The 57671-nt window shown below is 42.4% G+C and carries 49 protein-coding genes and 1 other RNA gene (1 of these 50 running past the window's edge); 37 read left to right on the top strand and 13 right to left on the bottom strand.

Features of this window, described 5'->3' with window-relative positions; translation table 11 throughout:
- The 6 genes in view from ccmE to N475_RS18770 are tightly spaced (at most 4 nt apart) and all read left to right on the top strand, a layout consistent with a single transcriptional unit that may run on beyond the window.
- Nucleotides 1–366: the 3' portion of a cytochrome c maturation protein CcmE gene (gene ccmE, locus N475_RS18795; RefSeq protein WP_063357005.1), read on the top strand. It extends 114 nt beyond the left edge of the window; 366 of the gene's 480 nt are visible here — the last part of the coding sequence; the start codon falls outside the window, past its left edge; its stop codon occupies nt 364–366.
- A gap of 1 nt (nt 367) precedes the next feature.
- Nucleotides 368–2320, top strand: a complete 1953-nt coding sequence (locus N475_RS18790) for a heme lyase CcmF/NrfE family subunit (protein ID WP_063365796.1) — start codon at nt 368–370, stop codon at nt 2318–2320.
- Nucleotides 2321–2324: 4 nt separating this feature from the next.
- Nucleotides 2325–2903 (top strand): redoxin family protein, encoded by a 579-nt coding sequence (locus tag N475_RS18785; RefSeq protein WP_063357007.1) that lies wholly within the window; start codon nt 2325–2327, stop codon nt 2901–2903.
- Complete coding sequence (locus N475_RS18780) at nt 2893–3369, top strand: cytochrome c-type biogenesis protein (RefSeq protein ID WP_063357008.1); 477 nt, start codon at nt 2893–2895, stop codon at nt 3367–3369. The genes N475_RS18785 and N475_RS18780 overlap by 11 nt, the downstream gene beginning before the upstream one ends.
- Nucleotides 3366–4643, top strand: a complete 1278-nt coding sequence (gene ccmI / locus N475_RS18775; RefSeq protein ID WP_063365795.1) for a c-type cytochrome biogenesis protein CcmI — start codon at nt 3366–3368, stop codon at nt 4641–4643. The genes N475_RS18780 and ccmI overlap by 4 nt, the downstream gene beginning before the upstream one ends.
- Nucleotides 4644–5375, top strand: coding sequence for an MlaA family lipoprotein (locus N475_RS18770; protein WP_063357010.1), 732 nt, complete (start codon nt 4644–4646; stop codon nt 5373–5375).
- Between the two features lie 58 nt (nt 5376–5433).
- Here N475_RS18770 and N475_RS18765 read toward each other — a convergent pair whose 3' ends face one another.
- Together N475_RS18765 and N475_RS18760 are read right to left on the bottom strand one after the other, a co-directional pair.
- Entirely contained in the window at nt 5434–7461 is a 2028-nt protein-coding gene (locus N475_RS18765) for a TonB-dependent copper receptor (protein WP_063365794.1), read from the bottom strand.
- 225 nt (nt 7462–7686) lie between these two features.
- Complete coding sequence (locus N475_RS18760) at nt 7687–8910, bottom strand: EAL and HDOD domain-containing protein (protein WP_063357012.1); 1224 nt, start codon at nt 8908–8910, stop codon at nt 7687–7689.
- Between the two features lie 276 nt (nt 8911–9186).
- Between N475_RS18760 and putP the strand changes: the two genes are divergently transcribed.
- Nucleotides 9187–10665, top strand: a complete 1479-nt coding sequence (gene putP, locus N475_RS18755) for a sodium/proline symporter PutP (RefSeq protein WP_063357013.1) — start codon at nt 9187–9189, stop codon at nt 10663–10665.
- Nucleotides 10666–10754: 89 nt separating this feature from the next.
- On the opposite strand, the gene N475_RS18750 is transcribed toward putP, so the two are convergent.
- From N475_RS18750 to map, 4 genes are all read right to left on the bottom strand, one after another.
- The gene (locus N475_RS18750) at nt 10755–11462 is read right to left on the bottom strand and encodes a hypothetical protein (RefSeq protein WP_063357014.1); all 708 of its coding nucleotides are present in this window, start codon (nt 11460–11462) and stop codon (nt 10755–10757) included.
- Between the two features lie 109 nt (nt 11463–11571).
- On the bottom strand, nt 11572–12399 hold the full coding sequence (dapD, locus tag N475_RS18745; protein ID WP_063357015.1) for a 2,3,4,5-tetrahydropyridine-2,6-dicarboxylate N-succinyltransferase: 828 nt from the start codon (nt 12397–12399) through the stop codon (nt 11572–11574).
- Nucleotides 12400–12409: 10 nt separating this feature from the next.
- Nucleotides 12410–15028 carry a [protein-PII] uridylyltransferase gene (glnD, locus tag N475_RS18740; RefSeq protein WP_063365793.1) on the bottom strand — a complete coding sequence of 873 codons (2619 nt, stop codon included), beginning with the start codon at nt 15026–15028 and terminating at the stop codon, nt 12410–12412.
- Between the two features lie 185 nt (nt 15029–15213).
- Nucleotides 15214–16002 carry a type I methionyl aminopeptidase gene (map, locus tag N475_RS18735; protein WP_063357017.1) on the bottom strand — a complete coding sequence of 263 codons (789 nt, stop codon included), beginning with the start codon at nt 16000–16002 and terminating at the stop codon, nt 15214–15216.
- Between the two features lie 290 nt (nt 16003–16292).
- Here map and rpsB point away from each other — a divergent pair, with 290 nt between their 5' ends.
- From rpsB to dnaE, 16 genes are all read left to right on the top strand, one after another.
- Nucleotides 16293–17021, top strand: coding sequence for a 30S ribosomal protein S2 (gene rpsB, locus N475_RS18730; RefSeq protein WP_063357018.1), 729 nt, complete (start codon nt 16293–16295; stop codon nt 17019–17021).
- Between the two features lie 106 nt (nt 17022–17127).
- Nucleotides 17128–17979, top strand: coding sequence for a translation elongation factor Ts (tsf, locus tag N475_RS18725; RefSeq protein WP_063357019.1), 852 nt, complete (start codon nt 17128–17130; stop codon nt 17977–17979).
- Nucleotides 17980–18120: 141 nt separating this feature from the next.
- On the top strand, nt 18121–18861 hold the full coding sequence (gene pyrH / locus N475_RS18720) for a UMP kinase (RefSeq protein ID WP_063357020.1): 741 nt from the start codon (nt 18121–18123) through the stop codon (nt 18859–18861).
- 107 nt (nt 18862–18968) lie between these two features.
- Nucleotides 18969–19526, top strand: coding sequence for a ribosome recycling factor (gene frr, locus N475_RS18715; protein WP_063365792.1), 558 nt, complete (start codon nt 18969–18971; stop codon nt 19524–19526).
- 228 nt (nt 19527–19754) lie between these two features.
- A complete protein-coding gene (gene uppS / locus N475_RS18710) occupies nt 19755–20528 on the top strand; it encodes an undecaprenyl pyrophosphate synthase (protein WP_063357021.1) in 774 nt (257 codons plus the stop codon).
- 11 nt (nt 20529–20539) lie between these two features.
- The gene (locus tag N475_RS18705) at nt 20540–21406 is read left to right on the top strand and encodes a phosphatidate cytidylyltransferase (RefSeq protein WP_063357022.1); all 867 of its coding nucleotides are present in this window, start codon (nt 20540–20542) and stop codon (nt 21404–21406) included.
- The gene (gene ispC / locus N475_RS18700) at nt 21403–22608 is read left to right on the top strand and encodes a 1-deoxy-D-xylulose-5-phosphate reductoisomerase (protein WP_063365791.1); all 1206 of its coding nucleotides are present in this window, start codon (nt 21403–21405) and stop codon (nt 22606–22608) included. Before N475_RS18705 ends, ispC begins: the two co-directional genes overlap by 4 nt.
- 2 nt (nt 22609–22610) lie before the next feature.
- On the top strand, nt 22611–23963 hold the full coding sequence (gene rseP, locus N475_RS18695) for a sigma E protease regulator RseP (protein ID WP_063365803.1): 1353 nt from the start codon (nt 22611–22613) through the stop codon (nt 23961–23963).
- 70 nt (nt 23964–24033) lie between these two features.
- A complete protein-coding gene (gene bamA / locus N475_RS18690) occupies nt 24034–26505 on the top strand; it encodes an outer membrane protein assembly factor BamA (RefSeq protein ID WP_063357025.1) in 2472 nt (823 codons plus the stop codon).
- 10 nt (nt 26506–26515) lie between these two features.
- Nucleotides 26516–27034: an OmpH/Skp family outer membrane protein gene (locus tag N475_RS18685; protein ID WP_063357026.1), complete on the top strand. Its 519-nt coding sequence runs from the start codon at nt 26516–26518 to the stop codon at nt 27032–27034.
- Nucleotides 27034–28074, top strand: a complete 1041-nt coding sequence (lpxD, locus tag N475_RS18680; RefSeq protein WP_063357027.1) for a UDP-3-O-(3-hydroxymyristoyl)glucosamine N-acyltransferase — start codon at nt 27034–27036, stop codon at nt 28072–28074. Before N475_RS18685 ends, lpxD begins: the two co-directional genes overlap by 1 nt.
- An 11-nt stretch (nt 28075–28085) precedes the next feature.
- Nucleotides 28086–28538 carry a 3-hydroxyacyl-ACP dehydratase FabZ gene (fabZ, locus tag N475_RS18675; RefSeq protein WP_063357028.1) on the top strand — a complete coding sequence of 151 codons (453 nt, stop codon included), beginning with the start codon at nt 28086–28088 and terminating at the stop codon, nt 28536–28538.
- Nucleotides 28539–28540: 2 nt separating this feature from the next.
- Nucleotides 28541–29311 carry an acyl-ACP--UDP-N-acetylglucosamine O-acyltransferase gene (gene lpxA, locus N475_RS18670; protein WP_063357029.1) on the top strand — a complete coding sequence of 257 codons (771 nt, stop codon included), beginning with the start codon at nt 28541–28543 and terminating at the stop codon, nt 29309–29311.
- 121 nt (nt 29312–29432) lie between these two features.
- Entirely contained in the window at nt 29433–30587 is a 1155-nt protein-coding gene (gene lpxB / locus N475_RS18665) for a lipid-A-disaccharide synthase (RefSeq protein WP_063357030.1), read from the top strand.
- Nucleotides 30577–31170 carry a ribonuclease HII gene (gene rnhB, locus N475_RS18660; RefSeq protein WP_063357031.1) on the top strand — a complete coding sequence of 198 codons (594 nt, stop codon included), beginning with the start codon at nt 30577–30579 and terminating at the stop codon, nt 31168–31170. The genes lpxB and rnhB overlap by 11 nt, the downstream gene beginning before the upstream one ends.
- A 2-nt stretch (nt 31171–31172) precedes the next feature.
- Nucleotides 31173–34664: a DNA polymerase III subunit alpha gene (gene dnaE, locus N475_RS18655; protein ID WP_063357032.1), complete on the top strand. Its 3492-nt coding sequence runs from the start codon at nt 31173–31175 to the stop codon at nt 34662–34664.
- 90 nt (nt 34665–34754) lie between these two features.
- On the opposite strand, the gene accA is transcribed toward dnaE, so the two are convergent.
- Nucleotides 34755–35714 (bottom strand): acetyl-CoA carboxylase carboxyl transferase subunit alpha, encoded by a 960-nt coding sequence (accA, locus tag N475_RS18650; RefSeq protein WP_063357033.1) that lies wholly within the window; start codon nt 35712–35714, stop codon nt 34755–34757.
- A 714-nt stretch (nt 35715–36428) separates the two neighbouring features.
- Between accA and tilS the strand changes: the two genes are divergently transcribed.
- Together tilS and N475_RS18640 are read left to right on the top strand one after the other, a co-directional pair.
- Complete coding sequence (gene tilS, locus N475_RS18645; RefSeq protein ID WP_063365790.1) at nt 36429–37751, top strand: tRNA lysidine(34) synthetase TilS; 1323 nt, start codon at nt 36429–36431, stop codon at nt 37749–37751.
- Nucleotides 37738–38073: a hypothetical protein gene (locus N475_RS18640; protein WP_063365789.1), complete on the top strand. Its 336-nt coding sequence runs from the start codon at nt 37738–37740 to the stop codon at nt 38071–38073. Before tilS ends, N475_RS18640 begins: the two co-directional genes overlap by 14 nt.
- 50 nt (nt 38074–38123) lie before the next feature.
- Here the strand turns inward: N475_RS18640 and N475_RS18635 are convergent, their stop codons facing one another.
- Nucleotides 38124–39020 carry a GGDEF domain-containing protein gene (locus N475_RS18635; RefSeq protein WP_063365788.1) on the bottom strand — a complete coding sequence of 299 codons (897 nt, stop codon included), beginning with the start codon at nt 39018–39020 and terminating at the stop codon, nt 38124–38126.
- A 205-nt stretch (nt 39021–39225) separates the two neighbouring features.
- On the opposite strand from N475_RS18635, the gene N475_RS18630 reads away from it, so the two are divergent.
- Entirely contained in the window at nt 39226–41214 is a 1989-nt protein-coding gene (locus N475_RS18630; protein ID WP_063357054.1) for a monovalent cation:proton antiporter family protein, read from the top strand.
- Here the strand turns inward: N475_RS18630 and N475_RS18625 are convergent.
- Complete coding sequence (locus N475_RS18625) at nt 41211–42356, bottom strand: patatin-like phospholipase family protein (RefSeq protein WP_063365787.1); 1146 nt, start codon at nt 42354–42356, stop codon at nt 41211–41213. The genes N475_RS18630 and N475_RS18625 overlap by 4 nt on opposite strands.
- A 355-nt stretch (nt 42357–42711) precedes the next feature.
- Here N475_RS18625 and N475_RS18620 point away from each other — a divergent pair, with 355 nt between their 5' ends.
- From N475_RS18620 to gmtX, 5 genes are all read left to right on the top strand, one after another.
- Nucleotides 42712–43629, top strand: coding sequence for a DUF3014 domain-containing protein (locus N475_RS18620; RefSeq protein ID WP_063357038.1), 918 nt, complete (start codon nt 42712–42714; stop codon nt 43627–43629).
- A gap of 147 nt (nt 43630–43776) precedes the next feature.
- An RNA gene (ffs, locus tag N475_RS18615) (signal recognition particle sRNA small type) lies at nt 43777–43873 on the top strand.
- Between the two features lie 185 nt (nt 43874–44058).
- The gene (gene gmtY / locus N475_RS18610; RefSeq protein WP_063365786.1) at nt 44059–45528 is read left to right on the top strand and encodes a gamma-mobile-trio recombinase GmtY; all 1470 of its coding nucleotides are present in this window, start codon (nt 44059–44061) and stop codon (nt 45526–45528) included.
- Entirely contained in the window at nt 45525–48122 is a 2598-nt protein-coding gene (gene gmtZ / locus N475_RS18605; RefSeq protein WP_063365785.1) for a gamma-mobile-trio integrase GmtZ, read from the top strand. Before gmtY ends, gmtZ begins: the two co-directional genes overlap by 4 nt.
- Nucleotides 48106–48750: a gamma-mobile-trio protein GmtX gene (gene gmtX / locus N475_RS18600; protein ID WP_063365784.1), complete on the top strand. Its 645-nt coding sequence runs from the start codon at nt 48106–48108 to the stop codon at nt 48748–48750. Before gmtZ ends, gmtX begins: the two co-directional genes overlap by 17 nt.
- 49 nt (nt 48751–48799) lie before the next feature.
- On the opposite strand, the gene N475_RS18595 is transcribed toward gmtX, so the two are convergent.
- From N475_RS18595 to N475_RS18580, 4 genes are read right to left on the bottom strand one after another with little or no spacing between them, the layout of a single operon-like run.
- Nucleotides 48800–49717, bottom strand: a complete 918-nt coding sequence (locus N475_RS18595) for a DUF2971 domain-containing protein (RefSeq protein ID WP_063365783.1) — start codon at nt 49715–49717, stop codon at nt 48800–48802.
- A 48-nt stretch (nt 49718–49765) separates the two neighbouring features.
- Nucleotides 49766–50383 carry a hypothetical protein gene (locus N475_RS18590; RefSeq protein ID WP_063365782.1) on the bottom strand — a complete coding sequence of 206 codons (618 nt, stop codon included), beginning with the start codon at nt 50381–50383 and terminating at the stop codon, nt 49766–49768.
- Between the two features lie 10 nt (nt 50384–50393).
- Nucleotides 50394–51359 carry a hypothetical protein gene (locus tag N475_RS18585; RefSeq protein WP_063365781.1) on the bottom strand — a complete coding sequence of 322 codons (966 nt, stop codon included), beginning with the start codon at nt 51357–51359 and terminating at the stop codon, nt 50394–50396.
- Between the two features lie 55 nt (nt 51360–51414).
- Entirely contained in the window at nt 51415–51972 is a 558-nt protein-coding gene (locus tag N475_RS18580; RefSeq protein WP_063365780.1) for a recombinase family protein, read from the bottom strand.
- Nucleotides 51973–52131: 159 nt separating this feature from the next.
- On the opposite strand from N475_RS18580, the gene N475_RS18575 reads away from it, so the two are divergent.
- The 6 genes from N475_RS18575 to N475_RS25745 all read left to right on the top strand — a co-directional run bounded on the left by N475_RS18575 (nt 52132) and on the right by N475_RS25745 (nt 57615).
- A complete protein-coding gene (locus N475_RS18575) occupies nt 52132–52845 on the top strand; it encodes a hypothetical protein (RefSeq protein WP_063365779.1) in 714 nt (237 codons plus the stop codon).
- A 2-nt stretch (nt 52846–52847) separates the two neighbouring features.
- Nucleotides 52848–54506 (top strand): hypothetical protein, encoded by a 1659-nt coding sequence (locus N475_RS18570; RefSeq protein WP_063357048.1) that lies wholly within the window; start codon nt 52848–52850, stop codon nt 54504–54506.
- 98 nt (nt 54507–54604) lie between these two features.
- Entirely contained in the window at nt 54605–54931 is a 327-nt protein-coding gene (locus tag N475_RS18565; RefSeq protein WP_063357049.1) for a hypothetical protein, read from the top strand.
- A 910-nt stretch (nt 54932–55841) separates the two neighbouring features.
- On the top strand, nt 55842–56861 hold the full coding sequence (locus N475_RS18560; RefSeq protein WP_063365778.1) for a M48 family metalloprotease: 1020 nt from the start codon (nt 55842–55844) through the stop codon (nt 56859–56861).
- Nucleotides 56858–57265: a hypothetical protein gene (locus N475_RS18555; RefSeq protein ID WP_063365777.1), complete on the top strand. Its 408-nt coding sequence runs from the start codon at nt 56858–56860 to the stop codon at nt 57263–57265. Before N475_RS18560 ends, N475_RS18555 begins: the two co-directional genes overlap by 4 nt.
- A gap of 71 nt (nt 57266–57336) precedes the next feature.
- Nucleotides 57337–57615 carry a hypothetical protein gene (locus N475_RS25745; protein WP_063365776.1) on the top strand — a complete coding sequence of 93 codons (279 nt, stop codon included), beginning with the start codon at nt 57337–57339 and terminating at the stop codon, nt 57613–57615.
- The last annotated feature ends 56 nt before the right edge of the window (nt 57616–57671 follow it).

The raw sequence follows: 57671 nt of genomic DNA, 5'->3' as shown, positions 1-57671 counted from the left end.
ACGCCAAGTGAATTAGTTAACGGTAAAGGACCTGAGCAAGAAAAACCTTCGATAGGCCAAAAGTTGAGAATTGGTGGGATGGTGGTGCCAGGCTCTGTTGTGAGGGATGAAAGCTCGCTCGACGTAGAATTTAAGCTGATTGACACAGGACCACTGGTGACAATTCGTTATAAAGGCATTTTACCTGACTTATTCCGTGAAGGTCAGGGGATTGTAGCTCAAGGAACGTTGATTGAGTCAGATGTTATTGAAGCATTCGAGGTACTTGCTAAGCATGATGAGGAGTACATGCCCTCTGAAGTGGCAGAGGCTGTAAAAGGCATCAAACACGAAAAGCCAAAATACAATTTGAATAGCGAGAACTAGTATGATCCCTGAAATAGGATATTTTGCCCTAGTTTTAGCTATGGCATTAAGCTTACTGCTGTGTATTTTTCCTTTATGGGGTGCATATACGGGGAATTTAAGGCTAATGAGAGCTGCCCCTTCATTAGCTATAGGGCAATGTCTGCTTGTGTTCTTTGCATTTGCGGTGCTTATCTATATCACACTGACGGATGATTTTACGGTTGCCTACGTAGCACATCATTCAAGTAGTACGTTACCTTGGTATTACAAAGTGACGTCTACTTGGGGAGGCCATGAAGGCGCTATCTTACTCTGGTTAGTTATGCAGTCTGCTTGGACTGCTTTAGTGGCCATGATGTCAAAATCTTTACCTTGGGTTTTACGTGCCCGTGTATTAGGCGTGCTTGGCTTTCTAGGCGTAGGGTTTATGCTTTATACGCTTTGGATGTCTAGTCCATTTGAACGGTTGCTGCCTTACTTCCCGGTTGAAGGCAGAGACCTTAATCCATTGTTACAAGACCCTGGTATGATCATTCACCCACCTTTACTTTATATGGGGTATGTGGGTTTATCCGTTTCATTTTCTTTTGCTATCGCAGCACTATTAACTGGCAAACTAGATAATACATGGGCTAAGTGGTCCCGCCCTTGGACAATGGCAGCTTGGGCATTTTTGACGTTAGGGATCACTATCGGCAGCTGGTGGGCCTATGCCGAACTTGGCTGGGGTGGCTGGTGGTTCTGGGACCCAGTTGAGAATGCATCATTAATGCCTTGGTTAGTTGCGACCGCACTGCTTCATTCGCTTGCTGCAACGGAAAAACGAGGGGTGTTCAAATCATGGACTGTGTTATTAGCAATCGCGGCATTTAGTTTATGTTTGCTCGGTACTTTTATTGTTCGTTCGGGCATCATCGTTTCAGTACATGCATTTGCGACCGATCCTGACAGGGGGTTGTATATTTTATCGTTTCTAGCGGTTGTGGTTGGTGGCAGTTTAGCACTGTATGCAACTCGTGTGGCTCAAGTTCATAGCGAAGGTCGATATCGTTTTGTTTCTAGGGAAGTTGGGCTCTGGCTGAATAATATTTTTCTAGTTGTTGCTACGCTAATCGTATTGCTGGGGACGCTATTACCAATGATCCATAAAGAGCTAGGACTGGGCTCTATTTCGATTGGGGTCCCTTTTTTCAATCAGATGTTCGCCATATTGATAGTCCCTTTTGCTATTTTACTTGGTTTGGCTCCCATGTTGAGATGGAAACAAAATAAACTTGGCGGGTTAGTTAAAAAGTGGGGAGTAATTGTTGCTCTTAGTCTCGTAGTGACGGCTACATGGCTGTTTTCTAGCTATGACCAAGTTTCTCCACTTACGTTTATGGCGACAGCTTTAGCTGTTTGGATTACGGTAGCAACAGCATCTGATTTGCTGCAAAAGATATCTAGTCAATCATCTGTCATGCAAGGCTTAAAGCGTCTTGGTCTAAGCTATTGGGCAATGATGCTCGGCCATGTGGGACTCGCCTTTGTTATTGCCAGTGTCACATTAACTTCGGCGTATTCAGTAGAGCGTGCTGTCGCAATGAAGCCAGGTGACGTTGCAATGCTAAACGAATACCAATACCGCTTTGAAGGCGTAAAAGAAATTCGTGGGCCGAATTACAGTGGCCATGCGGGTGTGGTAACGGTGTTAAAAGAGGGCAAGGTTGTTACTGAACTTTATGCAGAAAAACGATTGTACGATATCGGTATGCAATTTATGACTGAAGCGGCTATCGATGACGGCTTTTTTAGAGATCTGTATTTAGCGTTGGGAGAGCAATTAAGTCAAGGTGCATGGTCCTTGCGTATTTATCACAAGCCATATGTTCGCTGGATGTGGTTAGGTGGTCTACTCATTGCCCTAGCTGGCTTTATCGTCCTTGGAGACAAGCGCTATCGCCGTCGGTCAGAAAAAGGGATAAAAGGATAACAATATGAATCGTAAAGTATTAGGCTTTTTGCCCTTTCTCATTTTTGTATTTTTATGTGTTTTCTTATATCAAGGCTTGTTTGGTAATCCGAGAGAGTTGCAAACCGGTCGCTTGGGTCAGGCAATGCCAAGCTTTAACTTGCCTGATCTAATGAATGAGCAAAAGCGCTGGACAGAAAAAGACTTGCTGGGTGACGTATATTTGATGAACGTGTGGGGCACTTGGTGTCCTACCTGTATCGCAGAATTGGGATATTTAACCAAACTGAGAGAGCAGGGGGTGAAAATTGTAGGGCTGTATTATGAGCAGGCTTATGACCCCGATTTTGGTGACAATTTTGATATTCATGCGCTGCGTGAAGAAGTGCAAACAATGCTAAGTAGAGCGGGAAACCCGTATCAATTTAATATCCTTGATTTAGAACGCAGCCTTTCGCTAGATCTGGGCGTATCAGGTGCACCTGAAACTTTCTTAGTTGATAAAAGCGGCACCATCTTGTTGCACCATACCGGAGATATAAACCAGCGAGTTTGGCGTAGCAAATTTTTACCAGCGCTTGAGGAGCTACGCAATGAAAATTAGAGCAGTACTTGTTGTCGTGGTTATCTTGTTATGCAGTGCTGGCTTTAGCCAAGCTGCTGAAGACAAGTATCAGTTTAAAAGTGCTGAGCAGGAGCAAACATTCAGAGAGCTCACTTTAGAACTAAGATGCCCAAAATGTCAAAATCAAAATATTGCGGACTCGGATGCCGTTGTAGCGAAAGATCTGCGCGACAAAGTGCTGGCTTTGGTGAATGAAGGGAACTCAAAACAAGAAGTTATCGATTATATGATTGATCGCTATGGTTATTTTGTTCACTATCAACCTCCTGTTACTCCGGCCACTATTATCCTGTGGGTGCTGCCAGTAATCATTGTTGTGTTGGGTTTTGGCTTTATTGTATTTCGCCAGAAAAAAGCGGCAAAAAAGCAACACTGGAGTGAGCAAGATGAAAAGATGCTTGAGCAGCTTATCAAACAATATCAGCGTAAGGAGCGTCATTCATGAGTGAACTATCACAAATGTGGGGCATGTTTGCGTTATTGGCTGTTTTAAGTTGTTTATTTGTCGTCATGCCCTTTTTACGTAAAGAAAAGCTGGTTTCTGTTGATCATGATGCAAATGCTGAACGTATTGATATTTTTCATCAAAGATTAGAAGAACTACAAGTTGAGTTGGACAATCAGCGTTTGGATCGCAACGACTTTGAGGAGTCGGTGATTGAGATGAAAAGTCGCCTGCTTAATGAGCTTTCACCTGAACGCACTTTGGATACCAAAGGTAATAACTTGGTGTTGGCCGCAACTGGGGTGGCATTTACGATAGTGGTGAGCAGTGTATTTTATTATTTCACTGGTAGCCACCAACAAATTGCCAATTGGCACAAAGCGTTTGAGAAACTACCAGAATATGGTGAGCGCGCTGTATTGCAAACGGGAGAGCCTTTAACCGCCAATGAGCTACAGGCATTTGCGCTAGGTTTACGTACTAAGCTAGCTAATAGCGGTGATGACGCGGTGGCTTGGATGCTATTAGGCCGAGTTGCAATGTCGTTAAATGATTATGAAATGGCGATGCAGGCTTTTGATAAGGCGCTAGTGATGCAGCCTAACAATCACAACGTGCTGGTAAACTACAGCCAGGCATTGTTGATTGAAGGAACAGAAACCAGTATTAACAGGGCTGCTCAGATGTTGTCTCGTGTTCTAAGGCAAGATCCGCAAAACATTGACGCAATATCACTGCTCGCGCTGATTGCATATGAGAGGCAAGATTGGCTAGAGGCGAAATCAGCATTTGAAGTTCTACTCTCGACAATGACTCAAAACGATCCGCGTTACAATTTGATAAAACAGCGCATAGCGGATATTGAGCAAAAGCTTGAAAGTGAAAACGCGACTGAGGAAGTACAACAAAGTGGCCCACAATTAGCTGTTAGCGTAACTATTTCAGAGGCCATAGCTGCTCAAATCCCAAACAATGCAACGCTGTTTGTGTTCGCAAAAGCAGCAAACGGGCCTAGAATGCCGTTGGCTGTAAAAAAACTTACAGTTTTTAACTTGCCTTTACAGGTCAACTTGAATGATAGTATGGCGATGATGCCAGACCTGAAGTTATCAAACTTTAAAGAAGTTGTGATAACAGCGCGTATTTCGGTGGATGATTCAGTAATGCTTCAAGATGGTGAGCTTGAAGGGAGCTCTGATATTGTCGAACTTAAAGAAGGTACGCAGCAGGTAAATGTAACTATAAGTCGTGTTATTACCAGCACAGGAAGCTAAATGTATAAAAAAATTGTTGGCGCTGCGCTTGCGCTAATGCTTGTGGGATGTGCACAGGTCCCAGAGGAAAAGCAAGATCCGCGAGATCCATTGCAGTCGATGAACAGACCCATCTATGATTTCAATATGGATGTGTTAGACGCCTATATTTTGCGTCCTGCTGCAAAAGGCTATGTGGCGATTACTCCTGCACCAGTTCGAAGCAGTATTGTCAATTTTACGACAAATATTGCAGCGCCGACTGATGCAATTAATGCTGCGTTACAAGGTAAACCGGGTGATGCAGGGGTTAATGTTGCGCGCTTTCTAATTAACTCCACTGTGGGGATTTTAGGCCTTTTCGATGTTGCCAAAGAAATTGGCTTAGATCATAAAGATGAAGACTTTGGCCAAACATTAGGTGTATGGGGAGTAGGAGACGGTGCTTACTTAATGATCCCGGGTATGGGACCTTCGACAGTTCGTAATACCACAGGTGATATTGTAGATAATGTAGTAATTCCTAAAATTGCCCTATCGACGCCACAGACGCTCATTGTTTTTGCATTGAGAGCCGTTGAAGCTCGCGCCTCGCTGATGTCGCAAGAAAAGCTGCTAAATGAGTCGTTAGACCCTTATATATTCCTAAAAGATGTGTATTTTCAAAGGCAGTTATATGAAGTCTATGACGGCAACCCGCCGATGGAAGAGGAGCCAGAAGACTTTGATGATGATTTCTTAGAGAACTTGTAAGAAAGTCAGCTTAAATAGAAGTAAAAAGCCAGCGATAGCTGGCTTTTTTGTATTAAAATCAGAACTTCCAGTTCATATTTAACCAGATAGTACGCCCAGCTTCGTTAACTTTTGCCGATTGAGGATATCCGCTTACCATTGCTCCTGATCGGCTTAGGTGCTCAGCATAAGACTTGTCAAAAATGTTGTCTACGCCAAGCGCAAAAACTACATCCTCTGAGTGCTGATACGATGTATTCAATGCTAAAGTTCCAAACCCATGACTGGGGGACACATCTTGGCCAGCTATGTTACCTTGACCAATTGCCACGCGATGCTGTTTTTGCACGATACGCCACAGTGAACCAAACTGCCATTTTTCTTTGCTGTAATTTACAGCCATACGTATTTGTAAAGGGGGCTGTTGCGCTAGCGCGATATTTTCGGTCCGATTCTCTCCACGGACATAGTTAATACTAGCTGTGGCAGATAGATTTTTGCTCACGTTATAACGGCTTTCGGCTTCAAAGCCATAGGTTTGTGCGTCGATGTTCCGCGTTACCTTACTCGCCATATCCATCTTTTGATACAGGTTATCGGTTAGCAAGTAGTTGTCGATACGATTGAAAAATACGGAGACTGAATGAGTGAAAGACTTTGATTGTCCAAGCCAGCCGATATCCAATTGGTTAGTGGTTTCATGGTCAACTAAAAATGCACTGGGGCTGTCTACTGCGCCTCTACCACCACCCATTAGCTCCCAGTAGTCGGGGAAACGCTCTGTACGTCCAATTCCGATATAGTAACTGTCGTTACTTGACTGTGCTTGATAGCGTGTAAAGCCGCTGATTAGTGCGTCATTGCGGGTAAGATCAGCGGTAGGGTTTGGTATTACTTGCATCATAACTGAGCGCGTTTGTCTGCGATCTGTGGCTTCCCAGTCATCTATTCTTAGACCACTGACCCATTGGCTGTTAGTGTCAATTCTGTACTCGAGTTCAGCAAACAAACCTGTTTGTTCAAATTCTGCTGTTTCAGAGCGCGGCAGTGTTTCGACCGGTGTTGTATTATGATCTCTACTTATTCTTAGACGGTGTGTATTTTGCTGATGGTCTATTCCATAGGCTAGACTCACATTCTGGCTTAACTCAGAGTTTAGCATCACCTTGGCACCCCAAGTCTTTCTATCAGGATTAGATGAAGTAGGGTTTTTCATCATCATATTGGGCATAAATTGGCGCAAACTATGGTTGTCCATAATGTGATCGATTTCATTGAAATATATATTGGCCTCAATACGATTGATAAATCCATCGAGCTCTGACTTTTCAAGTTTCATAGCTATTTGAGTTCTATCAAATAGGCTGCCATCCATCATTCGGTCAGCATAGGCAACCTCTCCATCACCTCGGCCTAGGCTAACACTGTACAAGCTATTGTCGTCAGGAGTATAAGCAAATTGTGTATCGATGTTCCATTTCTCATAAGCTGAGTGGATATCGGTCCCATTACCATCTTGATAGTCATCAGCTTCACTATAACTTGCAGCAATGCGAGCAAAATAGTCTTTGGTACCAATCTTTATATCTGAGTTTAAAATGGCTTTGCCAAACTCTCCAACAGTGGTATTCATAAACCCTGTAACACCAGCTTCTAATAAACGCTCTGATTCACGTTCAAATACCACTGTCGCAGCACTATTTCCGGGGCCATAAAGCACAGTTTGAGGGCCTTTAATCACGGTTAGTGTATCGTATGTCTGAGGTGTAATGTATGCAGTAGGAGGGTCCATGCGACCACCACATCCACCTAAAGCAACTCCACCGTCTGTAATGATATTTACACGAGAGCCAGCCATCCCTCGAAAAACAGGGTCGCTGCTCGCGCCACCTTTCTTAATTAACGAAAACCCGGCGATACTCGAAAGTAAGTCTGCGCCATCTTGCGCCGGCAGTGGTTGCCTTGTCGCTTTGGGGTCCATTTTGATATCGAGTGGGCTATGCATAGGCGCGATGACTTCAATGCGCTCAAGAGTTTGTTCACTTTGGGCAATGCTATGCCAAGAACATGACGCTGAGATAGCGATACAGATCAAGCGTTTTTTCATTTGTATCCTCAAAATAGGTCTCAATTACGCAGACTTACACAGATGGCTGCGTACAGGAAAAGTGATGAATAATTTATGAGGCGTATTCTACTTGGTGGCGTAATATATGGGATGTGACAAAATGTCGCACCTAAGGTACAGCGTGATATCTAATTGATGTAGCTCAAAGTTTTAGGGGGTGGTGATGTCTACAAAGAGCTGACATCACCATAGGTTAGAAGGCTTTTAAATTGCCATAACTTCAATTTGTTGATCGCACCATTGCAGTGCTTCGCGATAAAGCTCAGGCAGCTCTTCGGCAACTAAACCTAGCTTGTCAGTAAGCTGTGATGCCTCTTCCCATTTTGCTTGTTCATAGGCCATTACTAACGCAAGATAATCAGCTAACAACCCATCTCCTTGCAGTAAAGCATCTTTGATGTCGATGGTTAGGGGAAGTTTTTGCATCACACTTTCCATGGTTTCATCTAAAATGGCGTCCATTAAAGACATCATTCCAGTTAAGAATGCCATGCCAATATCTGGTAGCTTTTTGTGTTTAATCGCGAGTAACTCATTAAACCGAGCGCGGGTAAGCGATAGACGGATAAGTTCCATGGGCTTTTCTGAAGCAACTTGAGATGCGAAAAGCAGCGATAAGAACTTTTTGAGCTCCTGATTACCCAAAACGATAAGCGCTTGCTTAATAGTTGAAATCTCGGCTCTGCGTTTGAAAGCAGCTGAGTTAGAGTATCGTAGCAACTTGTAACTCAAATTGACGTCTCGCTCAAAAACCTGAGTGATACGTTTTAAATCAACGTCTACACTGGATGTTTCATAGAGCAATTCGGCCAATGCCATTTCTGAAGGGGGTAACGCTTTAGTTTGCACCATTTCAGGCTTGGCGAAAAAGAACCCTTGAAAGAGAGTAAACCCGAGCTCCAATGCCAATTGATATTGCTCATAAGTTTCGACTTTTTCCGCAACAAGTTCTATTTGTGGATGAGGCACAATTGCTTCTTTGATTTCGTGAATTTCCTCAACGCTTGTAACTAGCATATCCACTTTAATTTGGTCTATATACGGATAGAAGTGACGCCAAACCTTCTGATGCTTGTAATCATCTAAAACTAGCTTATAACCTTTTTCTTTTAATTCTTGAACAGCAGCCAGTAATCGTTTTCCAGGTTGTACCGTTTCTAGTATTTCTACTATCAGTTGGTCTCTACCCATCATGGTCGGGTAGCCTTTTAAGATGGTTTCTAGCGTAAAATTAATGTAAGCAGGTTTGCCGTCGGTAAGGTCTTCCAGACCAAAATTAAATTGGCTACCCTCAATGAGCTTAGAGGTAGCTTCCACATCATCGACATTAGGAAAAACATTATCTACCCCATCGCGGAATAGGAGTTCATATCCAACAACATCTTTATTTACATTTAAAATAGGTTGCCTTGCGGCATAGAAATACATGAACGAGACACCCAGTATGTTACTTCTTATGGTTCAAATATAAGGTAATCTAAAGCATATTTCATTAATAAATTTACAGTTATTTAGTATTTTCGTACTAAAGGGTAATATTTCAGAATGTTAAATGTGCAATAACAGCAATTTATACTGAGTTGCTTGGGCAGTGAATAGAGCCATGATATAGTGGCACTTTGTGTTTGGCTTTTGTTCCAATGCCAGTCTTAACAATTTGAATGACTGTTATTCGGAGAGAAGCTCTTTTTATTGGAGGTCATTTTGGAAATTGGCACAATGATATCGCTCGCATTGTATTTTATTGTGATGTTGGCTATCGGCCTTTATGCCTATCGTAAATCTACCAATGATGTGTCGGGCTACATGCTCGGTGGACGAAACTTACCACCTAGTGTTGCAGCTTTGTCTGCAGGCGCATCAGATATGAGTGGTTGGATCTTAATGGGTCTACCTGGTGCAATGTTCATCACGGGCTTTAGCAGTACGTGGATTGCGATAGGGTTAGTCATTGGCGCGTTTTTAAACTACTTGTTGGTTGCTCCAAGGTTGCGTGTATACACTGAAATAGCCAATGATGCGATCACGATTCCAGATTATTTCGCCAACCGATTTGAAGACAATAGCAACGCATTACGCATCGTGTCCGCTGTAGTTATTATTGTATTCTTCACGCTTTATACCTCATCAGGCGTTGTGGCAGGTGGTAAACTTTTCGAAAACTCATTTGGTATGAGCTATGAAACCGGTTTATATGTGACAACCGGTGTCGTTGTGCTTTATACCTTATTCGGTGGCTTTTTAGCCGTCAGTCTCACTGACTTTGTGCAGGGCTGTATTATGTTTATAGCTCTCGTACTTGTGCCTCTGGTGACGTTCAACTTGCTAGAACAACCACTACTAAGTACATTGAAAGAAGTTAACCCAGACATGTTAACTTGGATTGGTGCTGGTGGAGTGATTGGTATCATATCTGCTATGTCTTGGGGTTTAGGTTACTTTGGTCAACCACATATTATTGTTAGGTTTATGTCGGTACGCAGCGTAAAAGATATGCCAACTGCGCGTAACATCGGTATGAGCTGGATGGTGGTTGCAACCTTAGGTGCTATTACAACGGGCTTATTTGGTGCAGCATATGCCCATGAAAATAACTTACAGATCAAAGATGCAGAAACAATTTTCTTAGTGTTGTCTGAGCTATTGTTCCATCCATTGATTGCAGGGTTTTTACTTGCTGCGATCCTAGCCGCTATCATGAGTACCATCTCTTCTCAATTGCTGGTAAGTTCAAGTTCACTGACTGAGGATGTTTACAAGGTATTTATTAAACCAACAGCATCTGAAAAGGAGCTGGTAATGGTTGGTCGCATTAGTGTAGCCGCTGTGTCGGTTTTAGCGATTTACCTAGCGCATGATAGAAACAGTACCATTTTAAGTTTGGTGAGCAACGCGTGGGCTGGCTTTGGTGCTGCTTTTGGTCCGTTGGTACTGTTTAGTTTATTTTGGAAGCGTATGAACTTTGCGGGAGCGTTGTCAGGCATGATTGTTGGTACGGTGACTGTACTTGCATGGATTTACGCGCCGTTTACGATTGCAGGCCAAAGCCCAAGCGGTTTTATTTATGAAATCGTGCCTGGATTTATTACAGCTTCACTAGCGATTATTGTGGCAAGCTTACTAACAGCACCACCATCTGATGCAATAGAGCAAAAATTCGAGGAAATGAATAGAGGCTTGTAATCAGTTTAAACAAGCTTTGATAACAAAAAGGTGAGCTAAGTGCTCACCTTTTTCGTTTTAACCTCTGAATGCTTTTAAGGTACGCAGAACTACATTCTAACGCCATATTCATAAAAACAATTTTGAGTTATATGGTGCTTTTCAACAGGCCTGAGCTGTATCACTTCAATTTGACTTACTTTATCTTGCTTGATAAGTTGATGGATCTCAAAATAGCGACTCCAACTGATCCCTTTGTATGGGCGAAGCTCTAAATATGGGTATTGTACGTAATGCCATGTGCCTGTTAGCAAACGTTTGTTGTCTTCTGATACTGGACTGCCCAAAATCTCATACGCGCCATTTCGAGAGAGTTTTAATTGGAACGATAAATCACACTCAGCGGTACTAAATTGTTGTGCTAAATCCTGTTTTAAAAGTGGGGCATTTTCACTGTTTTTTGGAAATGGATATATGGCGATAGCATCTTTGGTATACCAGTGATTACCCTCTTTCAGGCCTTGTATATCGGCGATTTTAAAGCCATGTTCCATGGCAATTGATTTTACGGATTCAAGCGCTGAAGAGTCTCTGAGCATTAATGAGTGGAGAATCGTGTTCTGAGAGATGCTGGTTGGAAAATCAAGACTGTTTGTCTCAACCTCAAACCCTTGTTCATTCAATGCGGATTGTAACTTACTGAGTTCATTGTCAGGTAAATACTTACCAAAAACATGTACTGTAGTGGTGTGGGTACAGCCTAACAGCATGGTGCTCAAGGTGCACATTAGAAGTTGAGTTTTTGTTATTTTTATCATTACTTCAGTCCTTTTAATATCTGCCATATATTTAGCATGATTGGGACTGAAAAGTCAGTATTAAGATAAAAACCGTACACCTAAAAGGTGTACGGAAGCAAGAATCAGGTTAGTCCTGAACAGAGCGCAGTAGGGCGTTAACGCCTACTTTTTCGCGAGTTTGTTTGTCTACCTTTTTAACAATGATCGCAGCATACAAGCTATGTGTGCCATCTTTACTTGGAAGTGAGCCTGGGACAACGACTGAGCCAGCAGGAACACGACCATAATGAATTTCACCTGTTTCTCTGTCGTAGATACGTGTACTTTGAGAAATATATACACCCATCGAAATAACAGCGCCTTCTTCAACGATAACACCTTCAACGATTTCTGAACGAGCACCGATAAAGCAGTTGTCTTCAATGATTGTAGGGTTTGCTTGCAGCGGTTCTAGCACACCACCAATACCAACACCACCTGATAGATGAACATTTTTACCAATTTGTGCACATGAACCTACGGTAGCCCATGTATCCACCATTGTGCCTTCGTCGACGTAAGCGCCAATATTGACATATGACGGCATTAATACGACGTTTTTACCAACGAAACTGCCCTGACGTGCTACTGCATTCGGTACCACACGCATGCCGCCTTGTTGAAATTGCTCTGGAGTATAGTCACTGAATTTAAGAGGGACTTTATCGTAAAACTGGTTTACACCATCGCTCATCGGCTGGTTATCACGGATCCTAAACGACAATAAAACCGCTTTTTTCAACCATTGGTGAACAACCCATTCGCCACTGATTTTTTCAGCTACGCGAGCTGCACCAGAATCCAGAAGCTCTAAAGAGTCTGTAATGGCTTTCTTAATTTCTGGGGCAACACTTGAAGGTGTAATGTTGTCACGGTTTTCCCATGCTTGTTCAATAATACTTTTTAAATCCGACATAGTATCCTCGTTATTCAGATTCGGCTTTTAATTTTTTCATAAGAGAGAGATGAAGATCACTCTTTTCATCTTCACTCAGTGCTTGATATTGTTCATTTGAAACGACAAAGAAATCTTCAGCTCGTTCACCGACTGTTGTGATCCTCGCCGCATGAATATGTAGGTTTTTAACCTGTAATACTTCCGCAATTTTGGTTAATAGACCCTGAATATCAACCGCTTGTATCTCAAGTAGGTTACGGTCTTCACGAGCATGCGGGCGCAAAATGACTTTAGGTTTGATGTTAAAGTCCTTAAACCTTTGCGAGCGGTTTTTCTTCAGTCGTATTTTCTTCTTTGGATCTGCAAGGATGCTTTCTAATCCTCGGCGGATGTTTTTTGCTCGGCTACCACTGATGGCATCGCCATTGACTTCCAAAATAACAAAGCTAAATACTACATACCCATCTTTGGTTGTCATGACTTGAGCGTGTTGAATTTGCGCTTTTTTGGTGCCTATCACAGACACCAATTTGGCGAACAAACTGGCTTCATATGGCGCGTAAACAAATACTTGTGTACCACCGTGCATTGGTTTTTCAGATACGGCAACTCCGGCAGTACTTTGATCTTTCCTTGAAAGTAAAAACTCACTTTGCCATGAGATTTGCTGCTCACTAAAACCGGTAAAATAGTTTGCTTTAAACCGTGACCAAAGCAGCGTAATTCGCTCTTCATCGTATCCAGCATCAAGCAATCTTTGTATTGCCTGAGCTTTTTTATCTCTGATCTGATCTCGCATATCCATTGGATTTTCAAGGCCCAGTCTTAACGCTCTTTGGGCATGCAGATACAGCTCTCTGAGTAGAGTATTTTTCCAGTCATTCCAAAGGTTATCATTCGTTGCGCGGATATCAGCAACGGTTAAACAATACAAATAGTCTAACTGGCGCTCATTTTTCACTTTGGAAGCAAACTCATTGATTACATCAGGATCGTTAATGTCTTTACGTTGTGCAGTGACAGACATTAACAAGTGGTGCTCAACCAACCAAGCAACCAGCTTGCCATCTGAAGGAGTAAGTTTGTGCATACTCGCAAATGCTGTTGCATCCACTGCTCCCAATTCAGAGTGATCACCACCTCGTCCTTTGGCGATATCATGGAATATACCGGCTAGATAGAGCAACTCAGGTTTATCCATGCGTGTCATGATTTCGGAACAAATTGGAAAATCTTTATTGCACTGTTTGTCACGATACTTGTGGATGTTATTTATGAGCTTGTGCGTATGCTCATCCACGGTATATGCATGAAACAAGTCGAATTGCATTTGGCCAAAAATACTTCGCCATTGCGGTAGATAGGCGGCTATGAGGCCGTGTTTATGCATAAGCGTAAACGCTCTCCCCATACCATTAGGGTGCTTCAGAAGACGCATAAACGCGTCTCTGCACGCTGCATAATCTTGTAAATCGCCCAGAAGGCGACGCCTAACTTGTCTAACTGACCGAATGGTATTGGGATCAATATCTGTGATATCAGGGTTGTCTGCTATGTGTTCAAAGAGTACGAGCAAGTTTTCGCGCAAGAAAAACGCGGATGGATCTTTGACTCGTATTTTATGACCAATGCGCTCAAAGTGAGCATCTAGAGGCACAACCGCTAATGCATCTTGGTCAGGTAAAATACTCTGTTCGAAGTACGCTAGAAGCATCTGGTTCATTTCTCGAACACGACTCATGATGCGAAATAGACGTTTCATCATCCGCTCAACTGATGGCTTCCCCTCAGATCCAAACCCCAATAACTCTGCAGCATGAGGTTGATAATCAAAAAGCAGGCGGTTTTCGGGGCGTCCTGCAGCAAGGTGCAATGCGAAACGAATATTCCACAAGTTTTCGATGCACTCCATAAGCTCTTGATACTCTTCGTGAGTCAAGTAGCCATGGCCGATGAGCTCTTCGAGAGTTTCAGCATGAAAGTGCTTTTTGGCAACCCAGAAAATTGTCTGTAAGTCACGCAGGCCGCCGGGGTTTTCTTTAATGTTTGGTTCTAGATTATAGGCCGTGCCATGGCATTTTTTACGTCTGACTCTTTGTTCTTTTACTTTGGCAATAAAAAAGTCATCAGAACGCCAAATGGGTGTTTTGACGATATGACTTTTGAGACGTTCGAACTCTACTAAATTGCCGCAAATTAAGCGACTTTCTAGCAAGCTGGTTGTGAAGTGTACATCTTGTCTTTTTTGCTCTAACACCTGCTCATGGGTGCGCACACTATGGCCAATGTCAAGGTTTAAGTCCCAAAGCATCGTGACAAAAGCTTCGAGCTTTTGCCTGAGCTCCTCATTAGGCTCTCCATCAGTAAGCAATAGAAAGTCGATGTCGGAGAATGGGTGTAGCTCGCCACGTCCATAACCGCCAATCCCAATCAGTGCAAGTTGTTCAAAGTCAGCTAGACCAGTTTGACAATATAACTTTTTCAGTAAGATATCTATGAACTCTGAACGAGCATTGATAAGGAGTCTAACGGGTTGCTTGGAAAATTGATTGTTCAGCCATTTATAGAAATAGCTCATACAACCCTTGTAATCACAAAGTTGCTCAGCTTCTTCTAGCAACAATTTTACTTTGTTCGGTAACGCCACGGGATATCCTTGGGTCCTTATTATCATTAAGTAGTTTTTGTCGCTGCAAGCATATCAGGCCGAGTTGTACGACCTGTGCTTTCAAAATATTTGCAACGTTGTCCGCAGTGGGGAGCCCCAATGCGGATTTTTAGATGGTAGTCATGTTACTTGCTGTTTGAAAAGCAAGAGCAGTATAGTCGAAATTATGCGTGCTCGATCACTTTTTCAATGGTGTCGTCATTGCGATGCGTAAGTATTTCAACACCATTGTCTGTCACGAGTAACGTGTGCTCCCACTGAGCTGATAGACTACGGTCTTTGGTTACAACAGTCCAGTTATCTTTTAGTAGCTTACACTGACGTTTACCCGCGTTAACCATTGGTTCAATTGTTAAGCACATGCCTGCTTTTAATACTTCGCCAGTGCCTGGTTTACCATAGTGCATTACTTGTGGTTCTTCATGGAACTCAGCACCAATGCCGTGGCCGCAGTATTCACGTACAATTGAATAGTTAAAGCCTTCCGCATACTTTTGGATAGCAGCACCAATATCACCGAGTCTTACACCTGGCTTAACCATCTTAATTGCAAGGTATAGTGATTCTTGAGTAATTTCGCTCAAGCGTTTTCCTTGAATACTTGGCTTGCCTACATAGAACATTTTAGAAGTGTCACCGTGATAACCATCTTTGATAACGGTTACATCGATATTAACGATATCACCTTCTTTAAGTGGCTTCTCATTTGGAATACCGTGGCATATTACGTGGTTAACTGAGGTACAAATTGACTTAGGAAAACCGTGATAATTTAATGGTGCTGGGATGCAGCCTTGAACATCCACAATGTAGTCATGACAAATTGTGTTTAATTCGTCTGTAGTAACCCCAGGCTTCACATAAGGTTCAATCATTTCTAATACTTCAGCCGCTAACCTACCGGCAATACGCATTTTTTCGATTTCATCAGGGGTTTTAATCACTGCACTCATTGAGACTCCAAGTCATAATTTCTAGTAGCAATAACGAGCAAATTTTGCTCTCGTCATTGAGTTAATTTAATTTATATGGTATAAAGCGCGCCGTCTTTTTACAAATAAATCTTCTCTAACAGATGTTGAGGTTGTTTGTACTTAAGACAAGCAAAATTAAATTTTAACACACACACATATCGACACATACACTTGGGTGCATGTTTGTATCGGTCAAAGATACGTAATTAGCATGTTGGTGATATGGGATATGTGGAGGCCTAACCCTAACTAAATAGAGGAAAATACAAATGGCAAACGTTTCAATGCGCGATATGCTTCAAGCTGGTGTTCACTTTGGTCACCAGGCACGTTACTGGAACCCTAAGATGAAGCCGTTCATCTTCGGTGCTCGTAACCGCGTTCATATCATCAACCTAGAAAAGACAGTTCCACTTTTCAACGATGCACTTAAGTTTTTATCAAACGTTGCATCTAACAAAGGTAAAATCCTTTTCGTAGGTACTAAGCGCGCAGCTGGTGAAGCAGTTAAAGAAGCAGCTATCTCAAGTGAGCAGTTCTACGTAAATCACCGTTGGTTAGGTGGTATGTTGACTAACTGGAAAACAGTTCGTCAATCAATCAAGCGTCTTAAAGACCTTGAAGCTCAAAGCCAAGACGGTACTTTCGAGAAGCTTACTAAGAAAGAAGCGCTAATGAAAACGCGTGAAATGGAAAAGCTTGAGAAGAGCCTTGGTGGTATCAAAGATATGGGCGGTCTACCTGACGCTATCTTCGTAATCGATGCTGACCACGAGCACATCGCTATCCGCGAAGCTAACAACCTAGGTATTCCAGTAGTATCAGTTGTTGATACTAACTCAAACCCAGATGGTGTTGATTTCATCATCCCAGGTAACGACGATGCGATCCGTGCAATCCAGCTTTACACTAAAGCTGTTGCAACTGCTATCACAGAAGGTCGTGAAAGCAACATCGTTGCTCAAGCAGAAAACGACGATTTCGTAGAAGCTGAGTAATTAGCTGTCATCAAGTCTTCATCAACATAATGATGAAGACTTGATATTCTTTACAAGCGGAAATTCGCTTACCAAAAAAACCGAATTCAGAATTGAGGATATTCTAATGGCTGTAACTGCTGCCCTAGTTAAAGAACTTCGCGAGCGTACTGGCGCTGGCATGATGGATTGTAAAAAAGCACTAACTGAAACTAACGGTGATATCGATCTAGCGATCGAGAACATGCGTAAGAGTGGTGCTGCTAAAGCTGCTAAAAAAGCGGGTAACATCGCTGCTGAAGGTACAATCCTTATCAAGCAAGGTGAAGGTTTTGCTGCACTTCTAGAAGTTAACTGTCAAACTGACTTCGTTGCTAAAGACGAAAACTTCCTAGGTTTTGCTAACACTGTTCTTGACGACGCTGTTGCTACTAAAGCTACAATCGCTGACCTTCAAGCTAAGTTTGAAGAGACTCGTGTTGCTCTAGTTGCTAAGATCGGTGAAAACATCAACGTTCGTCGCGTTGAGTACATCGATGGTGACAAGCTATCTGCATACCGTCACGGCGACCGTATTGGTGTTGTTGTAACTGGTGATGCTGACGAAGAAACACTTAAGCACGTTGCAATGCACGTTGCTGCTTCTAAGCCTGACTTCCTAAAGCCAGAAGACGTACCTGCTGACGTTGTTGAAAAAGAAAAAGCGGTTCAAGTTGAAATCGCTATGAACGAAGGCAAGCCTGCTGAAATCGCAGAAAAAATGGTTATTGGTCGTATGAAGAAGTTCACTGGTGAGATCTCTCTTACTGGTCAAGCTTTCATCATGGAGCCTAAGAAGTCTGTTGGTGAGTACCTTAAAGAGAAAGCTGCTACTGTTTCTTCATTCATCCGCCTAGAAGTTGGTGAAGGTATCGAGAAGAAAGAAGAAGACTTCGCTGCTGAAGTTGCTGCACAGATTGCTGCTGCAAAAGGCGAATAATCGCAATAGAATAATCTTATTGACATAAAAGTAGTGATTTGCTTTTGCGTCAATGAAGAAAATTCTCTAAAATAACCGCGCATTTATGTCTATCATAAGCGCGGTTATTTTTTGTCTCAATTTTAACTTGGCCCGGAAATTATGACTATCAATCGAAAACCTGTTTTTAGACGCGTTCTTCTTAAATTAAGCGGTGAAGCTTTAATGGGAGATGAAGGCTTTGGTATCGATCCAAAAGTGTTGGATCGTATGGCGCAAGAAATCAAAGAACTTGTAGAACTCGACGTAGAAGTGGGTTTGGTGATCGGCGGCGGTAACTTTTTACGCGGTGGCTCTTTAGCTGAAGCGGGTATGAACCGAGTAGTTGGCGATCACATGGGCATGCTAGCAACAGTGATGAATGGTTTAGCGATGCGTGATGCGCTTCACAGAGCGTTTGTAAATGCGCGCTTGATGTCGGCTATTCCACTTAATGGTGTGTGTGATGCTTACAACTGGGCAGAGGCGATCAGCTTGTTAAAATCAGGCCGTGTTGTTATCTTTTCAGCAGGTACTGGTAATCCGTTCTTCACGACAGACTCAGCTGCATGTTTGCGTGGCATTGAAATTGAAGCGGATACTGTGATCAAAGCAACTAAAGTTGACGGTGTATACAGTGATGATCCGGTTAAAAACCCGGAAGCGACTCTATATAGCGAATTATCGCATGACGAAGTTATCGATAAAGAACTAAAAGTCATGGACTTAGCGGCTTTCACTCTAGCGCGTGACCACAACATGCCATTAAGTGTATTCAACATGAATAAACCTGGTGCATTGAAACGCGTTATCATGGGCGAAGACGAAGGTACTTTGATCACATCGAAAAAAGTAGCGGAATAAAAGCAATTTCAGATGGGGCTGTCTAGCCTCATTCATGTAGAACAAACTTAGGTCAATCGCTTGTTTTAGAGTTGATTGGCTAGAACAGTAAAAATAGGATTGCAACTGTGATTAATGATATCCAAAAAGACGCTCAAGAGCGCATGAAAAAAAGCGTGGCAGCACTAGCTAGCCAACTATCTAAAATCCGCACTGGCCGTGCACATCCAGCTTTATTAGACGGAATCTCAGTTTCTTACTACGGAGCTGATACGCCTCTAAACCAAGTTGCTAACGTAACTGTTGAAGACTCTCGTACGCTTGCTATCAATGTTTTTGATAAGTCTTTAGCGCAAGCTGTTGAAAAAGCTATCATGGCTTCAGACCTAGGTCTTAACCCAATGTCAGCTGGTACCGTTATTCGTGTACCACTACCTCCACTAACAGAAGAGCGTCGTAAAGACCTAATCAAGATTGTACGTGGTGAAGTAGAAAGCGGCCGTGTTGCGGTACGTAACATTCGTCGTGATGCAAATGGTGACATTAAATCGCTATTGAAAGACAAAGAGATTTCAGAAGACGAAGCACGCCAAGCAGAAGACCAGATCCAAAAGATCACTGATGCACATATTAAAGAGATGGATACTCAACTTAGTGCGAAAGAAGCCGAGTTGATGGAAATCTAAAGCTCTCTTGAGTTGTGTAAAAAAGCCGCTATTTAGCGGCTTTTTGTTGTCTTAAGGCCTACTTTTTAAGCGCGAGATGTTTTTATTAGGCCCTTGTTTTCAATTGGGGTTCGAACTTGTTTACATTACATACGTTAGCGCTTGTTAATTGAACAAAAAGAATTTTATTAGGTTTGCAGCGCTGTCTGCGCTATACTAGGCGGCGTTTTTTTTATTTAAAATAGTACTATGGTTTTAAACGCTGACGCGATTTCTCAACAATCACTACCTAAGCACGTTGCCATCATTATGGATGGGAATGGACGCTGGGCTCAGGCGCGCAAGCGACCTAGGGCCTATGGGCATAAAAAAGGTGTAGACTCTGTTCGCAGCGCTGTGCAGTTCTGTACAAAATTAGGCATCGAGTCTTTGACATTGTTTGCATTTAGCAGTGAAAACTGGCGCAGGCCTGAAGATGAAGTTAGTACCTTAATGGAATTATTCCTCTTTGTGTTAAGTAAAGAGGTTAAAAAATTACATAAAAATAATGTAAAACTAAAAATCATTGGTGACATATCAAAGTTCCCTGAGAGTTTACAAGATAAAGTGCATGACGCACACGCATTGACTGCTGATAATACGGGACTAACCTTGAACATAGCCGCAAATTATGGTGGAAGGTGGGATATCGTTAGTGCTGCAAAGTCTCTTGCGACTCAGGTGCAAGAAGGTGAAATATCAGTTGCTGATATCACAGAAGACGCTTTGTCTGAAAAGTTAACCATGGCGGAACAAAGCCCTCTAGATTTATTGATCCGCACTGGTGGGGATTACCGCATCAGTAACTTTTTGCTGTGGCAAGCGGCTTATGCAGAACTGTATTTTACAGAAACTCTCTGGCCTGATTTTAACGAAGAAGCTTTCTCAGAAGCGATTGCTTGCTATATTTCTAGAGAAAGGCGCTTCGGTTGCACAGGCGAACAAATACAACAACTACTCGCCGAGAGCAAGTCAACAAGTTAAAGGTATAAAATTTGTTAAAACAACGCATTATGACGTCGGTGGTATTAGCACCGCTGGCGCTACTATTAGTATTTTATACACCATTACAGCTTTTTAGCCTTATTGCAGGTGCAATTGTACTTTTGGGTGCTTGGGAGTGGGGCTCACTAATGGGACTCAAGAAAAGCGCACATCGTGCGATTTATGTTTCAATCACAGCGACTCTTATTGCTTTACTTCATGTACATTGGCCCATTGAAAGCTTGTGGCAATCAGGGAAATTGGTTGCAGATGCAAATTATTTATTCACGCTTGCTGCTGCTTGGTGGATTGTCGCGACGCTACTGGTCTTCCGATATCCAAAAATGGCGAGAGCTTGGAGCCAAGGGTATGTTATGCCCGCAGTAGCAGGCTTTTTGACTCTTGTACCGCTGTGGTTGGCTTTAAATGTGCTTAGAAGTGCCGAATATAATGCATCAGAGCAGTTTGGCTCAGTGCTTATTATGGTTGTTTTGGGCATTGTTTGGAGTGCGGATATTGGCGCTTACTTTGCGGGTAAAAACCTTGGTAAAAGAAAGTTGATGCCAAATGTGAGCCCAAACAAAACCATCGAAGGTTTGATCGGTGGCCTATTGACTTCGGTCGTATTTGTTTTGATTTTTTGTTATTGCTCCGATGTAGCGCACAAGCAATGGTTACTTTATGGCGCACTTACTGTCGTTATCGCGCTGTTTTCTGCAATTGGCGATTTACTAGAGAGCATGTTTAAACGCGAAGCTGGCTTAAAAGATTCAGGCAGCTGCTTGCCTGGCCATGGTGGAATTTTAGACCGCATTGATAGTCTAACGGCTGCTGCTCCTATATTTGCGTTATTTTACGCGTGGACGGTTACGCTATGAGTGCCGAGTCTAATCGACTAGAACAGGTTGTTATTCTTGGCGCAAGTGGTTCTATTGGTACATCTACTCTAGATGTTATTGCTCGCAATAAAGCGCGCTATAACGTTTTTGCTTTAGTGGCTGGTTCTAACGTCGATGTAATTTTAAAGCAAGCATTGGAACATAAGCCGAGATATATCGTCATGCAAGACGAGCGTGCCGCTTTGTCTTTGCGTGAGCAATTAAGTAATACGTCTATTGAAGTGTTAAGTGGCACTGATTCCATGTGCGACATCGCCGCACATGATGATGTCGACATTGTGATGTCAGCGATTGTGGGTGCTGCAGGCCTCCTCCCAACCCTTGCCGCTGTGGAAGCTGGCAAAAAGGTGCTATTGGCGAATAAAGAGTCATTGGTGATGTCAGGCCAATTGTTTATGGATAAAGTGAAGCGCCATGGTGCAACATTGTTACCCATAGACAGCGAACATAACGCGATTTTTCAATGTATGCCATTAGATGTGCAACGTGGTACAAAATCTGACTTCAGTTCGATAGGCATTCGTAAGATTCTATTGACCGGCTCCGGTGGTCCATTTTTGACACGTGATATACAAACTCTAGAGCAAGTTACTGTTGATGAGGCTGTAGCACACCCAAATTGGTCAATGGGACGAAAGATCTCGGTTGATTCTGCAACAATGATGAATAAGGGCTTAGAGTTTATCGAAGCTAAATGGCTATTTGATTGCCAAGCAGATGATATCGAAGTGGTGATACACCCTCAAAGTATGATCCACTCAATGGTACAATACCAAGATGGTTCTGTTATCGCTCAAATGGGTCAACCAGATATGCGTACGCCAATCGCATATGGACTGGCTTATCCAGATCGAATAGATGCTGGCGTTAAACCATTAGATTTTTCTGCAATGCGAGATTTCACATTTACCCACCCGGATTATGCTCGTTATCCAAACCTGAAGCTCGCAATTGACGCTTGCAGACATGGGCAAGCTGCGACTACCTCTTTGAACGCGGCTAATGAAGTTTCCGTCGCTGCTTTCTTAGAAGGGCGCATTGGTTTTATGGATATATTCAAAGTTAATGAGCAGGTGCTTGAGCACAGCACACTAAACGATTTAAAATCATTGGATGAAATTTTAGATATGGATAGTCAAGCCCGTCGGCTTGCAGGACAGTTAATCGCGAAGCAGGGGTAATGATGTTCGATTTTTTCTGGAATCTTGGTTCATTTATTGTCGCATTGAGTATTTTAGTCGCTGTACATGAATACGGACATTTTTGGGTTGCCAGAAAAGCGGGTGTTAAAGTACTTAGATTTTCAATTGGCTTTGGTAAACCTTTGTTTACTTGGTATGACAAGATGGGGACTGAATATGCTATTTCGGTCATCCCGTTGGGTGGTTATGTTCGAATGCTTGATTCTCGTGTTGACGACGTAGATGAAAATAGCATCGATAAAACCCTTGATAGTAAGTCAGTCTATGCACGCATGGCTGTAGCCGCGGCTGGCCCAGCAGCGAACTTCTTATTCGCTATAGTTGCACTTGCTATTATGTATTCTGTTGGCGTACAGAACGTGAAACCTGTTGTTGGGACTGTTTCCGAGTCTTCAATTGCCCAAAGAGCCGGTATTTTGCCTGGTGATGCGTTAAAGCGTATCGGTGGTGAAGAGGTTAATTCTTGGCAAGAAGTCAACTTTGCTGTCATGTCTGGGCTTGGTGAACAGCGATTAGAGATAAAAGTTGTTGATGCAAATGGTCAGATTGCAATTCGCACCCTAGACGTCAGCAATTGGAAATTAGATCAGAAAGACGTTGCGCCTTTAGCGTCCATAGGTATCAATCCATACCGACCAGATATAACAACTGAACTGGCTGTTATTGCCAGAGATTCTGCTGCTGAGCGCGCACAGTTGCAAGCTCAAGATGTGATTGTCTCTTTTAATCAGCAGGGTGTTACGAATTGGGCTCATTTCGTTGGGTTAGTACAGCAGGCTGCAAATCAACCTAGTGTCTTATCTGTATTAAGAAATGGCCAGGAAATAACTCTAAATGTGACACCCGATGGAAAAGAGCTCTCTGACGGTCAGGTGATTGGTTATTTGGGAGTTGTACCAAAGCAGAAAAGTTGGCCTGAAGGCTACATTGAGACTAGACAGTACGGTGTATTCGATAGTATCGTGCTTGGCGTTCAGAAAACCTATGCGTTGACTGCGCTAAGCTTCGATATGATTGGTAATTTGATAACCGGTCAAGTCTCTGTTCAAAATATCAGTGGGCCAGTTGGTATTGCCGTTGGGGCTGGAGACAGTGTCAGTTATGGATTAGTTGCCTTTTTAAGCTTTCTAGCACTAATTAGTGTTAATTTGGGAGTTTTTAACCTTTTGCCACTCCCAATGTTGGATGGTGGGCATTTGATGTATTACTTAATTGAACTAATTCGAAAAAAACCGGTCTCTGAAAAGACACAAGAGTTAGGTTATAAGCTGGGAGCGATGATGCTGTTAGCTCTGACTTGTTTTGCACTGTTTAATGACGTATCGAGGCTCTAGGCTCTGTAATAGAGCGGTAGCGCACGTGGCGTATAGTACGCCGTAAGCTGTAAAGGATAAAGATAATAAAATGCCTATAAAAAAACATTTAGCTGTAACGAGTTTACTTGGCGCCAGTTTTGCCGCTTTAGGGCAAAACTCCTTTATCGTTGAAGATTTAAAAGTTGAAGGGTTACAACGTGTTGCACTTGGTGCGGCATTAACACATATTCCTATTAATGTTGGTGATGAGATTGATAACTACACAGTTTCAAGAACGATCAAAACATTATTTTCGTCTGGTCACTTTGATGACATTACGGCATACCGTGATGGCAATCAGATCATTTTCAAAGTAAAAGAGCGCCCGACGATTGCTTCAATTGAATTCGATGGCAACAAAGACATCAAAGATGAGCAACTTCAAGAAAGCTTAGACGACAAAGATATTCGTACTGGTGAAACACTGGACCGTACGGTTATCGATGGTATCGAAAAAGGTCTGATTGAGTTCTTCCACAGTATTGGTAAATATAACGCCAAGATTGAAGTCAGCATCGTTGAATTGCCTCGTAACCGCGTAAAGTTAAAGTTCGACTTTGATGAAGGTGACGCTGCATCTGTTCGCCAGATTAACTTAGTTGGTAATGAATTATTTTCGGATGAGCAGTTACTACGTTTGGTTGAGTCTCAACAAGATTTACCTTGGTGGAAGTTCTTGTCGAGCGACCGTTACCAAAAGCAAACTATTGAAGGCGACCTCGAAAAAATCCGCAGTTATTACCTTGATAGAGGTTACTTAAGGTTTAACATCGACTCTACCCAAGTTTCAGTGAGCCCAGAGCGTGAGTCAGTTTACGTAACGGCGAATATCACTGAAGGTGAGAAGTACACCGTTAAAGGGTTTGACTTTATTGGTGATTTATTAGGCCGTGAAGAACTGATCCGTAGTGTAGTTCCTCTTAAAGCCGGTGAGTTGTATAACGGCTCTTTGGTTACGTCTTCTGAAGAGTTCATCAAAGGTTATCTAGCTAGATTTGGTTATGCGAACGCTGAAGTTCGTACCATTCCTGAGATCGATGACGAAAACAAAGAAGTGCATTTAACATTGTCAGTGGATCCTGGCAAACGCGTTTATGTTCGTCGTATCTTGGTAAATGGTAACCAGAATACAGCAGATCATGTTGTACGAAGAGAAATGACTCAGCTTGAGGGCGCTTGGTTATCAAATCAAAGCCTTGAACGTTCGAAGTTGCAGATCCAGCGTTTACCATACATGGAAAAAGTTGAGTTTGAAGTAAAACCAATTCCGGGTGTGGACGATCAAGTTGATGTAGACTTCAACGTAAAAGAACAACCAGCAGGTAGTTTCCAAGCGGGTGTTGCTTACGGCTCTTATGCTGGTTTACAGTTTAACGTAGGGGTAAGCGAATCTAACTTCTTAGGTTCAGGTGACCAAGTTGCATTCAATATCAATACGTCTCGCGCATCGACAAGGTACAGTGTGTCCTACACTGACCCGTATTTCACGCCAGATGGTATTTCTCAAGGTAGTAGTATTTTCTACAGCAACTTTGATGGCGGTGAAATTGGTCTTGTAGATTATGATTCGCGTAGTTACGGTATTGGTACTCACTTTGGTATTCCAATTAACCCTGTTAACCGATTGAACTTTAGCTTCCGTTGGATTGAAGAAGACCTAGACCGTATTGCTGACTACGAGCAAACGCGTGTTATGAGGCTAACATTTGAAGACCCTGACAACCCTGATAGTGGATTTGATTTCACTAAGTTCGAATTGGGTGTAGGTTGGTCACGTATCACGGTTAACCGAGGTATGTTCCCGACTGATGGTTCGCGTCAATCTGCTAACTTTACCTTTACGACACCAAACTCAGACTTGAACTATTTCAAACTGAGCTATGATTCGCGCTTCTACTGGCCAATTAGTAATGACCATCGTTGGGTATTCTCAACGCGTGCTGCGCTTGCATATGGTAATGGTTATGGTGAGAAGAATGGGTTTGATCAGGTATTACCTTTCCAAGAGTTCTACCGTATTACAGAAATGGAACTGAGAGGTTTTGAACGAAATACAATCTTACCTCAGGCGGTTCAACGTACACCTTTACCAATTACAGGTACTCCAAATCCTGATGGTTCGACAACAGGCACGATCGGCGGTGATCCGCAATTTGACCAGTTGATACCACTAGGCCGTATCGGTGGTAATGCGAAGGCTGTACTTGGTGCTGAAATGATTGTTCCAACACCTTTCCTAGATGAAGAAAACACAAGTTCAGTTCGTACTAGCTTCTTTGTTGATGCAGCGAACGTTTGGGACACTGAATTTGATGTAAGTCGTTATACAAACTTGCCAGAAGATCAATACAAACAATTATCAGACTTTTCTGATCCTGGCCGTTTTAGGGTTTCAACTGGTTTATCTATCCAATGGATTTCACCAATGGGACCAATGTTAATTAGTTTTGCGTATCCACTGAAAAAAGAAGACGATGATGACACTCAAAACATCAGCTTCAACATCAGTAATACTTTCTAAGGAGTTTATTGTGAAAAAGATTTTTAAAACGTCTGCTATGGGTATTTTAGCAGCATTGTTAATGGGTAACTCAGTTAATGCATTCGCTCACAAAGTGGGTTTAATCGATATGCAATCAATTTATTCACAGTTACCGCAAATGGCTAAAATTGAACAAACGCTAAAAAGTGAGTTCGCAGAGCGTCGCCAAGAATTAGAAAAACTACAAGGCGATATTCGTTTTGAAGCAGAGAAGTTTAAGCGTGAAAGTGCGACTATGAGCGAAGAGCAAAAAACAGCGCTTCGCGACAAAATCCAACAAATGCAAAAAACACTTGCTGAAAAGGGCCGCCCTTTAGAGCAGGAAATCAAGCAACGCCAAAATCAAGAGCTAGCTAAGGTTCAAAAACTTATCTTTGATGCTATTCAAGATGTAGCTAAAAAAGGAAAGTTTGACGAAGTTCGAGTAAAAGAAACGACAATTTACTTCAACCCTGATAAAGTTAGCGATCTATCAGATAAAGTTGTTGAAGCAGTTAGCAAAAAATAATGACGAAACAATACACGTTGTCACAATTGGCTGAGTATTTAGGCGCTTCCTTAGAAGGAAACGCCGATCAGCCAATCGTGAAAATCGCTACTTTGTTAAATGCCAAGAATCAAGATATCGCATTTTTGGCAAACAAAAAGTATCGCAATCAATTAGAGTCCACAGAAGCCGGCGCGGTAATTTTATCGGCTGACGAAGCAGAGTATTTCGCTGGCAATAAATTGATCTGTGAAAATCCTTACGTTGCCTACGCTAAGTTGGCGCAGTACATGGATACAACGCCGAGTGCAGCAAGTAGTATTCATTCCAGTGCATGTATAGATGAAGAAGCCTCTCTAGGTCAGAGCGTCAAGATTGCAGCAAATGCTGTCATCGAGTCTGGAGCTGTGATTGGTGATAACGTGGAAATTGGTGCAGGCTGTTTTATTGGTAAGAATGCTCGCATTGGTGCAAACACTAAGCTTTGGGCCAACGTCACTATTTACCATGACGTGGTGATTGGTGAAAAATGCTTGTTCCAGTCTGGCGCTGTAATTGGCAGTGATGGATTTGGCTATGCAAATGAGTCTGGTGAGTGGGTTAAGATCCCTCAGATTGGCACGGTAATCATCGGCGATCGCGTTGAAGTAGGTGCGTGCACTTCAATAGACCGTGGCGCCATCGATGACACGATTATTCATGACAATGTGATACTCGACAACCAAATCCAAATTGCCCACAACGTGGAAATTGGCTACGGGACAGCCATCGCTGGATGTTCGGTAATGGCTGGAAGCGTCAAAATTGGTAAATATTGCCAAATTGGCGGTATGGTCGCAATTAATGGTCACAATGAAGTGTGTGACGGCGTCATAATCACAGGTATGAGTATGGTCACAAAAGGCATTTCGCAGCCAGGGATCTACTCTTCAGGTATGCCTCATACAACGAACAAAGAATGGCGCAAGAATATTGCCCACTTACGCAATCTTTCTGATTTTAAAGCGCGAATTAAGGCGCTAGAAAGTTTAACTGAGCAGTTACAACATACGGATAAATAAAAGGTGGTATTTTGGCCAACGAATTAAACAGCTTTGACATTCAGGAAATCTTAAAGTTATTACCACATCGCTACCCGATGCTATTGGTTGATAAAGTAGTCGACTACAAGCCGGGTGAGTACCTACATGCTATTAAGAATGTGACAGCAAATGAGCCTATTTTTACGGGTCACTTTCCTGAACAGCCTATTTTCCCGGGAGTCATGATCCTAGAAGCGCTCGCTCAGGCTACTGGACTACTTGGGTTTAAGACCGTCGAAAACCGCTCTGATAATGAGCTATACTTATTCGCAGCCATCGACAACGCAAGGTTTAAGCAACCAGTTGTTCCTGGTGATACGATGCATCTACATGTGCAGTTTGTTAAAGAACGTCGCAACATTTGGAAGTTTTCAGGTGAAGCAAAAGTTGACGGCAATGTAGTATGTAGTGCCGAATTAATGTGTGCTAGAAGAGAGTTTTAAGCGTGATCCATCCTACCGCAGTTATTGAGCCAGGTGCTAAATTAGGAAATAACGTCTCTGTTGGACCATATAGTTACATTGGTAACGACGTGGTCATTGGCGATGATTGTAAAATTGAATCGCATGTAGTTATTAAAGGACCAAGTGAAATTGGTTCTGGTAACCATATTTTTCAGTTCGCATCAGTAGGCGAGGCCTGTCAAGATAAAAAGTACAAGGATGAACCAACAAAACTTATTATCGGTGATAACAACGTTATTCGAGAGTGTGCGACCATTCACCGTGGTACAATTCAAGATAACGGCGTTACCATCATTGGTAGCAACAATTTATTTATGGCTTATACGCATGTAGCCCACGATGCAGTGATTGGCAACAACGTAATATTTGCAAATAATGCGAGTGTAGCAGGCCATGTGCATATTGGTGATTGGGTAATCCTAGCTGGTAACTCAGGTGTACACCAATTCTGTAAAGTTGGGTCACACGCATTTGTTGGCATGTATTCTGGTGTTAACCAGGATGTACCGCCATTTGTGACAACGACAGGCACGCCAGCACGTCCGGTCGCTATTAATACAGAAGGCTTAAAGCGTCGTGGTTTTGAGTCAGAAGAGATTATGGCAACGCGTAGAGCATATAAAATACTATTCCGCAAAGGCTTAAAGCTGGATGAGGCACTTGTTTTATTGCAAGAAGAAGCGCAAAAGTTCCCTGTGGTTCAACAGATGGTAGACTTTATTGCAACCTCTGAGCGCGGGCTAGTACGCTAAAGCAGATTACCCCTTTCGATTGCTAAATTGAGCATTCAAATTAGCACATATCAAAGGGTGGGTTCTGATATAATGACGCCATACTTAGTATGGCGTTTTTTTATTTTCCAGAAGAACAAAAATGGCAAACGAAAAATCAATCACCATTGGTATTGTTGCAGGCGAATTGTCTGGCGATATTCTCGGCGCAGGGTTAATTAAAGCCCTTAAAAAACGGTATCCTACAGCCCAATTTGTGGGTATTGCGGGCCCTAAAATGCAAGCTGAAGGCTGCAAAAGCTTATTTGATATGGAAGAGCTGGCAGTTATGGGACTTGTTGAAGTCCTGGGACGCTTACCGAGATTGCTGAAAATTAGAAAACAGCTGGTAAACCATTTCATTGATAATCCTCCTGACGTATTCATTGGTATTGATGCTCCAGACTTTAACTTACGCGTTGAAAAGCCTTTAAAAGCGGCTGGTATCAAAACCATACAATATGTTAGCCCGTCAGTTTGGGCGTGGCGTCCAAAAAGAATACACACAATTGCAGAAGCGACCAACTTGGTGCTTTCGCTATTACCCTTTGAAAAAGCGTTTTATGACAAACATGAAGTACCATGTACGTTTGTTGGGCATACGTTAGCGGATGAAATCCCTTTGGAGTCTGATCAGCAAGCAGCGCGAGCTGAAATTGGCTTAGATGAGTCAGACACAGTGTTGGCCTTGTTACCCGGAAGCCGTGGCTCAGAAGTGAGTTTGTTGAGCGAAACCTACTTACAAACAGCCAAACAACTGGTCGATAAAATTCCTGATCTAAAGATTGTTGTGCCTTTGGTTAATGAAAAACGCCAGAAGCAATTTATGCAAGTTTTGAATAAAGTTGCACCTGAACTGAGGCCTATTCTACTTGATGGACAGTCTTCTATTGCCATGAAGGCAGCAGATGCGGTGCTTCTTGCATCTGGTACGGCCACGTTAGAAGCCATGCTTTACAAAAAGCCGATGGTTGTTGGCTACCGCCTAAAGACCTTAAGTTACAAAATTTTCAGTACATTCTTTACTTTTAATATTAAGCACTTTTCTCTACCAAATTTGCTGGCTGATGCGCCTTTGGTTCCTGAGTTTTTGCAAGAAGAGTGTAACCCTGATGCATTGACCGATGCGTTGCTTCCGCTACTGCGTGAAGATAATTCGGCGCTGATAAAGCGCTTTTACGAAATCCATAAAGATATCCGTTTGAATGCCAGTGAACAGGCTGCAATCGCTGTTGCGGAGGTAATAGATGCAAATTGAACGACCTAATTTTAACTATATTGCAGGTGTGGATGAAGTAGGCCGAGGCCCCTTAGTCGGCGACGTTGTAACGGCAGCTGTTATTTTAGATCCAACTAAACCTATTGAAGGGTTGACCGATTCTAAAAAGCTCTCTGAGAAAAAGCGCAATGCGCTCGCAGAAGAAATTAAAGAAAAAGCACTGTGTTATTGTATAGCGCGTGCCAGTGTCGAAGAAATTGATGAGCTCAATATTTTGCATGCAACCATGCTTGCTATGAAGCGTGCTGTTGAGGGACTTAGCATAGCCGCTGAGTTTGTATTTGTAGATGGCAATCGACTTCCTGAAATAAGTACGCCTGCACAAGCGGTTGTAAAAGGTGACAGTCTGGTGCCAGAAATTAGTGCAGCTTCTATTTTGGCGAAGGTAACACGTGACAACGAAATGATTGAGCTTGATGCTAAGTTCCCACAATTTGGTTTTGCCGGCCACAAAGGCTACCCAACCAAAGCGCATTTCGAAGCACTGGCTTTGCACGGTATCACGCCTTACCATCGTAAAAGCTTTAAGCCAGTACAACGTATTCTTGCGGAGCAGTCCTAATTATGCCAGCGCCGAATTTTGTACACTTACGTGTTCATAGTGACTTCTCTATGGTAGATGGTTTGGCAAAAACCAAACCAATTGTAGCCAGAGCCCAAGAGCTCGAAATGCCAGCCTTTGCGATAACTGACCAAATGAACTTGTGTGGTCTAGTCCGGTTTTATGGGGGAGCACATGGTGCCGGTATTAAACCTTTAGTCGGTGCTGACCTTTGGCTTAAAAGTGACGAGTTTCCCGATGAGCCATGCCGTATTGTTGTATTGGCAAAAAATAATGAAGGGTATAAAAACCTTACTTTATTGATTTCTGAAGCGTTCCTACGCGGACATGTATTTCATCGCCCTGTTGTTGATAAAGAATGGTTAGCGAAATTCAAAGACGGTCTAATCCTTCTCTCTGGTGCAAAAGATGGTGATGTGGGTAAAGCGCTATTAAAAGGCAATCCTCAACTGGTTGAACAAACACTTGCCTTTTACGAGGAGCATTTTGCTGATCACTACTATTTAGAGCTACATCGAACCGAAAGGGAGCACGAAGAAGAATACTTGCATGCGGCAGTGGCGTTAGCAACTGAGCGCAATCTCCCCGTGGTAGCAACAAATGAAGTGGTGTTTTTGAGTGAAGAAGACTTTGAAGCCCATGAAATTCGTGTTGCAATCCACGATGGATACACCCTCGAAGATAAAAATCGACCCAAACGATTTTCTAAAGAGCAGTATTTAAAAACGCCTGAACAGATGCACGAATTGTTCAGCGATATTCCTGAGGCGCTTGAGAATACGGTTGAAATTGCCAAGCGTTGTAATGTAACGGTGCAGTTGGGTACTTACTTCTTACCAGATTACCCAACGGGCGAGCTGAAGATTGAAGACTTCTTGGTTAAAGTTTCTGAAGACGGCCTAGAAGAACGACTACAGTTTTTATTTCCCGATGAAGAAGACAGAAAAGTTAAGCGAGTCGAGTATGATGACCGCCTAAAAATTGAACTAGATGTAATCAACCAAATGGGATTCCCAGGTTACTTCTTGATCGTAATGGAATTCATTCAATGGAGTAAAGACAACAACATTCCAGTAGGTCCAGGTCGAGGCTCGGGTGCCGGTTCTTTGGTTGCATATGCATTGAAGATCACGGATCTTGACCCTCTCGAGTTTGACTTACTATTCGAACGCTTCCTAAACCCAGAACGTGTCTCGATGCCGGACTTTGACGTTGACTTCTGCATGGATAGACGAGACGAGGTAATTGATCACGTTGCCAAGTTATATGGTCGTCAAGCAGTATCTCAGATCATCACATTTGGTACCATGGCCGCGAAGGCGGTAATTCGAGATGTAGGTCGAGTATTGGGTCACCCCTATGGTTTTGTAGACCGTATATCCAAGCTGGTACCAGGCGACCCAGGTATGACGTTGGCCAAAGCGTTTGATGTAGAGCCGCGCTTGCCAGAAGCCTATGACGGTGATGATGAAGTAAAAGAGCTTATCGACAAATGTCGTATCTTAGAGGGTTGTACTCGAAATGCCGGTAAACACGCCGGTGGTGTTGTAATCTCGCCAACCAGTATTACTGACTTTGCTGCATTGTACTGTGATGAAGAAGGTAAGTTCCCTGTTACACAGTTTGATAAAAATGACGTTGAAACAGCAGGTTTAGTTAAGTTTGACTTCCTCGGTCTTAGAACGTTAACAATCTTACAGTGGGCTTTGGACATGGCGAATGAGCGTTTAGCTCGTGAGCAAAAACCTTTTGTTGATATCAACGCTATCCCGCTCGATGATCATGCCAGCTTCGAAGTACTACTTAGGGCTGAAACCACCGCTGTTTTCCAGCTAGAATCCCGTGGTATGAAAGATTTGATCAGACGTCTTAAGCCCGATTGCTTTGAGGATATGATCGCACTGGTTGCACTTTTCCGCCCAGGTCCTTTGCAATCAGGGATGGTAGACAACTTTATCGACCGTAAGCATGGTCGAGAAGAGATCTCATTCCCTGACGCACAATATCAGCACGAAAGTTTAGCCCCGATACTAGAGCCTACATACGGCATCATCTTGTATCAGGAGCAGGTAATGCAAATCGCACAGGTACTTGCCGGTTATAGCCTTGGTGGCGCTGACTTGCTGCGTCGTGCGATGGGTAAGAAAAAACCTGAAGAGATGGCTAAGCAGCGTTCAACCTTTGAGGAAGGTTCAAAAAATAACGGTGTTGATGGCGAACTTGCAATGAAGATCTTCGATCTTGTAGAAAAGTTTGCTGGATACGGCTTTAACAAATCTCACTCGGCTGCATACGCGCTCGTTTCTTATCAAACACTGTGGATGAAGACGCACTTTCCTGCGGAGTTCATGGCTGCGGTAATGTCTGCTGATATGGATAATACCGATAAGATTGTTACCTTGGTTGATGAATGTGAAAACATGAAATTGACACTGCTACCACCGGATGTGAATGCTGGTGTGTATAAGTTTACTGTTAATCTACAAGGTGAAATTGTATATGGCATTGGCGCTATCAAAGGGGTGGGTGAAGGCCCTGTAGAGGCGATTCTAGAAGCACGAGATCAAGGTGGAGAGTTTAAAGATCTCTTTGACTTTTGTGCCAGAGTGGATCTTAAACGTTTAAACCGTCGAGTGATAGAAAAGCTCATTTATGCGGGAGCATTGGACAAGTTAGGACCTGAGTCAACACAGGGTGGTCGAGCGACATTACTGGCGAGCCTAAAAGATGCGATGAAGTCTGCTGAGCAACATCACAAGGCTGAACAACTTGGCCAATCAGACTTATTTGGATTGCTGGCTGTTGAACCTGAAGAAGTCGCGCAAGCTTTTGTGAAAGCAACACCATTAAGTGACAACGAATGGTTAGATGGAGAAAAGGAAACACTTGGTTTATACCTGACCGGTCACCCAATTAACCAGTATCGTAAAGAATTGAAAAATTACACATCTGGAAAGTTAGTCGACTTGCAGCCGACCAACCGAGATGTGCACTCTACTGCTGCTGGTTTGGTGATAAATGCGCGTACCCTTATCAATAAAAAAGGGAACCGCTGGGGTTTGATCACACTGGATGACAAAAGTGCACGTATCGATGTACGCTTTTTCCCAGAGCAATTCGAAATGTATCAAGAGCTGCTGCAAGTTAACCAAATCCTTGTGATTTCTGGGCATGTTGCTTTTGACAATTTCTCTGGTGGTATTTCTATGACCGCCCGTGAAGTTAGCACGATTTCTCAGGCTCGCGAAAAGCGGATAAGTGCCCTGAAAATGACGTTGAATATGACGCAAATGGATACGAGCTTTGGTGAAAACTTAAAAAGGGTACTTGAGCCATACAAGTTTGGAACATGCCAAGTGGTGATTGAATATCAAAGGCCTGATGCGACAGCAGAGCTTACGCTTGGTATGCAGTGGTGTGTAACACCGAGTGATGAATTGATACGCTCCCTTAAAAAACTGACGGGGCAAGATGTCGAATTAATATTTGATTAAAGCCCTTATACTTAGTGTCACTGTTAGTGAGTTAAGTATAAAAAAGGCCACCAAGTTTACTTGGTGGCCTTTTTTGTATCTATTTGTGGCTTAGTTACAATAGCCAAAAGACATTAGTCGCTGGTATCTCTGCTCAAGCATTTCTTCTTGGCTTAACTTAGATAGATCAGAGAGATCTTTTAAGATCTGAGATTTCAAGCTACTTGCAGCACCATCATAGTCTCTGTGTGCGCCACCTAATGGCTCAGGCACGATTTCATTGATTAGGTTGTTATCCTTGATGCGTTGTGCAGATACACCCATTGCTTCAGCAGCCAGAGGCGCTTTTTCGGCACTTTTCCACAGGATTGACGCACAGCCTTCAGGTGTGATTACTGAGTAAGTACTGTAACGAAGCATGTTTACGCGGTCACCAACACCAATTGCTAGTGCACCACCTGAACCACCTTCACCGATTACGCTACAGATTGTTGGTACTTTCAATGATGCCATTACTTTTAAGTTCATCGCGATAGCCTCACTTTGACCACGCTCTTCTGCACCAATACCAGGGTAAGCACCTTGTGTATCGATTAAAGTGATAATAGGCATTTTGAAGCGCTCGGCCATTTCCATTAAGCGTTTTGCTTTACGGTAACCTTCAGGTCTTGGCATACCAAAGTTACGCTTGATTTTTTCTGCAGTATCGCGGCCTTTTTCTTGACCGATAACCATTACTGGCTTGCCATCTAAACGAGCTGTACCACCAATAATTGCAGGGTCATTTGCAAATGCACGATCACCTGCAAACTCATCGAATTCGGTAAAAATACGCTTGATGTAATCACTTGCATGTGGGCGCATTGGGTGGCGAGCTAATTGTAGTAGCTGCCATGGGTTTAGTTCTGAGTAAATCTTTTCAGTCAGCTGTACGCTTTTTTCTTTAAGCTTGCTGATCTCTTCTTCCAGACTTAGGTCCAAAGAACCTGAGCGACTAACAGCTTGTAGCTCTTTTATTTTTTGCTCTAATTCAGCTACTGGAAGTTCAAATTCTAGATAATTTAAGCTCATTTTCTAACCTATCTGATAATTTTTTTAAAGTTTGTCTCGGTCCAATGTAGAGAGTACAGATTTAAAATGCCAAGACTTAGTCATTCGCAACGTCTTTAATAGCATAGTTCGTTTTGCCAAAAGCCGCTTTAACTATTAGTCAATATTGCTTATTTACATCAGTTTTTGGAGAAGTTCGCGAATTTTCGCAGCACAATGCTTCTTCATCTTACAACTGTTTTTTCCTTCGTGAAGGCGAGTTCTCTGTCATCACATACAATTTTCTTCACATTATACTGCCCCAAGCTGCATCTTGAAAACAGACCAGCAAGATAATGCGACTTTTTATACATAAGTAGCGATTTACCTAGATTTTGGCGCAGATGTCAATTAATTTTGGGTTTGTTTTGTTTTAGTAAATAATGATAATTTTAGTCGCAATAAATAAATGGCAAGTGAAAAGCAAGACGTTGAAATGTAGGTTTTATTCAGGCCGTTTTGCCGAGACTTTTGCCAAAACTTATAAAATATGCCAATCACTCTATAAAATGCGTTCATAATCACTATCCAATATCAAAACGCAACAATATAATTTGCTCAAGTGTAGACCGAAATTACATAAAATAATTTAGAGATTTCTGATTTACTTCATAGTGTGGAAGTTATTATGGCTTTACTCGTTGCAATTCTGCTTCGATGCGGTATAACCCCACGGTATCGAAATTGGGGAGAGTTATGGAGCGCACAAGCGTTTACAAGCAATTTGTTGCGATGCTGGAGCTGCACTGTCGCAGTATACAAAGTGGCTTTACTGTCGCGTTGTCTGGTGGCGTGGACTCTGTGGTGCTGCTGCATTTGTGTCATACCTATGCAAATCAGCATGAAGGTGTTCCAATTAAAGCGGTGTATGTAAACCATGGCTTATCAGAAAATGCGATGCGGTGGCAGGATTTTTGCGAACAACTCTGCAAGTCCTTATCTGTTGAGTTTAGCGCAGCAACCGTTGAAGTACTTCCAAAGCGGAGAGTCAGCTTAGAGGCACAGGCTCGCGATGCGCGCTACCTTGCACTGGATGAGCTTGCATTGCCTGGCTCAGCGCTTTTATTGGGACAACATGCAGATGACCAAGTAGAGACCTTTCTTATACGCTTGAAAAGAGGCTCAGGGCTGCAAGGGCTAGGTGCTATGAAAGCTGTGACGCAGTTACAAAGTGGGCGTAACTGTTTGCGGCCGCTTTTAGGGGTTGGTCGTCAAGATATTGAAGCATTTGCTAAAACCTTTACCTTGCAACACATTGAAGACGAATCTAACCAAAGCGACATATTTGACCGTAACTTTCTGCGCAATCAAGTGCTCCCGCTGTTGAAAGCGCGTTTTAAGGGGTTTGTACCAAGCGTACTGAGATCTATAGAATTACTACAAGCTCAGCAGGCTTTAGTTGATGAGCTCTCTGAGCAAGACTTAGCCGTATGCATAGATAACCGATGTTTGGTTGTAGAGCACTTGAACAAGCTCTCGCCGCTCAGACAAAGCAATGCTGTACGTGCATGGCTTGCAATACAGCATGTTGATATGCCGTCTAAAAAGCAATTGGAGCAAATATTACAGCAATCGCTGTATGCTCGCCCAGACGCACAAGTAAATATTCAACTGGCAAAAGGGAGTGTAAAGCTTTACCGAGGTAAACTCTATTGGGTAGCAAAAGATCAGGCTCCATTGCAGGCAATCAGTGATATCAGCATCAGCGAGCCACTATCTTTGACCGATAGTCGCCAGCTCATCGTGTGCAAAGGGAAGGGAGTTCGATTTCCGCTGCCGAGCGAGACAGTAACAGTTAAGTTCGGGGACCTCACTGAAAGAGTAAAGCCTCTGGGTAAACCCGGTCACAACACAGTGAAGCACTGGCTGAAAGATTTAAAAGTGCCCACCTGGGAACGAGAACGTGTGCCTTTAATATTTTATAATGAGACCTTGGTCGCCGTAGTAGGTTACTTTGTAAACGAGTCCTATGCCAGTGAGCAAGGTATTTATTGGAAAGAAGTTGATGCAAGAGCATAATAAAATAAGTTTGTCATTGGCAAGTAAAGCCCCGGTTGCAATTATCGGGTGCTGTATTGGGTTTATTATTCTGGCTTTGGTGTCTCCTTTTAATGCCTCTAACGTCGTTTTGGCTATTGGAGTAGGGGTTTTATCGGCAAGTCTATTATTAGCCTATTGGCATGGTAGAGGCGGCAGCTTTTTTATTTTAGGCTTAGCAGCGCCAATGCTATCGATTTTGTTCAGTGAGTTACCTGACTTTTGGTCGCTGGTGTGGGTGATTAACGGCTTCTTTTGCGGCTTTGCCGTACTGCTTTGGTTGTTTAAAGTTAAAAACCGCTAATCACGTTGTCGTACTTACCATTAGGGGATGGTAAGTACGAAATAGTTTGTTCACACAGCGCGTGCACAATTCCTTCCCGCTTCTTTGGCTTTGTATAGCCCGCCATCGGCTCTAGCAAATATTTCATTTGAACAATCCTGGCTTGACGCCAGTGTAAAGCCAATGCTGGTTGTCACTTCATGTTTGGCCAGCAAGTTGCACTCGTTTACCCTGTCCATGATGCGCTCTGCAATTACTTTATTGGTTGTAAATGCTGGGTCATCGATAAGTACGGCAAATTCATCGCCTCCAAACCTAAATACAGCATCAGTAGCGCGAATACTTGAAGTCAGAATATTAGCAAACTCGATAAGTACTTCATCACCTTTTTTATGTCCATATTTGTCGTTTACTTGCTTAAAGTTGTCTAAATCCAACAGCATCAAGCTAAAATTTCGGTGATGGCGGCGACTACGCTCAAGTTTGGTTTCTAAGTATTCATTAAACTGGCTACGGTTGTACAAGCCAGTGAGCGTATCTTTGGTGGCGAGTTGTAGCACACGGTGATACATCAGCGCATTTCTGAGCGGATATAACAAACATGTATGCAGTTGCATTAGTCGTGCTCTTATAGTCCCACTTAAGCTATATTTACTAAAGTACACGAGTTGACCTAAGTGCTGCCCGTTTAACTCCAGATCAAAGGTATACGGTTTCAGCTGATTGTCACTTTGATGCATTTGAAACAATCCCTGGCTCGAATGAAACTGCAGTCCTGCAAGATCGGTAATGCGTTTAACATAGCCGGCAAAAATATCTAAGATGCCGTTTACCTCTAAGGTAGTTTGCAGCTTTTCGACCAGCGTATTTGGTTGTTCTGGCGCCTGTGAAACATATTGGTCCGTCGCGAACGGTATGTAGTCACCGCGCGAAGGCGTTCGTTGCGCCAAAATATGGACATTTTCCATTTGGTAATTCCCCTAATTACAACATTCCCGAACATATAAGCTAGTTTCATGCCAAGAAATTAAACTGGCTGAAAAACAGTTGCTTGCTATAGTTAATTTGAGTGAAAAATAATCTATAACGAATCTTTGACACCGAGGAGGCCATTTGCAGCAAAATTTTGCCGGGCTTTTTTCAGAAAAAGTGCTCACCGCAATTGTTAATGCTTTGCATGGTCATTTTGCCGGTTTTGTAGCGCTATTACTGTGTGCTGTAATACTTGTTTGGTCCTTCAAACGAGTAGGTTTGCCGCCTATTTTAGCTTATTTACTCACTGGGTTAGTGGCAGGTGGATATGGGTGGATGGATAACAGTCATGAGATCCATTTAATTGCTGAGTTAGGAATTGTATTTCTATTATTTAGCCTTGGGTTGGAATTCTCTATTCCCAAGCTCATGGCAATGCGCAGTGTTGTGTTTGGGTTGGGTAGTACACAGGTTATTCTTTCGATTCTGTTGGTTACCTTACTTTTATATAAAGTAGGGGTCGCTTGGTCAGAGTCGTTGATCATTGCATGTATTGTTGCGCTCTCTTCAACTGCGGTCGTCGTAAAAATCATGAAAGAGAACGGCATGCTTAACCTTCGCAAAGGGCAACTTGCGGTGGGCGTGTTGTTATTTCAAGATATAGCCGTGGTCCCCATGCTAATTGTATTTCCTTTAATGGCGCAAACAGACAATCAAGTATTGGTGGGCGCGCTGGTATTGGCTTTGGCAAAAGGCGCATTTGTGTGCATGTTGCTGTGGGCGATTGGAAAATGGGTATTACCTAAGGTATTTAATGAGGTTGCACTGGCTAGAACCGACGAGTTATTTGTGTTGACTACGCTGGTGGTTGCATTGTGTGCAGGGGCACTTACTTATGCGTTTGGCCTCTCCATGGCCCTTGGCGCATTTTTGGCGGGTATGATGCTTGGGGAGAGCCAATATCGGCATCAGTTAGAAGCCGAAATTAGACCTTTTAGAGATATTTTGATGGGGCTGTTTTTTGTCACAGTGGGTATGCAGTTGGATGTAGGCTTCGTGATCAACTCATTCATGTATATTGTGGCAGCCATGGCGCTATTACTAATAACTAAAGTCGCAATTATCTATGCCAGCGCTCAGCTTATGGGGGAATTTAAAAAAGATGCATTTGCATCAGGTGTGATGCTTTGGCAAATGGGGGAGTTTGGCTTTGTATTAGTTGCACTTGCGAGCAAGCACCACCTACTTGAACCAAATGTTGCATCTTTTTTGTTGGCACTGGGCGTACTTTCAATGGCGGTCACACCTTACTTAATTGGCCAAACAGATCGCTTACTCACTTTGTTTAAACTTGACTCGGAGCATAGATCAGACTTTTCTAATTCTGGGTTTAAAGATCCCACGATCAAAGATCATGTGGTGATATTTGGATATGCACGGGTTGGGCAAACAATTGCCCGCTTTTTAAAACCTGAGGCGATTCCTTATATTGCTATAGAGCGCAATCCGATTATTGTGCAAGAGGCACAAACTGCGGGTGAGCCGGTTATTTTTGGCCATGCTGCACAAAAAGCCATATTGAAATCGGCATGCGTGAGTCAGGCGCGTTTGGTGATTGTTACTATGGATGACTTTGAACAAAGCCAAATTGTAATTGATGCGATTAAGCACTTTGCGCCCGAGGTGAAAATATTAGTGCGGATGCAAGATGACACTCACCTAGAAGATTTAAAACAACTTGGCGTTACCGAAGTGGTTCCAGAGTCACTTGAGGCAAGCTTAATGTTAGTTTCACATGTTTTGTACATGTCGGGTGTTCCGATGCGACGTATATTTAAGCGTGTCAGCAAAGAGCGACAAAATCGCTATGAGTACCTGCATGGTTTTTTCACTGGCAATAGTCATGAGTTACATGAATATGGAAATAGTCAATCGAGCTTTGTATCTGACAGGTTGGAATATTTGCACGCAATAGCCTTGCCTGAAGATGCTTATGCAGTTGACAAAACAATTTCAGAACTTCAGCTTGTCAGGCACAAGGTTGTTGTTAAAGCACTACGTAGAGACGGTACTGAAATATCTATGCCAGACGAAGATATTATGCTTATGGCAAGCGACGTGTTGCTGCTTAAAGGTAAACCTCGCCGTGTCGAGCGGGCTGAGCAATTTATTATGGATGGATTACCCTAGTCTAGCTCTAAAAAGGCACGGATCTCATCGAGTCGTGCCAAACCATCTTCATAACCAATGTTGATAAGCTCTTGAGTGTAACTTTTCTCAAATAGCAGGTAACTGGTTAAACTTGATTGAGAGTGCTTTTTGACCCCAATAGTGCGCAACAATAGTTTTATGGCAATGGGAAGATCATCATAATAATTGATGGCCAGTTCATTAAAGTTCATTGATGGGTTCACAACCAAAGTATCTACTCGTTTGAGTTCTTTGTGTTTTTCTTTGGCTGGCAATAAGCTCACGGTACGATTGACTCGCTCAAGCCGCTCTAAATCTGATTGCAAGGTATCGCTAAAGATACTATCCAAAAGATGGCCTGCCACAACGGACATACCAGGGAAGTGTGCTTCATAGCCTAGTGGCGTATGTGCTTTTGGTTGCTCGACACCGATGATAAATATTTTACTGGCACCCAAATGAATTGATGGGCTCAATGGAGAAAGCTGGTGGATTGAGCCGTCGCCATAGTAATTGTGTTTTACTCTGACACTTGGAAAAACCATGGGAATGGCGCTAGATGCCATTAAATGGTCGAGTGTGAGGTGCGTTTGCACGCCTTCGCGTTTTGCGCGTTGCCATGGTTTGGCATCTTTTGCCTGAAAAAACGCGACTGATTTTCCATTCGAATAACTCGACACAGTCACAGAGAGCGCATCTAAAAAGCCTCTGTGAATATTTCGGTCAATGCGAGCGAGGTCTAAAACATCTTCGAGTAGGTGGCGAAGAGGCGTATTGTCTAAAAGGCTCGCTGGTGGATGATTGATATAATCTGCCTGAAAGCTGCGCATAACATTGTTAAATAAGTGCCCAAAAGCACCAAATAACGAACTTTTATAGACCATATCTGTGTGAAAGCTTTTCCAGATCCACTCTATTTTTCGAATGGCTAAATGCATGTTGGATGAATAACATGCTAACCCCGTCGAATTAATTGCGCCTGCCGAAGTGCCATTAATAATTTTAAAGGGGAGAGGAGCACTGCGGGGTAAACTCAACGCAATGGCCTTTAAAACACCAACCTGATAAGCGGCTCGAGCACCACCCCCAGTAAGTAAAAGCGCAATGTGTGGCTGGCCAATTCTACTCTGTGCCTTATTCATATACGTCCTTTCATTTTATCTAGCAGTAACCAAGATAAAAAATAACCTGCTTACTTATACTATAATCAATTTAAGGCGAAAGTGTATTTTGCATCTTTTTTAAATATCAGCCATTTACAAAATTTAGCCCAGTACGTCCTTGTAAAAAGGTGTACTGCTTTGTGTGTTTTTGTCGGTTTGGCTCTTGTTTGTTCAGATGTTCATGTAAATGTCAGCAAAGAGGTGCGAGTTTGAGATAAACTCTCATTAATGCGCGTTAACGCAGATGAGATATCTTTTAGTTTGTGTTTTAATTGCATAGTGCAGCGAGGATTTTTAGCTGCCAAATTATTTAAGCGAATTTTACGGAGTCTCCATGTCAGAGCACAGTTCAGCAGAGCCAAGGACAAATAAAAAGCCTTCTAACAGCCATCTACTTCTTGCGGCCATAGCGGTCGTTGCATTGATTATTGTGGCTGTATTTGTATTAGCGAATAAAGAAAGTAAGCCCGCGGAAAATACAAAATTTCGACAGGATGTCGTAGTGCCTGAAGAAACCCCGAAAACAGTTGTTAATACGGCTCGTACAGAGGCTAAATCTCAGCAAGAAGAGCGCATTGTTGAATCACCAGAAGTTGAAACATCAGAGCCCGTTATTGAAGAACCAGTTGTCACTGAGCAGCCAGTAGCAAGACCCGTGGAGCCTGTAGAGACAGTGCTGCCTACATTAGACGACAGTGACACAAGCGTAAGAGACAGTGTTGCAAATTATTTAAGCAAGCAAGCGATGGAATTGCTAGTTACTGAAGATATGGTAAGACGTAGCGTGGTGTTTATTGATAACCTAGCGCAAGGCAAGATTGCTAAAAAACACTACCCAGTGAGCAAGCCAGCTGACAACTTTATGGTAATTGAAGACGATATTATTGTTACTGATCCGAATAGTTTTGAGCGCTACACACCTTATGTAAATATGCTTAATTCAATGAGCACAGCACAACTTGTTCGCTTGTATGAGCAATACAAGCCGCTAATTAACGAGGCGTACGAAGAAATTGGTTACAACGGTAGTGAATTTGACTACACGTTACAAGAAGCGTTAGGAGAGTTACTTGAAACTCCTATTCCTGAGTCGAGTTTACCACTTATACAAGAGTCTGTGACCTATAAGTATGCTTACGCGGAGTGGGAGCAGTTATCCGATGCACAAAAGTTGTTCTTGCGTATGGGCCCCGAAAATATGAAAAAAGCCAAGAAACGCCTACAGGCTTTTCAGCGCGCTCTAGCGAACTAGTACAAATTTAATACTCAGTTAATCAAAAGCTTGCTCCGTTGCTTAAACAAACAGCAAACGAGCAAGCTTTTTTAGTTTTCGCTTGCATCCCCGTAAGAAAATCGCCATAATTCAACCCGCGCCAAACAAGGCCCTCAATGGTAGTCTTATTGGTCCTCTCGCAACAATAGTTCGTGAACCTGGTCAGGTCCGGAAGGAAGCAGCCACAGCGGATGACTTGTGTGCCGGGATGTGGCTGGTAAGACTACCACCCAAATTCTTCTCTTTTGATGTTTGAAGTGTAAGTCTTATTAATAGTACTCAAAACTATACTAATCTGTACTAATTCCTATCTTTCTAAAATAAAAAACCAGATCTCAGTTCATTAGATCAATAGCACTTCTTATACTAATCTACTAAAACTCATCTGTACTAATTGGTTTAGTTACTGTGTTAGTCAAAGTTCTTGCGCACGTTAAAACAGATAATTCAGGTTTATTGATTGAAGTACCTGTGTTGCTTAGCGAGTATGGTGTATTTGAGCCCTTACTTGATTACGTTATAAGTCAGTCGCACATCAAAAGTTTGCCATGGATGAACCGCATTACGTTTGCTTGCCAACTGTTGCTCGAGTACATGGAAGCCAACACAGGGTTATTTTCAGACGCCAGTAAGTTATTTCAATCATTTGTTATGCGTTTATCGTTGGGTACCATTAGCCCAGAGGGGAATGATCCATCGGGTTTATATTGGTTACCTCGCTCTACTGCAAACGTAAATCAACTTTTATCTGCGCTAAATGGTTTAACGGATTGGCTCGCCAATAACAGAAATACAGCTAGCTTAAACCCGTTTGAACAAGCCAGTTCTCATCAAGAACGCCTTAACTATGCAGCGTGGTACAAACGTAATCAGTACAACTTTTTAGGTCATATAAAAAGTAACCCATTACCTAGTGTACTCAAAAGCGTACGCAAGGTACGTGGTAAAATGGATGTGCTCAAGGTTGATGGGGATGCTATTTCATTTCCAGAAAAGCTCTTTAAACCCTTTTTTATTCAAGGCTTGGGCAAAGCCAGAGATAAACGCGTAGCATTGCGTGATCAGCTTATCGTGTTGCTGATGCATGGTACCGGTGTACGAGAAAGTGATGCTTTGCACCTTTGGGTGGATGATGTGTTTTACGACCCAGAAAACCCAAGCGGTGTGATAGTACGCTTGTATCACCCTGAAGATGGCAGAGCGCCAAATAACTGGACTGGCCGCAAACGACAAAAAACACGCGCAGCGTATTTGTCTGAGAACTTTAACTTAATTCCTCGCAACCGTATGACGGGCACCGCCCGAATTGGCTGGAAAACCAAAGTGGTTGATGATGACGAAAATTACATTCAACTGCACTGGTTTCCTGCCTTTTACGGTGAGCTATTTGCCAAGTTATGGCAGCAATACTTACTGTATTTATTGCCATTACCAAGAATGCACCCGTATGCATTTGTGTCGTTTTCACAAGCTCACGAAGGCCAATCACTCACCCTAAACGCGTTTAACCAAAGTTATAAAACGGCCATGGCCCGTATCAACCTAGTGGTGTCAAAACCTGAAGGACGAACCCCACATGCCCATCGTCATGCTTATGGCAGGCGTATGTCGAGCGCGGGCATTGATCCACGATTGATCAAAAAGGCACTTCACCATGCTTCGTTGTTATCACAAGCCGTTTATACCCAGCCCAGTATTAGAGACGTGACGTTGGCATGTGAAAGAGCGTCAAAAAACCTTGATGGCCAACACTATGCCGAGTTTAAAGAAGACGTCAGCATGAGCTGGCAAAGCGTGATGGAATCAGGCTTTGAAGATATTGATCCTGATGGGCTACTTAGCGGTAAATACCCTAAATTAAGGAGGTATAAACCATGAAAACACAGGATTATGAGTTTAATTGGTTTATCAAGAAAAACGGATCCGGCTGGGAGACATGGCGGGAGCTGGCCTCAACTTGGCTTGAACAAAAGCAATACGGAATTGATCATTCACGCACCGCAATCGCTCGCTTTTTAGATGAATACCTGGTACCGCGATTTATTACCGATCCCATTGAGCTATTTACACTGGCAGATCAAGACTACAACAAATTTCTTATACCGTTTGAGCTGAATGAAGGGTACCGTGTTAGGCAAAACAACGATGTATGCCGCTTTATTGATTGGATTATTGATACCTACTATTCAGAAGCAGATGATAATGGCGACCCTGTGCCACTATTTCAAAACCCCTTTGAAAAAGAGCAAAACCCTGTCAGGCGACAGGAGACTGTCTACAACGCTTTACCCTACGCCTATATTAAGCAATTGCGCAGCATATTATGCCCCGCGCCTCGAGGTCACTTTAAGCAATGGCAGTGGGCCATTGACTACAGTGAGATCTTCTTCACCAATGCTCGTTTTTTAAAAGACTGGATTTTAGTTGATGAGTCGGTGATAGACAAAGCAGATCCTGATTGTGTTTGGCAAAAATACACGCTAGATAAACAGCGGAAAATAAGAATAGATGGTGCACTTAGAACCCTAGAAGAAGGAGACAGCATTTACTTAATTTGGTCACCCGTTCGTGCCATGGCTTTGTATCTTAAATTGCAGCTACCTTTGCGAACCTTTCAAGTGCGAATGCTGGACTCGGGCGAGGCAGATACATGGCGTTACAGCAATGGTGAGTGGCAAATGAATGCGCAACATCATTTTGCTGAAGGCAGCGATAAGCGCCCATGGCAAAAAGGGGTATTCCACCGCATTATTACGCCAGATATTGGTGATGTGATGACGGGCATGTACATCAACACCAATAAAACCGCAGATAGAAACAAAGATGAAATAACTCGGGGATACGTGATCCCGTGGCAACACGAAGAGGTGTTGTATTGGCTAGAAAAGCTCAGAAACTGGCAAGAAAAGTACAACCCAATCAGTAAACCTACCTCTATTTACGACTTAGATTACAAGCACTTTGGTAGCACTAAAACCAAAATTCAGCGCAGTGAAATTGGTGATATTTGCTTTTTGTTTCGCAATGCCGCTGCGTATCGTAAGCGCGAACGGCGCATGCCAATTACAGATGGTTATGTTAACGCACTTTGGGTGGCTTTGCTTGCCCAACTCGAGCGCGATGTGGCGAAAAAAGAGCATACTTTAAGAGATGGTGCCAAAGTGCATTTTGTTGACCCTAAAAATGCCAAAAGGCCGCTATTTCCTTTGCATGCATTACGCGTTTCTTTGATTACTTGCTACGCCATTGAGGGGGAAATACCCACACCAATATTGTCAAAGCTGTTGGTTGGCCACAGTCGTTTGATCATGACTTTGCACTACACCAAACTCACGCCTGTGATGATGGCCAAGAAAATGCGTGAGGCTGAAGGCAAAATAATTGACAAAGAAGACGATAGTTTGCAGTCATTCTTGGCCAATAAATCCATTGAAGAAATCGGCCTGCAAGCGGCGTTCAAAGATATTGAATCGCTACAAACTGCATTGAGAGTGCGCAACCCTGCTGGGTGGCAAGAAAAGTCGATAGGCATTTGCTTAGCAGGTGGCAACACTTCCCCCTTGGTTGAACATGCCTCTATTGCTGGGTGTTGGAATGGCGGCGATAAACTAAAAAAGGCGAATCGAAACCAAGCCGATTTACACGCGCCAGTACCCCATGGGATTGAGAACTGTATTCGCTGCCGCTGGTTTATTACCAGCATTCGATACATTCAATCGCTCACAGCTCATTTTAACAATTTAAGCTACCATGCCACGGAAGCCGCTAAAATTGCTGCGGAACTAGAGGGCGAGCAAGCGAGCTTATTGGATGAAGAATACTTTTGCGAGGTAAATGGCACCCCATTTAGCAAGCGCGACCAGTTAAACAGCATCGACAGGCGTATTGAGCGGCAAAAAACCGAGGCCGATGAATACTGCAAAGACTTAGTGGCATGTTTTCAGGTGATACGTAAGGTACTAAGCATTGAGCAAAACCGGGAAGAGCACGACCGCAAAGACAAAGTAATTGCGCTTGGCTCGGCACAAGACATATCACCATTTTTTAGCTTTTTAGACACGAAATCTGAATTTAGGCAGCTGATCCAAATTTGCGATGACGCAGAAGTATTTGCAGACTTAAAAGATGACTTAAAGAAAACCACGGCCATCAATCACAGATCAAACATGCTAAACACCATGCTGATGCGCATGGGCTACCAACCAATCCTGATGCAGCTTGATGACGAAGCACAGCTTAAGCTTGGTAATGTGATGGTTAATGCCATGCTAAATGCCACGAAAGAGCCAGACAAAAGTAAAGCTATGACAATGCTCTCTACTTACCTTGATACTGAAGCTTACTTAAAAGACGCAGGCCTGCTCGAGCAAGGTGTGCAAGCGATTGAAAGTAACACAGGCATTAGCATCAGAACATTGGCAAACATGGCAACAGCCACTTTAGGAGTGAAGAAAAATGGCCAATCCAGTTGACCCAACCCTAGTGCTGCAAGAGCTTTGCGCAAGCGCCACCACAAGAACCGCCAATGCGTTAACGGTATTGAATGCTGTGCTTGAGCAACAAAGTAAAATAACGCCTCTCGACTTTTCTATGGCAACGATCGGGCGGCTGTCTAAAGAGCAAGGCGGCCCATCAACACAAACCATCCGTAATCGCACAGGTAAGCATTTTCAGCAATTAATTGAGGCTTGGGCAGCCTATGCAGGCACAACGTGTAAAAAGCCGCTCTCAGTGCGCCAAAAGCAGTTATTGAACAGCAACGACCAGCATATTTTGGATGCTATCGACGACCCAGTGATTAGAGCCGTAGTAGGGTCATTGATTGCCGAACGTAACAAATACCGCGATCAGCTCAATACATTAAAAGCCAACTCAGACTTGTTTATTGACCGAACCGAAGGTGATAAAACCAATACTACACTTGAAAACAAACAATTGGTACCTCTGGAAGTTGAAGCCATTAAAGCGGCAATTTCTGATGCGTTTTTCAATAAACAAGGCTGGGAAGTCATGCCAACTGGACAAGTCAAAGATGCTGAGGGGAATGAGGTTTATAAGCGCGGGTATGTGAATGGGCTGAGGAAGGTACGGTTAATTTAGTTGTATTTTTTTAGTGACTACAAAATGACACGGCACTTTCTAAGTACCGTTATTTGTCAACTTTGTTCATTGCTGTCATATATTCATCTAACAGCCCCATTGAATCGAGCATTCTAAATGGGTTATTTTGAGCTGCTATTTCTTCATGGGCTTCAGTAATTCCGCACCACGGGCACAGAGTGGTGTTTTCTGTTAACGGTTCAGCACAAGAATTGCAGGTGTTAGTAGCTTTCTCAATATTATCACTTGTGAAGATAAAGACCTCTTCATGACCATTTTTCAAATAAGGTTTTGGGTGGCTTTTTCCTATAGAAAGTTGATACCACTCCATATTAGCGTCTTCTGCTAATTCAAGACTGAAATCTATAAGCTCTTGCGGGCAATTATGACCAATGATAATTGAAGTTACGAACTCTAAAGGGATGAATAAAATGCTGTTGTTATCGATTTGCTCAGTGACATTATTCATATCTACAAATCGGCATTCTTGTTCATAACTCCATTCGTCATATTTAGAGAAGTATGATTCTACAAAAACAAACTTATTAAGGTCGAAAGTGTATCTAGGTTTGAGTAAGACAGCGGCTTTTTCTAAGATTTTCCTTAAATTTTCGTGAGGCTCTTTGCGGTAACTAACTTCCCAAATGGGGTTTCCGTCATAATAGTTTTGCAGGCCAACTAAATCGAATTCAAGGACAAATCCAGAGTGGTTGTTTGCGTAATGTGCCCACATTGGAGAAACTATGGGGGATTTTGAAAAACATGTAGTTGGGTTTTGTGGAATTCCACCAACCACATCTTTATAAAAAGCTAATTGCTCGGTAGGTGTATTTAGATCCATTCCTAAAAACAGTTCATATGGGTCATTGTAGTCTTTTGGGAGGGAGCATTTAAGGCCACAAAAACCTTCTCTAGCAAATACCAAGTTAATGACATCATTACCAAAATACTTATAAACTTTTTCCATAAATCAATTTCCTTCCAATTTTAATGAATAACGCACATTTACCTAACTTTAGACAGTTACTTCAGCACAGCTTATTACACCATATTCAATGATCACTTCTTGTTCATTATCCTTAGCATCAAAATAGATAACTTTACTTCTTGGTACAGCCGCTTTAACAACTATGCCTTTAACCTTATCTTTATATATTTCATGCGCAAATCGTCTAGCTGTTTCTATGTCTATAGTCCAAGGCTGTGCGTAGTTTTTACTTTCAAACTCATCGCGTGATAAGCCTCGATATATCGTTACTTCAACTTCAAGTTGCTTAATATCTGAGTTAGTGGGTATGTCTTCGCGTTTAATTCTGATTGGTGGTGCTCCCCACTCAACTTGCCTGTTTTTGAATAGTTCAAATACACCTCCTGAGTAAAACCGTTTTATATTGTTAAAAAGCTCAAAAGCCCAATTACACAGTTCTGATTCTATGGGATAAGAAGCGTATTTTTGCTGCCAAAAATCTCTAAAAGCGAATTCGGGCTGCGTTTTTGTATTGCAATTGAAGCTATCCAAAACATCTGTAAATACCCTGTAATCATCATGAAACCTTTTATGTAAGCTTTCGAAGTATTCATCAGCGTCAATTCTCATTTGCTCAAGAAGGGTTTTTGATTTGTCGCTAATCATATCGTTTTCATTAGCCTATTCTGATTAGGTGATTGCAAGATGGGCACGGCGTTTCAGTAACAGAGTAAGGAACATCTGTACTTGAGCGTTGCCACATATTCGTACAGTAGCCACACCTAAACCACCTTGTTTCGTATTGTTTTGGTGCAGGGTTTAGGTCAATAATCTCCCTAAAAGCACGTGTTGGTTTGCTTTTATATTGAGGGTTGTGCTGAAATCCATAAACTGGGTTATATAACAGTTCGCTCTCTTCAGCCAACTGGTTTTGCTCCTCCCTCTGACGTTGAGCTTGTTCCTTTTTAGCGAATAGTATTTTTTGACTTCTACTACGGTAAAATTCTGTAAACCTTTGCTCTTGTTTAGGGTGATAATGCCAATACTTGATGCCTAGCTTCTCAAGTAATTCAGACTCAACTTGATCTCTATAGCCATTTACTTTGCCTTCAACATATTTTCTAAAATCCTCTACGTCGACAACTACAATGGCGGACTTTTGGTTGTATGTAGGGCTAAATTGGTAAGTACTAATCTCTAGCGTTAAAATAAGGGTAATGTCGAAGTCATTGGTATGTAGGATAGCAATTTCGTTTTGAGCGCTTTCAATGGCTGGATTCAATGTTACTTTAGATTGATATTCGTATACCTTTTCATCAGTGACCAGTACGCCTTCATCGGATTTATCCCTGCTTGGATAACCTATATATCTAGGAAGACGAATGCTAGAATTGGTAGCAAGTATATTACGGCACAACCAAAAAATAGCGCGTTTATAACTTATCTCACATGGCTTATCTTTGGAGTTTACCTTCGGTGCATGCTTGAAGTGATCGCGTCTTATGTTCGTTTTATACTTGTGCGCGGAAAGAGGCATATCGCAGCTGATGCAAAAACAATTGCACTCTAAACCGCTTTCCACTTCATCGACAAACGCGAGCGAGCCATTTTTATCTTTAGCAAATGGTATCAATACTTCCACTGTTATTCCTTTTCACAAGCAGATAGCCAAGTTCAATATGTTATACCTAGTTAACTCATTTGTTAATATCTTGATTGATAACTTTATAAACCGTGTTTCTTGAAACGTTTACAGTGCTTGCTATTTGGCTGACTGGTGTAGCTTTTGCGCGTAGCGATAAAATGCTTTGCTTGGCTTTGTCGGATATTGGCTTGCGGCCCTTGTATTTACCCGCATTTTTAGCGGCAGCAATGCCCTCAAGCTGGCGCTCTTTTCTGATATTAAGTTCAAATTCTGCGAACACGGCGAGCATATCTAAAAAGGCTTTGCCTGAGGCCGAGTCGGTTGAGATGGGCTGCTCTAGCGCTTGTAGCTGAATATCGTTGGATTTTAGGTGGTTCACTAAGGTTTGTAGGTCGAGTACGGAACGAGCGATACGGTCGACTCGAGTCACGATTAAGGTATCACCGGCACGAAGGTAGCCAAGTAGGGCTTGAAACCCATCGCGTTTGGTATTCGATGCTGATGCCATATCGGTAAACACCTTGTCACAACCAGCTTCCTCAAGTTTGGCTACTTGTAAATCTAAAGACTGATCTGTGGTTGAAACTCGCGCATATCCAATCTTACTCATGGCAATTGTTCATTTAGCATCTAGACTAAATAAACATAGTGCGTACTAACGCCTTAAACCACCCTAAATGAACACTTTTAATCAGCATTGGTGATGATCAATTAGGGTATACGCTAATTGAACATATGCTTCGCTGTAGCTTTAGGAAATACCACCACAATGGACTTGCAAAACCCCGACCTGATATTAGTTAAGCGCCTGTCAGAACATTCATGCTCTTACTTTGCGGTTGAAAGCATTGCGGGATCCGAAGTGGTGTTGACGGATATCGAAAGCGGTGGGCGGTTTAATTTTGAAAAGCCAAGGCTTGAGCAACTGGTGTTAAACGGCCAGCTCAGAACCATCGCAAGGCGTGAATTGCCAACCAAGCTAACCTTTAAGCCACTCAGTAACGTTAAAAAGCCTGAAATGGAGGCAGCTGAAGACCTTGCTTCCAGAAAAGAAATGGAGCGACGTTATAAGTATGTGCAAGGCGCAATTGAACAAAGCGTTCCAGCCTATACCGAGAAATGGTTAACCCCGTATATTACCCAAAGGGCAGCGGAAATAAACGACAGCAGCTCACCGTCATGGCGCACGCTAGCCCATTGGAACAAAGCTTTTGTGGAAAGCGGCTGGGATAAAAACGCACTGATGCCAAGGCATAAAGCCAAAGGCAATCGAACCAAGCAATTGCCTCAAGAAGTACATGACCTCATTGATGACGTGATCAACGAATACCTGCGTACTCATACCGTGGTGAGGTATCAGAAGGTTTATGACCAGCTTCTTGAAAAGCTTGATACGCTCAATGCTGAAAGGAAGGGGAAAGATTTAAGTGAACTCAAACCATGCAGTTATAGGTGGATAGTGAATAGGCTTCAGAGTAGATAGTAATGAGTGAATCAATTAGAGATTGGATATCAGATCAGACCTTATTTAAAGAGGCTATTGTTGCCTTTCATCCAGAGGCTGGGAAGGAATACTATTCTCAAAACTTAGTTACTAGGCTCAGTATGTTTAAGCAACAAGAAAGCACAGTTAATGGTCGTTTGTTTGGTTATATCTCATTAGACTTCCAGCTGACTAGCGACTGGGAGTTGCCAAGGGATATTATTATCGAGCCTTCTATCGTGATAAACCATGGAGTCAATGATGTAAGTGGTCAGGAATGCGTTCAGTCTTTCATATCACCTGTACAATTACCAGAGTGGGTGCCAGCCTATGGTCGTCAGCTATTTGTTCAGGGGCTAGCGGCAGCGGTCTCGTTTACGACATCTAGATGTGTTTATGTGCATGGAGGCACAATCGAAAGTGTAACTTTGGATGAACTAGTTTCGCTTGAGGATTTCATTGCTGACAATCGTGGAGATAATTTTGCAAATATCGAGAATGCTAAAGTAGTTATCAAAACCGCCTGTGGTGATATTTGGGGGCGCTTTTGTAAGTTCTGGCCAACCGAACGACCTGAAATCTTTCCTCGTTTAACCGCGCAAATGGATGATGCAGGTGAACAGTTTTTAAATGTAGAGCTCGACAACGACCTTAGTTTCACAAGCGTACTCAATACACTACCCTATAATGCTTCAACTGACGAAATTATGGTACTCCAAATAAAAGACCTGAGGCAAATGGCGGCTATACACCCAGTGGTCCGAGGTCGTGGAGCAATAGTAGATATACATCGAGATGTGCTTGGTGAATGGAATAATCAGTTATCAGATGTGATCTCAAACTTGTGGCAACTTCCCTACAAAGCAGGACGTGAAAAGTTTGATTACAAGAAATGTATGCAAGCTATTAGAATGGTTCAGTTGGCCCACCATGACTATAAAGAAGACTTCGATTTGTCTTTTTCTATGTTAGTTTCAGCGATAGAAAGTATTGCGCAAATTGCCATACCAGCACCCGAAAAGCATAAACTCCATAATGAATGGAAGGAAGTAACGAAGGACGATCCTCAACTTAATGCACTTTTTCAACATTATTGCAATTTGCAGAGTAACGATAAGCGCTTGAAAGAACGTTTTGCAGGTTTCGTGTTTAAGTATTGCCCTGTTGAACAGTGGTGGAACTTATACGATGGCGATATTCTTCAACACGGGTTTAATTCGCATTGGAATAGCGGCGCAGAATTCAGTAGAGAACAAAATGAATTTACACCTGTTCATTTTACGACTTCTCAATTAGAGAATATTGTCAAAGATACATACAAATATCGGTCGAATTTTGTTCATAGAGGCGAGTCTGCTCCGCATAAGCATCCAGTGTTGTGCTCAACACAGCGCTTTTTTGAACTGCAATGTAACCACGATGAAATTAAAAAACTGGAGAAGAAATTGTGCAAAGAGGACCGTGGGCTCAAAGAAGATAAAAATACTTACCCCTATAAATGGACATGTGGCAGAGGTGAAAAAAGAAAAGACCACAGCATAACAGAGGGCGAGTTGTTTTCAACCAAGCGATGCTTAATTAATCGCGATCTAATGCGTGAAATTGCAATCAAATCGATTAGTAGTTACTTGGCTGAGCAGTCTAAAACAGTTTTGCTATAGGCTTCAATCAAGGAGAATAAACAACAGATCGGCGATCTGTCTTCCTAATTTTAGCCTGTGACTGAATAAACGGGTGTTGGTATTTACAGGATAACTAAATGTTTAACTTTAAGCCAGAGTCAGGTTGGTCGCTTGAAATAGAACTAGAGTGCTTTGTTATATATAAGCAATTAGAGTCAAAAGGGTTTCCATATGGTCTGCAATCAGAACTATGTGATAAATTAGCTGAGCGGTGCAAATTAGATAGTGGCACATTAAAAGCTAAAGTTGGAAATTTTAAATCTGAGTTTGGCAATACCGAACCAACTCACTCATCAAAGGCCACAAAATATATTGCAATGAATTATGGCTCTATGAGTTTAAAAGAGTCTGAAGCATTGTTAACAGGTTACCAACTTGCAGTTAAAGCGACTGTATCTTACTAGGCCCTATGACTGAAGTAACACAGACCATGGCAAGTTAGAAAGTACCTAAATTGACATGCAACACGCTACATTGCCTCAAGATCTGAAAGACGATGATGTTGAATTACTAAATCATTAATGATTTAAGGGTTTGTTTTATAGTTATTTTTGGATTTTGGTACACTTTCCACTGTAAATTTGTAAGTCGCTACAAACTCCATCTTTTGTTGTTTGAAGTGTTTTATGCTACAAGCTCCATTTTTTTTAATTTTAAGCTACTAACTAAAAGCTCAATCATAAAGTTTAAATTTCAAGTTTTACTCAGATCTATAAAATTTATTGCAAAACACACTACCTCCTATATAAATCTAATTTTAAACAGCTTTCAGCTTCGATATCCGTTCCTCCCTACTATTTAAATCCAAGTTAACGCTCATACCTAAACAATAATAGGTTATATAACCAACGTTTTAAGGTGGCATATCAACAGAGCCGAATCTAAGGGGAGCTGGACTCAAGTTTTTGCACATTGCATGATGTGAGTCATACGGCCCGTATCTAGATACTTAGTGGAATTTACCGAATGAATTGAGATATTTGAGTCTATAGACTCAATTCTTACAATGTACACAATTCAAGACCTGACCCATTGATTTTCATTTGTGCTTGGCTCATGGATAAAAATGGCGATTTTATAGCATCTTACATTTTGATTTATTTGCACGCATACACGCAGTGCTTGGTGTTTGTCAAATATCACTGTTATGAGACGATTGACGTAATTTGATCTGGTGTCATCTAATTAAGTTATTGATATGTCTTAGAGTAACATGGTGTGTATATGAATAGCCGTTGTTATGCGGCGGGAGATACACTATTGTTATGTGACGTTTGTCGTAGAGTAAAATGTTATGCCTCGTAGGTACTAGGAATGCAGAGAACCCAAATTGCAGGATTGATTCTAATTGGTGTCGTTTTAGTAATAGGGATAGTAGTTAAGCACACGGTAAAGACTAACAATGATGTGATTTTCGCTGCTATTTCCGACTATACCGAAAAGGGGTTGTGGGAGTTGCCAAGAAAAAGTAAGTATTTCACTTACACCTATAGCGAAGGATCTAAGCTCAAAGCCTATGCGGAAACGTCTGGTTGGCCAGGGGAGCTAGAAAGAGGGTTTGGAAAGGAATATCTAGATAACGCTCTGCAGTATGCAAACAGAATATCCGATAAGAGCTATAGTGAAATAAGAATTAACAAGGAGTTGAGAGAAAACGCTATTAATATATATTTTTTTAATTCGGATAGATCGACGCCTTTTGATGACTACAAAGATAATTGTGCCTATCTAGGGTTTAAAAATATCGTGATTTGCGATATCAACCTAATCAGAAATGTAAGTTTGGTTAGCTACATAGAGAATGAGCTCGAATCTACTCTAGAAGGACAGCATTTTTCAACAATACTTGACAACAAGCCAAGCTTTAGAAAGCTGGTGTTATTGCGACACTTGGGACCTGCACATAATGTAATGCTATGGGTTATTGGGCATGAAATCGGTCACATCGCAAGCGGACACAAGACAGGACATTTCGCAGAAGCTAATGGCTTTAGTAAAATAATGCAGTTCCCAGAAGAAACAGCAGATTTGGAGATTGAGGCAGATCAGTTTGCGTTTAAATCGTTTGGTAATACTGAAACTAGGGCTGCTTTTTTTTGGGCAATTCATGAAATGACTACCCATGAGATTAATAAACAGTTATTGGCAAAAGGAAAAAAACTGGACGTGAACCTAAAAGATTTTAACGATCCCATTTTGTTAAAGGTGATTTCTAAAACACATCCCCCCATGCTTAAAAGGCTCCTTGCCTTTGGTGTGGCAATAAATCGAAACTCTTCTTTTAATGCGGATTATCTTGAGAAAATAAATGAAAACACGAGGCTTGAAAGATGAAAAACATTGTCTTCATTCTTATTTCTATTTCTGCGCTTTCAATATACGTCGCGTTTTTTAGCAGCGGGACTTTCTTGGGGTTTGATGACACACAACAAAATCAAATCACATTGATGTCTGGTGTTAGTTACGCTGTCCTTATGGTATTTGGGATTCTGGCAGGGCAGGCTCACTCAATGCTTGGTGACCCAAGCATGAAAATTGGTCGAGGTTTTGTCAGGGCCTTATTCGAATCGAATGAGTTATGGAAATCCTTGTTAGCTGCCCCAATAATTTTTGGAGCTGTCTATTCAATGTTATCAGAAACAAGTGACATTATACTTGCCTCAATATTCTCTTTTCAAAATGGATTTTTCTGTAATTCAGTCCTCGAAAGTAAGAGAATAAGCAACGAAGAAGCATAACAAGGCCACTCCAGCCGAAGTGCCAAAGGCGCGCGGCTGGAGCGGCAACGTTATAAATTTCGGGAGATTTGATGTTAAAGTTCTTAGGTTCATTCGCTATTTTATTTTCATCGTTAGACTTAATAAATATGCTAATGGGGAATAAGCTTGAAGTATGGAACCCAACTTATTATGTGATAGTCTGTGTTTGTTGTTTTGTATCCGGGTTCATTCTTTATAAACAAGGCATTAATATCAAAAAACACCCTGAAGCAGCATGGTCATATCGTGCAAGAGGATGGTTATTAATAATAGGCTTGGCGGTTTTTTCACATTTAATGTTTGAGGCCAGTTTGCACTCAAGCTTATAACAAGTGCCTAAACTAAATGACGCAAAACAGCTGGCTCCTGATTTCAGATAATAAGT

The organism is Pseudoalteromonas luteoviolacea DSM 6061, assembly GCF_001625655.1.
GTDB lineage: Bacteria > Pseudomonadota > Gammaproteobacteria > Enterobacterales > Alteromonadaceae > Pseudoalteromonas > Pseudoalteromonas luteoviolacea.
The sequence above is the reverse complement of the archived record's forward strand: the minus strand, read 5'-3'. Positions and strand labels throughout refer to the sequence as shown.

Coding starts and splice junctions, on each gene's coding strand:
- N475_RS18790 (WP_063365796.1), top strand. CDS start 368: ATGATCCCTGAAATAGGATATTTTGCCCTAGTTTTAGCTATGGCATTA.
- N475_RS18785 (WP_063357007.1), top strand. CDS start 2,325: ATGAATCGTAAAGTATTAGGCTTTTTGCCCTTTCTCATTTTTGTATTT.
- N475_RS18780 (WP_063357008.1), top strand. CDS start 2,893: ATGAAAATTAGAGCAGTACTTGTTGTCGTGGTTATCTTGTTATGCAGT.
- ccmI (WP_063365795.1), top strand. CDS start 3,366: ATGAGTGAACTATCACAAATGTGGGGCATGTTTGCGTTATTGGCTGTT.
- N475_RS18770 (WP_063357010.1), top strand. CDS start 4,644: ATGTATAAAAAAATTGTTGGCGCTGCGCTTGCGCTAATGCTTGTGGGA.
- N475_RS18765 (WP_063365794.1), bottom strand. CDS start 7,461: ATGAAAAAACGCTTGATCTGTATCGCTATCTCAGCGTCATGTTCTTGG.
- N475_RS18760 (WP_063357012.1), bottom strand. CDS start 8,910: ATGTATTTCTATGCCGCAAGGCAACCTATTTTAAATGTAAATAAAGAT.
- N475_RS18750 (WP_063357014.1), bottom strand. CDS start 11,462: ATGATAAAAATAACAAAAACTCAACTTCTAATGTGCACCTTGAGCACC.
- dapD (WP_063357015.1), bottom strand. CDS start 12,399: ATGTCGGATTTAAAAAGTATTATTGAACAAGCATGGGAAAACCGTGAC.
- map (WP_063357017.1), bottom strand. CDS start 16,002: ATGAGTGCAGTGATTAAAACCCCTGATGAAATCGAAAAAATGCGTATT.
- rpsB (WP_063357018.1), top strand. CDS start 16,293: ATGGCAAACGTTTCAATGCGCGATATGCTTCAAGCTGGTGTTCACTTT.
- tsf (WP_063357019.1), top strand. CDS start 17,128: ATGGCTGTAACTGCTGCCCTAGTTAAAGAACTTCGCGAGCGTACTGGC.
- pyrH (WP_063357020.1), top strand. CDS start 18,121: ATGACTATCAATCGAAAACCTGTTTTTAGACGCGTTCTTCTTAAATTA.
- uppS (WP_063357021.1), top strand. CDS start 19,755: ATGGTTTTAAACGCTGACGCGATTTCTCAACAATCACTACCTAAGCAC.
- ispC (WP_063365791.1), top strand. CDS start 21,403: ATGAGTGCCGAGTCTAATCGACTAGAACAGGTTGTTATTCTTGGCGCA.
- rseP (WP_063365803.1), top strand. CDS start 22,611: ATGTTCGATTTTTTCTGGAATCTTGGTTCATTTATTGTCGCATTGAGT.
- bamA (WP_063357025.1), top strand. CDS start 24,034: ATGCCTATAAAAAAACATTTAGCTGTAACGAGTTTACTTGGCGCCAGT.
- lpxD (WP_063357027.1), top strand. CDS start 27,034: ATGACGAAACAATACACGTTGTCACAATTGGCTGAGTATTTAGGCGCT.
- lpxB (WP_063357030.1), top strand. CDS start 29,433: ATGGCAAACGAAAAATCAATCACCATTGGTATTGTTGCAGGCGAATTG.
- rnhB (WP_063357031.1), top strand. CDS start 30,577: ATGCAAATTGAACGACCTAATTTTAACTATATTGCAGGTGTGGATGAA.
- dnaE (WP_063357032.1), top strand. CDS start 31,173: ATGCCAGCGCCGAATTTTGTACACTTACGTGTTCATAGTGACTTCTCT.
- accA (WP_063357033.1), bottom strand. CDS start 35,714: ATGAGCTTAAATTATCTAGAATTTGAACTTCCAGTAGCTGAATTAGAG.
- tilS (WP_063365790.1), top strand. CDS start 36,429: ATGGAGCGCACAAGCGTTTACAAGCAATTTGTTGCGATGCTGGAGCTG.
- N475_RS18640 (WP_063365789.1), top strand. CDS start 37,738: ATGCAAGAGCATAATAAAATAAGTTTGTCATTGGCAAGTAAAGCCCCG.
- N475_RS18635 (WP_063365788.1), bottom strand. CDS start 39,020: ATGGAAAATGTCCATATTTTGGCGCAACGAACGCCTTCGCGCGGTGAC.
- N475_RS18625 (WP_063365787.1), bottom strand. CDS start 42,356: ATGAATAAGGCACAGAGTAGAATTGGCCAGCCACACATTGCGCTTTTA.
- N475_RS18620 (WP_063357038.1), top strand. CDS start 42,712: ATGTCAGAGCACAGTTCAGCAGAGCCAAGGACAAATAAAAAGCCTTCT.
- gmtZ (WP_063365785.1), top strand. CDS start 45,525: ATGAAAACACAGGATTATGAGTTTAATTGGTTTATCAAGAAAAACGGA.
- gmtX (WP_063365784.1), top strand. CDS start 48,106: ATGGCCAATCCAGTTGACCCAACCCTAGTGCTGCAAGAGCTTTGCGCA.
- N475_RS18595 (WP_063365783.1), bottom strand. CDS start 49,717: ATGGAAAAAGTTTATAAGTATTTTGGTAATGATGTCATTAACTTGGTA.
- N475_RS18590 (WP_063365782.1), bottom strand. CDS start 50,383: ATGATTAGCGACAAATCAAAAACCCTTCTTGAGCAAATGAGAATTGAC.
- N475_RS18580 (WP_063365780.1), bottom strand. CDS start 51,972: ATGAGTAAGATTGGATATGCGCGAGTTTCAACCACAGATCAGTCTTTA.
- N475_RS18575 (WP_063365779.1), top strand. CDS start 52,132: ATGGACTTGCAAAACCCCGACCTGATATTAGTTAAGCGCCTGTCAGAA.
- N475_RS18570 (WP_063357048.1), top strand. CDS start 52,848: ATGAGTGAATCAATTAGAGATTGGATATCAGATCAGACCTTATTTAAA.
- N475_RS18565 (WP_063357049.1), top strand. CDS start 54,605: ATGTTTAACTTTAAGCCAGAGTCAGGTTGGTCGCTTGAAATAGAACTA.
- N475_RS18560 (WP_063365778.1), top strand. CDS start 55,842: ATGCAGAGAACCCAAATTGCAGGATTGATTCTAATTGGTGTCGTTTTA.
- N475_RS18555 (WP_063365777.1), top strand. CDS start 56,858: ATGAAAAACATTGTCTTCATTCTTATTTCTATTTCTGCGCTTTCAATA.
- N475_RS25745 (WP_063365776.1), top strand. CDS start 57,337: ATGTTAAAGTTCTTAGGTTCATTCGCTATTTTATTTTCATCGTTAGAC.